The sequence below is a fragment of the Paenibacillus sp. PastF-3 genome, assembly GCF_029893135.1.
Lineage (GTDB): Bacteria > Bacillota > Bacilli > Paenibacillales > Paenibacillaceae > Paenibacillus_AQ > Paenibacillus_AQ nitricinens.
The window spans coordinates 1-40,565 of record NZ_JARXWM010000033.1 but is presented as its reverse complement, the minus strand read 5'-3'; the positions used below and the strand labels follow the sequence as shown (position 1 = coordinate 40,565).

The following is a 40,565-nucleotide window of genomic DNA, read 5'->3' as shown; positions in this document are numbered from 1 at the left end:
TAATGTCAAGCTCTTTTTTTAACTTCTTTTTCGAGCTCGGCATGTGTATTTCTTGGCCGGACTTAGAATATATCATGTATAGAGATTCATTGCAAGTGTTATTTGTAAAAAGTTATTGAAACACAAAGGGGTCTCAGCTGATATGCTGAGACCCCTTTGTTCAATACTTATTGAGCTTAAGTTCTTTTCACCCTGTTACTAGATTATTTCTGCCCTTTTTCTAATAATGCAAGGATTATGGTAACAGCCTCTGCTCTTGTTGCCTTCTGGTTAGGTGCAAATTTATTCTGCCCTATACCATTCACAAGGCCTGATTTCGCTGCTGCTGCAATATACGGTACAGCCCATGCAGGTACATCCTTAGCATCATTGAAGGTTAATGTCGCTTTCGGATCTACTGTAATACCAAGAGCACGAACAACCATAACTGCTAACTCTGTACGTGTTAGCTCCTGTGTAGGACGGAATGTCCCATCATCATAGCCACTGATAATTTGCAGAGATACAGCCTGTGCTACAAAAGACTTAGCCCATGCTGGAATCTTCGCAGCATCTTTAAAGCTTGATGTGTCACCACTGTCCGGCAATTGTAATGCACGTGCCAGCATTGTGATAAATTCAACCCGATTTACTTTCTGATTCGGACGGAAAGTATCATCCGGATACCCGCTAACGAAGCCGGCTGCTACTGCTTTCTCAATAACTGCTGCTGCCCAGTGATTGCTAGTATCCGTTAAAGTCGGCTTGTTAACTGGCGTTGCAGTTGGTGAAGGTGCCGTTGTCGGTGCTGGTGTAGCTGTTGGCGCTACTGTTGGTGTTGGTGTTGCTGTCGGTTTTGTTGTTGGTGTCGTTGTTGATGGCGCTGTTGTTGGTGCTGTTGTCGGCTCTGTTGTTGGTGCTGTTGTCGGCTCTGTTGTTGGCGTTGGTGTCGGTGTAACTCCACCATTCTCATCGCCCTTAACAATACCGAACTCTTCAAGAACATATGGTTTAGCCTCATTAACATTCTGATCAATCTCATAAGATACAGCTGTCAGCTTCCCTGCATCTACAGTGATACCCACAAAGGTCTGAACTTGACCGCGCATTGGACGCGTAGCATCACTTGGGTCCGCTCCGTATTTAGCAGCTGTATTCTCATTGGCTACTTCAAAGAGATTATAATACGCATCTCCCAACTCAGGTTTCATGTTCTTGTAGTAAACCTTTGCTCCTGCTGTAGCTGGAATCAGATAGATCGTTCCATCTGGGTTTACTGTGTACTCCACAGTTTGACCATTAAAGCTTTCCTTGATCTTTACTGTGTCTGCTGCAGTTCCGTCAGCCTTGATTGGCTTCGTCCGTGCATAAATATGGTCGTGGCCTTGAAGAACCAAGTCAATGCCCAGTTCAGCCATCATTGGAGCGACCTTCGCTCTTTCTCCATTAGCACCCATAATATCTTTGTCAGTAGCGTGGTTAGAGGTTGTGTATGGTCCTTTATGCATAGCGACGATAATCCACTTCGCCCCAGCAGCCTTCGCTGCTTTTACATCGGCCTTCATCCAATCCAACTGTGCTTTGCTGAAGTTAGCATATTCATCCGAATTCTCATTCGTGTTCAAGACTACAAAGTGCGCATTGCTGTAATCATAGGAATAGTATGCTCCTGTTTCTGTTGGAGAGCCTGCCGCTTCCTTAATATTATAGTGCTCATAGAAGGCATTCGCTTTATCCTCATGGTTTCCCGCAACTGGAACAATAGTCGTATTGAGCAAGGTTTCCTGTGAATGGCCAAGCAACCAATTCCATTGTGATTCATTGGTTCCAGTATCTACGATATCTCCGTTAATCGCCACAAACTCAGCATCCGGGAATGTCGTAAGTGCTTTTGCCATCGTTTCTCCAGAAAGAATAGCCTCATCTTCCGTCTTAGCTTGTGTGTCCGCCAGGTCGATAAAAGTAAATGCACCTGTCTTAGCAGCCGTTTCGAAAGTTCCCACTGCACTCCACAACCCTAGTGCTTTATCACCTACACGGAAGTAGTATTTCGTATCCGCCTTAAGGCCAGAAGCTTCAGCTTTATGAACTAATTCATCCTTTGAATTTCTGGAAACAGCTGAACGGCCTGTAAACTCAGCAGCTTTTGTAAAGTCTGGAGTAACGCCCGTATTCTCTTCAACCTGCAAGTCGCTTCCTGCAGATTTCAACGCTGTGTACCAAGTGAATCCTTTTGCACTTACTGGATCACCATGAAAGGTAACTGTAACTTTTTTGATCGAATCTGTAGAAACAATAGTAGCTTCAGAATTCGTTCTGTCACTTACAGCTTTGATAACAAATTGATAGGTTTGGTTCGGATTAGTATTTTCTACAGTGTAACTATAAGAAGTTTGACCTTCCGTATTAGGAACACTGACCGTCCAGTTTGCAGATACCAGATCATTTTGCTCATAAATGCGATATCCTGACACTGGTGCGCCAGATGCAGGCGCATCCCAAGTTAACGTGATTTTACCGCCATCTGCTACAGTAGCTTTTGCATTTTGCACAGGTTTAACAGCTACGTCAGATTTATGAATGCTGTATTTATCATACAAGTCGGTAGTTCCACCAGTTGTCGTGGTGTAGGCTTCGTATGAAAATTCATTATTCGTTACAGTCATTCCTGTGAACATTTCCTTACCAGGCTGCTCGTATTTAGCGGCAAAAGGAAACGGACCTGCGCCGACATTATATTTTTTATTGCCCGCTGCATTTGTAATCAGGTATAGCGTACCTTTAGGATCATTTACCACTCCGTTTGTATCCGGCTTAATATCCGTCAACGGCTGATTGTTGTACATTTGATAGCTTCTAGTATAGGTGTGGTCATGTCCTCCGATAACCATGTCAATACCAAGCTCATCAAATACCTTTGTCAAATTAGCTCTGTAATAGAGTACATCTGTATCATTTGTGTGACTGGCAACAGAATAAGGCGATTTATGCAAGAGCACAACTTTCCACTTCTGATCGCTTTTCGCAGCTTCACTGCGCAGCCACTCTACTTGTTTATTGTAAATTTCGTTATTCTCAAGATTCGAGCTAGCACCATAGTATTCTGTATTAATAACCATAAAGTGTGCTGAACCGTAGTCAAAAGAATATACAGAGCCGTCTGGTTTTGCCCCCGTATTCGAGACATTAGGTAAATTAAAATGAGTTGTGTAATTGCTATAACTCTTACTTTCATGATTACCTACCAGTGGAACCAATGGAATATTTGCTAGAATATCCTTTGGTTTATTGAAGAACCATCCCCATTGCTCCTCAATATCACCGTTGTCTACCAAATCACCGGAATTCAGAATGAATTCACTTGTCGGGAATTTAGCCAAGCCCTCTTGAAGGGTATGATTCCAAATATCAAAATCACCTTCAGTTGTTCCTTGAGAGTCCGTTGTATATAAGAACTTAAATGCCTGATTACTGGAGCTTTCTGTTGTAAACGTTCCGATGTCACTCCAATTGTCAGCTTGTCCATCCCCAGCACGGTAAGCATACTCCGTTCCCGGCTGCAAATGATCAGCAATGACCTTATGGCTAGTCAGTACAACTGGTTTTTTAGCTGACTTATCCGCTTTTGTCATATACACGCTTGTTGTAACCGATGTTCCTTCGTAAGCTTGAGCACCTACCGGGAACTGACCGTCCACTAATTTAGAAGCTTCTACTACTTCCAGTTTGGTACCCGTCACACTCTCAGGTGCATACCAGTTGAATCCCATACTAGTCTGAGGGTTTCCGTTAAAAGTCAGTGCGATGGACTCAGGCTTACCAACACCAGGTTCTACAGGTTCTACTACCGGATAAGCAATCAGGTTCATATCCCAATAGAGGTCAGAGCTACCATCACTCGACTGATGCACCTCAGCTGAAAGCTCATTACTTCCGTCCTTCAAGTTAGCCTTTACTACTTCGGTAAGGTCTACCTTAGTATATTCGTTTGGATCACTTAAGTTAGTTGAACTCTTTGTTTGAAAATTAATTTCGCCCGCTGGCATAGCCTCACGGTAGATTTCTTTACCGTTCAAATATAGTACTGCTCCGTCATCAAATGCGAAATTACCCAAGATTTTATCGGATTTCGCAATCTCTTCCTTATTCACCGTTACGTTTGTACGGAAGTAAGAAGTACGATATTTCAAACTCTTATTAGAACCGTAGCTTATATTTGTGTTCAGAGCACCAAATTGCTTGCTGCTGACTCCGGTTCCATTATCTTTATACCCAAGCGGTGCTTGGCCAGACGCCCATGTTGAATCGTCGTACACGGACCGCCATACCGTCCCTTGATCTGTTCCGTGATCTAGATACTTCCACGTAGAATTCCCTGCCAATAATGTAACAGGCTCTAACGATTGTAATTGCAGTAGTCCAGCATCCCCATTGCTGTCTTCAGCATAAGCTGGTATTCCTGTGAATGTAATTCCCAGTACCATAACGAAAGCTAAGGTCATGGATACAGCTTGTTTAAATAACCTGTTCATAATCAGTCTCCCTTACTGTTCTATGAAATGCTTGCATCCATTTATAGTAACTATTAAATATTTTCGCAATGTCTTTATAAACATAGAAGTTTGTAAAGTACATCGTGTATGTATTCCTGCAAAAGTGGTTACAGTAACGGCAAGGTTGCCATTCAAGGAGGATAAACATGGACGATACTCATGCTTTTGTAGAAAAAGTACATGACACCCAAAAGAAAGCTGAAAAGAATAAAGAAAACCATGGTAAAAGTACACCAAGTCAAAAGCTGCCAAATAAACAGCACAGTAAGTAAAAGCGTTTAAATCATTGACTCCCAAACACGACAAAAAAAGCAGCAAGCCACTCCAACTACGGGAGACTTGCTGCTTTACTTTTTAAGGCACAAAGATAGGTGCTAATGAGGGCTTATTTCGTCCATTTCACTACATTCACTGCTACTTTTTCTAATTGCGTCTTACTCAGTGTTTTATTCGGGGAACTAATCGTAACAAAACGATCATCCAGTTTATAGGTCAAGAACAACGAGTCACTGGAGGGGCTGTACCACTTGGCTTCTGTACCATTGGAAAGCTTTACGGTATCGCCTTTGTAATCATAGGAGTAGTCACGTGGAGAAACGTTCACCCTCATATGGTTGAACAATAAGTACACTCCATCTTCAGAGCTAGCTGCTTTTTGAAAAGCGTCACCACTCACCATTTGTGCTGGTGCATAAACCGTTTTAAACCCATCGAAATTTGCAAAAGCTTTAGAAATTTGTTCTTTTTGAGCGTTGCTGTACTGTACTGGTGTTAATGTATCTTTATCCGGCACCACAGTTCCAGTACCCAGAATAACCTGATTGTTCACCGCATCAAAGGTCACTGGCACCTTCATCACATCAGCAATCGCACGTACAGGAAGATAGGTTGTATTGTTATAAGTAATTGGCGCTAATGAGTTTCCTTTATTATCTACTGGTGTATAAGCTGTGCCATTCACCTTAAATCCAATGCTGTGATTGAGGTATGCCGTAATTTTCTGAAGTTTAGTGCCCGCGTACACACCAGCTGATCCTGTGACTGCCATCCCAAATACCATTGTTGCTATAAGTATTTTTTTATTTTTCATAAGTAAATCCTCCTTAGAAGTTCAATCTTTGTTCTTACTTTAGCTCAAACGAAATAAGATTATGTCTCTAAGTTGTTTCTAACTTGTACCCATTTTGTAAAGAAAAAAATCATGAAATCAATCATTTATATAAAATAAAAACAGCAACCCACTTATCCTAAAAAGGATCGTATGGATTGCTGTTAGAGATTAGCCTTGATACGGTGTTGTAACCTTATACACTTCTGTATATAAAATTTCTCGATAAAGATCGAATTCTTCCTCATCGACAGGGTTAGGGTAAGTCATGATTTGAAGCGGTAAGTCAGCATTTCCCTCACGCAGAGGGGGCTGCACATACGCATAAGGATTTAAGTGGAAGCCCAGTCGCTCATAAAAGCCAATTCTCCGTTGCTCCATTTCACCCAGTGGCGGTTCAACTTCAAGAAGCACAGGCTTGCCTGACTGACGGATATACTCCTCCATCAGCTTTTTACCAACGCCTCCACCTCTAATACTTGGGTCCACTGCGATATGTTCTACAAATCGAAATCCTGGAAACTCCCAGCAAGCTATAAAAGCAATGATTTTCCCCTCAGCATTCACTTCGGTAATCAATCGGTAATGTGGAACATCCAATAACTCCTGTTGTCCCTCATAGGTTCTGATCTCGGAGGTAGGAAAAGAGGCTTCCATAATAGCGAATATTTCATCAAAAGTTGTGTGATTCATAACATAGTTCTCACTTTCTGGATTTATATTTACACAAGTTATCTTAACCTTCTAAACCCTATGATATCAAATTTAAGCATCAAGGTACTAGTACCTGGTACTAGGATAACGTGCTATACTAAGCATAACCGTTATACACATCTTGTTTTATATAGGAGAGGTTCATATTGGATAATCAGCAGTGGATCGCACCTGAGTACTACAATCTCACTTCGGAAATGGAACGCCATACTCCGGAAAAGATTGCGCTTAAGTGGTTGAATGAACAAGGAGACTACGAGGAGATCACTTACGGAGATCTTCGCAAGCAAGCTAACCAACTTGCCGGAGGGCTCGCAGCACTCGGCCTTCAGCAAGGGGATCGTGTTCTCGTAATGGTTCCCCGTCGAATCATCGCTTATGTCATTTATTTAGCATGTCTGAAGCTAGGACTTGCCATTATCCCTTCATCAGAAATGCTTCGCGCCAAGGATTTATCTTATCGTCTACGGCATTCCGAAGCCAGAGCTGTTATTGCCTGGTCTGAGGTCACAGATGAAGTTAATAAAATCTCGGACGATCTGCCTGCTCTGGATTACCGTCTTTCCGTATCCGGCGACCCTGAAGAGCTCGGTCATGGATGGCTAGATCTGGAAGGCCTAATGATTGATCAGTCCGATAAATTCACAGCAGTCGAAAGCCACCGGGACGATATGGCGATCTTGGCCTATACCTCTGGCACAACTGGCAACCCTAAAGCAGTCGTTCACAGTCATGGCTGGGGTTATGCTCACCTACGAATCACATCGCCTCAATGGCTCGATATCAAAGAAACCGACACCGTTTGGGCGACAGCAGCACCAGGCTGGCAAAAGTGGATCTGGAGCCCCTTCCTAACCGTCCTTGGCAACGGGGCGACCGGTTTTGTATATAGCGGATCTTTTCATCCCAAAAAATATTTGCAGCTGCTACAAGATCATAACATCGAGGTATTATGCTGTACGCCAACCGAATATCGCTTGATGGCCAAATTAGAAAATCTCAATCAGTATGACTTGTCCCGCCTTCGCTGCGCGGTTTCCGCTGGAGAGCCTTTGAATCAAGAGGTCATCAACACCTTCCAGCGTGAATTCAATATCACGATTCGTGATGGTTACGGTCAAACAGAAAGTACGCTTATAATCGGCACTCTCAAAGATACTCCAATTCGAATAGGTTCTATGGGTAAATCTATTGCTCCGGGTCTAGTTGAAGTGGTAGATGAGGACGGCATTCCGTTACCTGCTGGAGTTGTTGGAGACATCGCAGTGCACTTAAGTATGCCAGCGTTATTCCATACCTATTACAAAGACCCCGGCAGAAAAGAAAGCTCTACTCACGGCGAGTTCTTCATAACTGGTGACCGGGCACGGAAAGATGAAGAGGGTTATTTCTGGTTCGAGGGCCGTGGAGATGACATTATCATTAGCTCGGGTTACACCATAGGTCCTTTCGAAGTAGAAGAAGCCCTTATGAAACATGCTTCGGTTAAGGAATGCGCGGTCGTTGCAAGTCCGGATGAAATCCGCGGACATATCGTTAAAGCTTTTATTGTACTAAAAGATGAGACCGCCGCTTCTCCAGAGCTTGTGAAGGAGCTGCAATCCCATGTTAAAGAGTGGACCGCACCTTATAAATATCCACGCAAAATCGAGTTCATTCCAGATCTTCCGAAGACGACCTCCGGAAAAATACGGAGAGTAGAGCTTCGTGAGCAGGAGAAACGTGCCGCGCAGGAGTAACATAACAGTAGATATTGAATAAACAAAGAGCAGCTGGTCCGTAATAGGACTGCTGCTCTTCTTTATAGGGTACCAGCTTGTTACTCAGACCAATATTTCGCATCGGGGTTTAGAGCCGCGCCTACTTCGCCCTCTTTTACTAAATCGCAATCGAGGTAACCCTCTTCATCCAGGAAATAAACCTCCTGCTTGTAGAACTCACATAAAGTCTCCAGGAACTTTTCAGGTGATTCATACATGACAATCAGATCCCCAAAATCATGCAGCAGGTCACATACGCGCTCCACACCATCTGCAGATTTATAGTAACAAATGAAGTCGCTGCCGTAGTTCGTTAAGATCGGCAAGATAACTCCATCCACTTGATGGCCTTTTTCCTCCAATATTCCAGCTAAAATCTTCATCTCTGCTTCATATTCATTAATATGAATTAGACGATACCCTGGAATAAATTCGATCAGACTTGGTTCTTCTTCCTCACTGCTTGTGCCTGAAACCGTGTTATAAATTGCCTTCAGCAGTGCAGGGGTTTCCGGGAAAACCGACGTAATCTTCGCTTCATTATCACCTTGGCCTAAGCTTGCAATATAGTCAGGACGTAATTCAGCGGAAAGCTTAAGGTATTCTTGAAATTGTTCAATTAATTTGTTAATTTGCATGTTGTCATCCTTTACTTGTTCGAGGAATTCCACATCTTCATCAGCCAAGCGTCAAAGTCAGCGCCCTTTTCGCCTTCGTAAATATCGTACACGTCGATTCTCATCTTCTTCAGCTTCTCTTTGAAATCTTCGTACGAATGATCTCTTGGCAAGCTCTTCTTGATTCTCAGGAGTATTTTGGATACGCCTTTTACTAGCTCCGGTTTATTCTTGGACGGTGCTTTAGCATCTTCGCCGAATGCCTTCAGTTTAAGGTAAGCTGCTTCTTGAACTGTATATACAGGATCGCTCTCCATTAAACGCGTCAGGATATCGATAATTTGTTTGTGGTTAGTCTGTCCCAGTTCTTCAACAGCTTCTAGACGGGCTCTCCAATCCGCAGAGCGGTTGGCAGCTTTCTTTAATTCCTCGTAATTCTCCGGTAGTCCATTATTGTTCAGTTCTTCGATCATTCCGTTCAATCCCCTTCTATTCAAAACTATCTATCTAACATTAACAGTATAACCAACCATTGCGCAAGCTAAGAGAGGAAGATCTTTGCATGACCTTTTTCTTCGAACATATTTCCACTAAATTGGGGTAAAGTATTCGAAAGATAGTGTCCCGCAACATTCTATAGGCTCTTTACGTTAGTTAACTAGAGAAATATAGATCAAACACACCAAGGAGAGTGACCTAATTGAAAAAACATACCTTCATTCTAGCGTTAACTATTGTATTAAGTGTAGTGCTTAGCGCCTGTTCCAGTGGTAACAATGAAGCCGTTGTCGAAACCAATCTGACGCCGAAAGAAATGATCGACGAGATGCTCGCAAAAGTGGAACAGCCTTCATTAATGGAAGTTGAAGAAGATATGGTGGCTCAGCTGTACCATCTAGCTCCATCATTACTTGAAGATTATAGCATTAGAATGCCAATGATGAATGTGAAAAGTAACGAAATTGCCATTTTAAAAGTTAAAGATGCAAAAGATATCTCTACTGTCGAAACCGCCGTCAAAGAGCGTGCGACTGATATTCAAAAGCAATTCGAACAATATCTTCCGGATCAGTATGAGAACGCCCAAAATTATAAGCTGGTCACAAAAGGAAATTACATCTTATTCGTGATTTCGGAGAGTGCTGATCAGCTGGTGACTGAATTTGATACCTTGTTTACTAAAAAATAACTAGCGATGGTATTCAGCAGCCTACTCTTTCTATTCCTGTTTCTGCCGGCTGTCCTTGCACTCTACTATGTTTCGCCTTGGCGAATCAAAAACCTCATATTGTTCTTAAGCAGTCTGGTGTTTTATGCTTGGGGCGAACCGGTCTACATTGTAATTATGTTGCTGTCCACCATTACCGATTACGGCTTTGGTCTACTTCTTAGTAGACCGAAGCTGACTACGGTACAGCGCAAGTGGATTGTGGTTAGCTCTATGGTTATTAACCTGGGCTTATTGTCGTATTTCAAATATGCAGATTTTCTCATCCAAAATGTAAACGAACTCCTCGGTACTCATCTCCCATTAACTGATTTACCACTACCTATTGGGATTTCGTTCTATACTTTTCAATCCATGTCCTACATCATTGACGTTTACAGAGGAACTGCTAAAGCACAGCGGAATTGGATTGATTTCGGTACGTTTGTAGCCTTGTTCCCACAATTAGTAGCTGGGCCTATCGTTCAATACAACACCATTGCAGAACAATTACGAGCGCGTTCGGTGGATATCTCCATGTTCGCAGCGGGTGTACGAAGATTCATTATCGGACTAGCCAAAAAAGTGCTGCTTGCCAATAACATCGGTTTGCTCTGGCACACCGTTTCCAGCTCCAATCTAGATTCCATGCCTGCTTTAACCGCTTGGATTGGCATTATTGCATTTGCTTTTCAGATCTATTTTGATTTCAGTGGATATTCGGATATGGCGATTGGCCTCGGACTTATGTTCGGCTTCCGCTTTAATGAGAACTTCAACAAACCTTATATTTCACAGAGCATTACCGACTTCTGGCGGAGATGGCATATTTCCCTTAGCAGTTGGTTTCGTGACTACGTATATATCCCGCTTGGAGGCAACCGCCGGGGTTTAGGCATTCAGGTGCGCAATATCCTCATTGTCTGGCTGTTGACGGGAATCTGGCACGGAGCAAGCTGGAATTTTCTACTCTGGGGATTATACTTTGGGATTATTCTTATCTTCGAAAAATGGTGGGGTTTAAAGCTACTGAGCCGCCTACCGCAATGGGTTAGGCATCTCTATGCTATTGTGCTTATTCTCATCGGATGGGTCTTGTTCGCCTTTGAAGAACTTCCATTGGTGCTTAGTTACTTGCAAGCGATGCTTGGCTTTAACGGTCAGCCATTGTGGAATACCACTACTTTATACTTTACATACACAAACGCGATTCTACTTGTGGTACTAACTTTAGCATCCGTTCCTTTGAAACTCTCCAAACGTATGGATGATAGATCGATTCCTTCTCTAGTTTGGTATGGCGTGCTGTTCTTCCTATCTGTCGCTTATTTAGTGGATGCTACCTTTAACCCATTCTTATATTTCCGATTCTAGGGGGTGATTGTATTGTTTATGAAGCAGAGGACGGATCGAATACTAGTGGCAGGATTCGTCGCGACGCTGTTTCTGGTGGGTATAACCTTTTTCTTATTGCCAGTTCAACGTTTCTCTGAGCTAGAAAACCGATATTTGCAAAGCGCTCCCCAACTGACATGGGACAATTTATTATCCCACACCTACGCGGAAGAGGCGGAAAGCTTCGTAACCGATCACTTCCCTTTTCGAGCCAAATGGGTATGGGTGAAATCGGCAGTGGAGCAAATGAGGTTGCAGCAAGAGAATAACGGAATTTATAAGGGGAAAGATGGCTACTTATTCGAAAAATTCGAGGCACCTGATCACAATAAGGTTCAGCAATATGCAGCGGCTGTGAGACGTTTTGCCGATAAAAATGCAGCAGCCAAAATGACCTTTCTGCTTGCGCCGACATCGGTAGGCTTGTACAACGAACGTCTGCCCTGGCTAGCACCCGTATATTCGCAAGCCGAGGTGAATCAAACGATTGCTAAGGATGTAGGGGATAGTTTAACTTTTATTAATGGATTTGATGTTCTTGCTCCACATGCCGCAGAGCCCATTTATTATCGGACCGATCATCACTGGACAACCTACGGTGCTTATTTGGCTTACGTAGCTTATGCTAAAAGTATGGGATGGCAACCTCTGTCCCAGAGCGAATTCGAGATTGAGACGGTAAGCGATTCGTTCCTTGGAAGCTACCATACGCGGAGTCAATTTAACGGAGTGGCGCCAGATTCCATTCAAATGTATAAGCCTGTTCATGATGTATCCACCAAGATGCACATTGTAGATACTAATGAGACTTTATCAAGTATGTACGATCCAAGCTATCTGGCGAAAAAAGATAAGTATTCTTATTTCCTTGGCGGCGTTCATGCTCTCATGAAAATCACAAGCCAGCTTGATCCTAAAGTGGTCAAACAGGAGAAGCTGCTTGTCATCAAAGACTCTTATGCACATAGTGTGATCCCTTTCCTGACTCAGCATGTACCGGAAATCCACGTGATCGACATTCGTTATTATAACGGAAGTATCAGTGAGTATATGGCTCAGAATGAGATCAAGGATGTATTGATGCTTTTTAATACAGCTACTTTTGTTGATAATGCTTCGATCTTGAAGCTGAATTGATGGTAGGGTGATGAATATGGTGATGGGGCGTAACTGCGGGAATGTTTGGACTTTCGGTCGCTGTTGTCTCCAGATGTTTTTGATTTTACCGCTATCAGCGGATAACATCCGGAGACAGCATATGCTTCCGATGCGTGCTTTCCTTCGGAAAGCTTTCAGGCGAACGCTCCGCTCCTACAGTTCCAAAATTCCCTCCGTTACTTTTCACCATATTTATTGGGGGAAGTCTAAAAACATTCACGATTATATGTAGAATCATGTCTCTGCCTAAGAACTGTAATTCAATTCCACTAGCGTTGCATTAAGCTTCACATCATACGAACAAAGGGAGGTTTTCCCTAATCTAATCATTTAATCGAGGTATATATTATGTTCATACGAAGATACCAAAGTACTCATCATTTTGTAATCTCAACATCAAACCAAACACTAAAACTAATATACGAGTCCTCTAATGTGGCTTCGTATTTCAGATCATTTTTAGCTAGAATCTCCGCGACGATAGACAGGCCAAGTCCAGTACCGGAGATTTCTTTATTCCGAGACTCCTCGATCACATAGAACGGGTCCCAGATATACGCTAGATGCTTCTCTTTTAGGCGCGTGGTTTTATTTGTAATGGTGAATTTCAGGGTATCGTGGCTATCATTCGCTAGCGATATTCCAAAAACATTCTCTTCCCCATATTTAATGGCATTACTAATTAAGTTGTTGAATATAATTTCTATTTGGCTGATATCCTCTTCAACGATGGATCGATTAACCGCATGGAAGTCGCTCTGTAAAATCAGATTTTTATTTTTGAGCGTAATATTATATTGTGAGATCACTTTGAGCAGAAGCTCTTTAAGATCGAATCTTTCTTTATGGACTTCGGTCTTTTGGATTTTGGACAGTTTAATTAAGTAATCCACCATATCCGACGTATATTTCACCTGCTCCAAAATGATATCCGTATACGTACCATCATCCAAATCGTCTTGAATGCCAATGGTATACGCTTGAATTAGGGATAACGGTGTCTTCACTTCATGTGAAATGCTTGAGATCAGTGTGTTTAAGCTTTGATTTTTCTGCTCCAGCTCTGCATGGGCACTTTTCAGGCGCTGGCTCATCTGGTTAATGCTTTTGGATAATTCTTCGATTTCATCCCCCGTTTTAATCGTCACCTGTTTAAATTCAAGATTGGAGATATCCTTCGCGACATCCTGTAGCTTCTCTAATGGGGTAATAATCTTTTTTGAAAAAAATGCCACTAACAGCAAGCTGATAATAATCCCCAAAAGAATGGAATAGAAGCTGAATTGATTTACGATATTTAAAGCATCGGTATTGTGCACAACCACAGTGCCGATGAGAATCAAACTGCCATCCTGCTCGTATATTTTCGTTAACAGGCTGGATTTCAATTTCCCCTGATTAAATAAAAGATTCACCGTATTTCCTTCGTTTACCTTTTGCAAAACTTTTTCTGTAATCCAAAACTTATTGAGTGCCACCTTATCTTTAAACAACGCAAATTGAATGTTCTCGTTAATTGCTGTCACGCTTCCTCTGTTCTCAACCCTCACAATCGTTACATTGTTATTGTTCTCGATCGCTGTTTCATTGTCCTTGAGCTGATCCAGACTGAGATCCTTTACTTCTTCATAAATAGCGTTAATCTTGGTTTTCATTTTATAAAGATAATAATCGGACGAGAAAAAATTGTGCAATAAATAAGATGTTCCAAACACAATCAGCAGAATGATACTTACCATAATCAATAACTTGGTGCTTATTTTATTGATTTTTATCATGGAAGCTGTACCCCATTCCCCTGTGTGTGATTACGTGGTCAGCCCCAATCTTATCGCGCAATCTCTTAATATGTGTATCCACGGTTCTTTCTTCGCCAAGGTAGTCCATCCCCCAAACGGAAGATATCAAAGCATCTCTAGACAAAATCCGGCCTTTATTCTCATAGAGGAAGGTTAGCAATTCAAATTCTTTTTTATAAAGGGACAGCTCCTCCCCCTGCTTGTACACTTTCTTCCGCTCAAAATCAATTTCTAAATCCCGTATAGCAGCCACTTTTTCGGTACCCAGCATTTTTTTGATTCTCAGCATTAAAATCCGTGGGTCGAATGGTTTTCTTATATATTCATCTGCACCGATATCTAAAGCGCTAAATTCATCGTCATGGGAAGATCGGGCGGTCAGCATCACCACTTTAGCTAAACTAACCTGCTTGATTTCATTACACACCTCAATCCCGCTTCGCTTCGGCATCATCCAATCCAATACCACAAGATCGATCTTATTCGAAAAAAAGAGCTCTAGCGCCTCCTCCCCATCTGCAGCTACCCAAACGTTATAGCCCTCTTTTTCAAAATAAGTCTTCAAGATATGGGTCATATGTTTCTCATCATCGGCAATTAGAATGTTCAATTAGCATCATTTACTCCTTTCCTTCAAGTCCTTTCTTCAATACTTCCCAAATCGGGTTATGATCTACTGCTGTTCGAGGGGGCTGTTCACCTTTCTCTATCGCTTGCCAATATTCCCAAGTTGGGGGCTGATTGCCCAGTTCATAATCCATTCCGTCCCATGTATCCTCTCGGAAGGCATAAAACGCCCAGTGCCAGCCAAAGTCATCAAAAATCGAGATTAAATCAGCCATGTATTGATCTGCACCTTTTACTAACCGATTCGTTCCAAACTCTTCGGCAACAATCCGATTTGCGGGAATATTATGTTCCTTTGCCCACTGCGCAACAGGTTCCAGAAATTCCTTTAAGGTCTCTTTATTAAATGCTTTTTCCGTTTTATTGTCTCCGACTTTTATCGTTCCAGGATATTCATAGGTTAACCCTTTTTTCTTATTCTGACTGGTTAGCTCGTAAGGCTCGTACATATGAAAAGCATACAACACATTTTCGTCTTCGATAGGTTTCAAATATTTAAAGGCCCACGGTGTAGCATACAGACCAGAATTGACGATAATAGGTGTCTTGGTATCCACAGTACGAATAGCGGTCACAATTGTCTCATATAAAAGATTTAAATCCGCAGGCGTATTCTCGACTGAGCTATACCATTCGTTGTAATCCTGAGTCCAGAAGTCATGAAATCCAGTCGCCGTCTCCGGATGTGGCTCATTTATCAGGTTATAACCGATTATCGCAGGATGATCTTTCAACCGGCTTACTAGATCTCTCCAAAACACTGCCGCTTGTTCATGATAACTGAAATCCTTCCATATCCGATCATCATTTTTGTAATTATTGAACTGCCTCCAGCGATCTCCGGGGAGACTGAGGACGGTCAGCACCACTTTGGAGCCCCGAGCCTCCGCTGCATCTAAGTCCGCTTTTAACTCGGCAAAATCCGCCTCAACCATCCCTTCATACTTATCTGCATTCCCTATTAGAAAATCTTTATCCGGGTTCGCATCCAGTTTGTCATTGAACAGGAAGTCCCTGCCTTTTGCCCATTTATCTGGTGCAAGTCGAATGAATTCAATGTTTTGCTCTTTGGCAGCATCATAGTTTTCCGGTAAAGATTTTGAATTCATGAAATTGGCTCCTTTTCTCTGGTCCTCCCAGAAGGCCATCTTCTCATTCCTTTCGGTCTTCTCTTCCTTCTTCTCTTCTATCTTCAGTTCTTGATTAGCTTGCGGTGTTACAGAACTACATCCTACAACCAACAATAAGATCAACACGATAAAACCTTTAGCTTTCTTCATTCTCTCACCTCATAACCTATCGTAGTCAATCTCTGTTACAAGAGTGTCACAAGGGGTGGAAATCGTTTAAAAGCAAAAGCTCAACCAATAGTACTGGCTGAGCTTCTGTTCATTCGCCAAACAATAAATCCAATATCCGCTCATCTGCCTTTCGGTTCTTCCCTTTATAAGGATAACAGTGAATATGAATTGCTGGATTGAAATTGATCTCAATAATGCTGTAATTGGTATCGGTCGCTTCTTCCTGCATATCATCGATCATCATATCCACTCCACAAATCGTAGCCCCCGCAGCTTTAGCTGATTCAATGGCTAGTTCTTTATAGCTGTGTGGAATCTCATCTGTAAAGTCTAGGCTATCTCCACCAGTACTAATATTCGAATTCTCCCGTAAAAAAATGGTCTCATTCAATGAAGGAACATCGCTCCAAGTCAGCGCGTGATTCTTCAAGAACATCGCCTCTGCTTCGCCGATCTGAATTTTCTCAAGCGGAGTTTTGTAGCCACGACCTCTTAGCGGATCCTTATTCTTTTCGTGGACCAGCTCTTCAATCGTATGTACATCATCACCGACCACATTCGCCGGAACCCGGTGCAATACTCCGACTACTTCATCACCCATGACTAGAAAACGATATTCTTTCCCCGTCATAAATTCCTCAAGCAGTACTGTCCGATCATGCTCGAAGGCGATAGTGAAGGCTTTTTGATAGTCTTCTTTGGAGAACTCATCTGTAAAAATAGTAATGCCGAGTCCAAAATTCGTTGATTTGGGTTTGATCACAATTGGCTTATTACGATAAGTGTCATAGGCATTCATTGCCGCTTTCAAATCTCCAAAAGCCTCACCTGAGGGAACACGAATGCCTTGTTGTTTGAGAACTTCCTTCGTAACAATTTTATTCTCCATAATTAGTACCGTGCTGTAAGAATCAAGGGATGTCTTCGTAGCCTGCTTAACGTATTCTTTATGATCGCCTTTCGTAAGTACAACGAAGTTCTCTTCCCGATCGAGCAATTGGAACTTAATCCCACGTTTAACCGCTGCCTTCAGCAGAAGCTGTGTAGATAGCTCCAAATCCTCATATCCTACAAATCGGTATCCATTCGCAAGACTTTCCTTAGCATATCGTTTGGCTTTATTCAGATGATATTTAATAAAAGAGGATTGTTGAACTTCCGACTTCACAATCCCTGCAAAGCTCTGATCTGGATTTAGAATCTTATCCTTAGCTCCGTTCAGAACGTTCGAGAGCTGTTTATCCTCTGGGTTCAATAGCTGAATCATATCCTGCATTTCTTGTATACAAATTAAAGCCTTCTGCTCCATTGCCTCGCAAGAATCTCCGTTATCATGCAAACAGCCTTGAATCCCCTCCATGATCAATTGATCATGATTAAGATTCGCCAGCTTCTGATCCTCTACGCCGAACGGTTCGTCCTCTTTCAGTAGCATATACACGATAAACAGATGTATAAAAATCATTGATTCTTTGCTAATTCCTATTTTATAGAGTGGATTGAGATCAATAAAACGAAGCTCCAAATAGGCTATCCCATCCTGCAGCAGCTCCTCTAACGGATGTTTACCTCTTGCCGTCTTCACTCTAACCGGGCTATAGAACTCTTTTACACTTAATAATTCTTCCGATTCAATCAACGCTTGTAAATCATGTACATATTCCGTAAGCGAGTCAAAAGACACATAGAGAGGCTTTTCATTCCGATACCCGCATTCGCTATTTCGCAGTGAATTCATATTCAGATAATAGAAGCTTTTGTCATCATCTGATTCACCACGTGCCACACATTGCTCCATATACGTCTTATCAAAAACAGGACTAGCACCTGTTAAATAAATTAGAAGCCAGCGGTATCGCAATAGGTTGCGGGCTATTTTTAAATAGGTAGCATCTTTGAAATCTTTAAAGCTCTCTTGTGGGTCTGCGATATCATGAAGCTTTTTTAGAAATTGTTCATCAAAAGAGAAATTATAATGGATCCCGCTCAGCAATTGTCTTTTGCGGCCATACTTATCGGCTAGCTGATGTCTATATTCGTCCTCTACCGGATTACCCATTTTGGCAATAGGAATGTCCTTATCATTCGGTAGCATGGGAGGATTACTACTTGGCCATAGATATTCTTCATTAAGCTCTATCGACACAATATCCTGCAGCGCCTCCAGAAAGTTATAAGTCTCTTCAATAGAATCAAAAGAGGGTGTCACCATTTCAACCTGACTCTCTGAGAAATCCGTTTGAATATAGGGGTTCTCCAGCTTGTTTCCAAAGGCTTTTGGATGTGGTGTCAGCGCAAGGTTTCCTTCTGGATCCACTCTGACGTTTTCTTTTTCTAGTCCAAATTCGCCATGAAAAATCTCCTTATTTAATTGGTTATCTCTTAGAAGCTGTATGAGTTTACGATTTAATAAAGCCATTTCACGCTCATCCTCTGCTTAGTAGTTTACCTGCTGTCTGTTCATTCTGAACAAAGATCTTCTAAACCAGAACACTAGAATAACTCCCTTGAAAACACTGCTTATCGCAATCGACATCCACACCCCATTCAAGCCAAAAGGTTCGGATAAGAGTAAGGCTAGTGGAATTCGGAGTGCAGTAAATGAAATACTAAAGATCGGTGGAATGTGGGTTTGACCCATGCCGTTAAAAGCACCTACTGTCATCAATTCCAGACACATGAATACCTGTGAGTAACCGATGATCCGCATATAATCTGCGCCCAATTCCAAACTTGTCTGGTCTGATAAAAACAATGAAAATAGCTGCTGCGGGAACGCAATAAATAGAAGCGACACGATCACGCCAAAAATGGAGGTTAAAATTAAGGCCTGACGATACCCCTGCCCCATACGATCGAAGCGACGTGCTCCATAATTTTGACCAAAAAAGGCAGCAATAGCTCCCTGTAGTCCGCCAATGGTCATATAGGAAATGGATTCAATTTGGATTCCTACTTTTTGAACCGCAATAGCATCCGCTCCAAATCGTACAATGATCTTGGCAATGATGATTGATATGATCGTAAAGGTGACCCGTTGGATCGTTATTGGTAGCCCCATGCGGATGACTTCTTTCATTTGACGACTGTCCCACGCGGATGTGCTTGAAATGAGTTCTGACTTTCTTGTCTTCATGATAAAAAGAGCCGTAACCAAAATGTTCGCCATTAATGTTGCAATAGCGGCCCCCGCTACTCCCCAGCCCTCAAAACTGCCCCAGCCAAAAATCAAAAATGGATCAAGGACAATATTAACCATAAGACCAATGGAGAAGATCTGAAACGGTTGTTTACTATTTCCCATAGCGTTTAGGAGAGTTGCGAATAACGTATTCACAATGGAAAATACCGATCCAAATATCGAAATCATTAGAAATTGTCTAGCCATCCGCTCTACTTCATCACTTCCAAGATCAAAAAAACCAATCAACTGATTCTTGGTTAATAGCACTAAACTCATATAGAGAAGTCCTAATAAAATAGACATCATAAATCCGTTCTTTATATAAGATTTAGCCTTCTCTAACTGACCAGATCCCATACAATGCGCCACCTTAATCCCTGTGCCGATCGTAACCATAGTCGATAAAGCAATCGCTAGATTAATAAAAAAACTCGCTGTACCAATCGCGGCAACCGGACCACTTCCTAACCTTCCAACCCAAATCATATCGACTAGACCATAAGTAGTAGAGATGAAATTCGTCGCAATAATCGGAAGCGTTAATTTCATTAAGGTAGGCATTATAGGACCCTGAGTCAAATCGTTTGTGTCCTTCAAGTCTAATTACACCTTCTTCATTTAAATATCAAATTCATTATATAACCGCACACTTATATAATCAATTGATTATATTTAAACATTATTTTGAGTTCGGATTTTTCGGTGAAATGGCTATTGAAAAGAACAAAGAGTTCGTTTACAATAAAACCAACAAGTAGTTCTATATTTATAGAACAATAAGGAAGTTCAGTATTTCACTGAAAGAATGGAGCAGCTCATGGATTATAAAGTAGAAGTTGATTTTGCACCCATGTATGAATGTGTTAGTAGTATGACTGCCTTTCTAAGCAAGCAGAACCATACTGCCATGGATTCCGGTAAGCTCTGGGTACGCGATGTTCAGGCAAGATTCGCACCCATGCTCCTTCGTAAAATGCAAGAGGTCGTTAAAAAACTTGATGATTTCAGTTTGGCCCCCTATATTTGGTCTTGTCCGGGCGAGCGTTCGGTAGAGGGATTTTTGGTCTGGTTCGATGCTTTAACATCTGGAGAGCTATATGAAATTTCCGGACGTTTCGGCCAATCAGTTCCCTCCAATCTTGCGGAGCTTAGGGATACTGCTTCTGATATCCTGCGCGAATGGAACGCGGGATACTTCAGTGGAATCGACCCTAATATCATCAAAGGGCTTGAGCAGGAAGCCGAATCAAGACGCGCGATGCTAAGCGGCAATAATAACATGGAAGTGTTTGAAGCAGCTACCGCTGGCATGCGCCTTTATCCAAACGAACATCTGAAGCAGGTCATTATCATCCCGCAATATCATGCGCGTCCACTGGTTACCACCTCTATGTATGATGAATTCGTGTTCACTAGCTACTCTTGTGATGTTCTCCCTCCGGAAGCCGGACGGCCTGCTCCTGCACTACTCCGCCTTACTCGAGCATTGTCGGATGAGACCCGGCTGTATATCCTTCGTTTACTCACAGGGAAACAGCTCAATTTCACAGAAATCGTACGTGAAGTAGGACTTTCCAAAAGCACAATCCACTACCATCTTATCGCGCTGCGCGCAGCTGGGCTGGTCATTGTCCATACCCATGCTAGAAGCGCTTCGTACAGCCTACGATTGGAAGCCTTAAATGGACTGCCCCAGCAGATTGGGACGTATCTGGAGAGTTAAAAAAGGAGCTACCAAGCTATGATAAAACGCAGCTATTATGGTCTTCTCTCGACCATTACTTTAAGCGCTTTTGGGGATGCCTTTGGCTTGCTGGCTATGGAATGGCTCGTCTATGAGCTAACCGGTTCTAAGCTAGCGATGGGAGCACTCGCGCTCAGCTCTGGCATACCTGAGCTACTGTTGCGCTTGCTCGGTTCACCGTTGTCTGATCGGCTGCACCGGGTCCGTTTTATGGCCTGCTTGGCAGCCATTCGCTTGCTGGCTATAGCCCTGCCACTTGGCATGGGTCTAGCGGGTCAGCTGCAGCTGTGGCATCTGTTTGTCGCTGCCGGACTAAGCGGTGCCTGCGCCGCACTGTTCATGCCAACAGCGATGGCTGTTATTCCCGGCGTTGCTGACAGCCGGAAGCTGGTGCGGGCTTTTGCTATCATTGATGGCAGTAAAAGCGCAGCAGTGTTACTGGGACCTGCCTTAGCTGGAGCGTTGACCGCTGCCAGTGGAGCGCTGCCAGCCCTTAGCATCAACATGTTATGTTACGTAGCCGCCATAACTACCCTGCTATGTTTACAAAAGCTACCAAAACCTTCTCCAGCCCCAGGTCGTTTCTCCATCACTATTTACGTTCGCGAGATAGCCGAGGGCTTTACCTTCTATAAACAATTTCCTGCAATGCTTACGATTATGATCATGGCCTCCATCAGTAATTTAAGCTCAATTGCCGTCTGGACGATGATGGTGCCTTTTGTACGCGAAGTGCTCCACCGCGATGCGGCAACGATGGGCACGCTAAGTACGGTTTTAGCGCTGGGAACCTTAGTCGGGCTAAGTGTGATTTCCATGATCGGGGAGATAAAAAAAAGGCGATTTGTCATGCTTGGCAGTCTGGGGACCATAGGTTTAGTGACTACCTTATGGGGGTTATTCCCTAATTTTTCTTTTGCTCTCGCCGCCGTATTTGCTACTGGAGCGTTAGCTCCCTTCTTCGGTTCCTTAAGCTCGTCACTCCATGGACGTCTAGTTCCGAGCAATCTGCAAGGAAGGGTCAATTCTATTCGCTTTCTGATCGGTGGCGGCTTGCAGCCTTTTGGTGCTTTTGCCGGTGGTGCGATTGCCGAGCATTATGGGGTACCTGTGCTTTTTATAATCGCCGGACTGCTTCCAATGCTCTGTGCTAGCGCAGCCTTGCTACTCCCCGGACTCAAAGCACTGGATGGGGACCTTTCCACCCTTGAGTCCACCCATAGGCGACCCGTTGTGGAAGTTCCGTCACAAGGAGTTGTAGCTGAACGATAAGTGAGGATATGTAGAAGAGTTCCCTGATTCTAATAGAAAACTACCGCTGTTTATTTTAATTTTTTCACAATAGACTACCCTCTGTCGTTAAAGGCGGCGGATGGCAGTCTGTTTTTTATAGTCTTGTTAACGTTCCATTCACACTACTCTGATAATCTCTATAAGCGTTAGGTGGATGATCATCCAAGCCCAATAATTGATGATGCGGAGGATAATAATGTTAACATCTATAAAAAAAAGACTGATCGCTGTTCTAACCCTATTGGCTGTGATTAGTGCCGGATTAGGAGCAAGTCTGGTGTTGCCCGGAAAACAGGCATCGGCCGAGACCAAGACGGATCAAACCGTGCTACCTATAGCTCAGACTGAAGCACCCGCCAATCTTGATGATACCGCTAGTCTGACTACCTTCGTTGATGGCATTATGGAAAAAGATATGAATCGGCTGCAAATTCCGGGAGCGGTCATCTCGATCGTAAAGGATAACAAAATTATTTTGGCCAAAGGTTATGGCAGTTCCAATCTGGAAGAAGCGGCACCGGTTGATCCGACAACCAGCATGTTTCGAATCGCTTCGACGACAAAGCTATTCACCTGGACAGCGGTAATGCAACTGGTCGAGCAAGGTAAAATTAATCTGGACACGGATATTAATACCTACCTGAAATCAGTAAAGATCCCTGCTACTTATCCTGAGCCGATTACTATGCGCCATTTGATGACACATACAGCAGGGTTCGAAGAAGGTGGAGTTGGTTATCAAATCACTACAGACCCTGCCAAATTGCCGGGGTCAATCTCGGAAACACTCAATAAGCATATGTTGTCACGAGTAAGACCACCCGGACAGATAAGTTCTTATTCGAACTACGGTGCTACACTCGCAGGTCTAATTGTAGAGGAAGTTAGCGGTGTTCCTTACAATGATTATATAAAGAAATATATTTTTGATCCGCTCGACATGAAATATTCGACTGTAGTAGAACCTTTGCCGGAGTCATTCATGCCCAACAAAGTTGTCGGGTACAACAGCGACAACGGTAGTTTTATTCCAGGCACACCTACCTTCGAGGGAGGGTTTCGTCCTGCCGGCTCGGGTACAGTATCAGCAGTAGATATGGCACATTTCATGATCGCCCATCTGCAGAACGGCAACTATGGTGACCAGCAGATTCTGAGACCCGAGACGGCAGAACTAATGCATTCAACGGCGTTTCAATTTGATAAACGTCTGCCGGGAGTGGATCTTGGGTTCGCAGAGAAACAAATCAATGGGCTCACGCTGATCACTCATGGTGGTTCTGACCCCATGTTTAATACGGGATTGTATCTTGTGCCTGCCAAGCATGTAGGCATCTTTGTATCCTACAGCGGCGGTGAGGGCGGTGATTCCGCATCAGACCTCATCCAAGCCTTTTTCAACCGCTACTACCCTGCTCCTGATGGGAGTCAGCCTGAATTCATCGCTTCTGATGAATCTATTCAGAAATTCGCAGGATCCTATCAATTTACCCGCAGAAACATCAGTGATATTGATAAGTTTTTCAATTTTTTCGCTCAGCTGAATGTCTCGGTTGAGGATAATAAGCTATCCTTGGGAAGTGGTAGTGAACAACAATTGTACAGAGAAGTCGGTCCGAATATGTTCCAACTCGAGGGAGGTGCCGAACAAATTGCCTTCCGCACGAATGAGTCCGGTAAGGTTACACATATGATCTTAGGGATGGTACCAGATATGCCGCTGGAGCGTACGCCTCTCTTGGATCAGAATAAATTTTGGCTTATCGTACTAGGGTTCTCTGGGTTTATTTTTATCACTGCATTGCTCGGACTAATCTTTTCCAGACGCAAGATCAAGGCAATGACGCCACCGGAAAAATGGGCCATCCGACTGTCTACGGGAACTGCTGGTTGGGCGCTGCTATCTTTCGTCACGATATTCATGGTGGTTATGTCCATGGACACGATGCAGAAGTACAGCGGTATCAGTCTTTCGCTTTCTCTCAGTTTAGTTATGCCAATCATTTTGGTGGGTCTGACTTTAGCTCTGTTAATCTCGGCTATACTGGTTTGGAAGAATAAGTACTGGACAGCTTTCAAGCGGGTGCATTATACGTTAGTGACGCTTTCTGCTGTGGCAATGACTCTGTTCTTCTACTATTGGAATCTGTTGGGTTGGCAGTTCGGATAACACCATTACTTGCTAAGAACAATTCAGATATAATGAAAGCTTAATAGAGGAGGAAAATCGTGGCTACTATACTTATCGCTGATGATGATGATAACATCCGAAAGCTAATATCTTTATTTTTGCGAAAAGAAGGTTTTGAACTCAAAGAAGCCAGGGATGGTACCAAAGCTCTGTCCATTATACAGAATTCGCGTGTCGATCTCGTCATTCTAGATATTATGATGCCAGGACTTAATGGTTGGGATCTGTGCAGAGAAATCAGGCGCTGGGATGCCAACATCCCCCTCCTCATGGTGACAGCTAAAGCGGAATCCGTCCACAAAGTGAAAGGTTTTCAGCTTGGTACGGATGACTATCTAACAAAACCATTTGATCCACTTGAACTGGTAATGCGAGTAAAAGCTTTGCTTAAACGCTCGCTGGTCGTTACTTCCCAGTCTGTGCAGTTGGGCAATGTGGTTCTCAACCGCCGAACTTTTCAGGTCACGCGTGGTGAAGAACCAGTCACAATTCCTTTGAAGGAATTTGAGCTGCTGTTTCTGCTGGCCAGCCATCCTGGGCAAATCTTCACAAGAGAACAGTTGATCCTTCAGGTCTGGGGATTAAATTATGAAGGAGACGGCCGGACTGTAGATGTGCACATAAGTCGGTTGAGGGAGAAATTCAGCGGCAAGGGCGAGCAATTTCAAATCGAAACGGCTCGCGGTCTGGGATACCGGCTGATCCTTACGCCATGATCAAGACGTTGTATGTACGAGTCATTCTCACGTTTCTAGGCATCATTATCTTTAGTCTAATCTGTTCCTTTTTCATTGGTTTGTATGTCTTTCAGAAACAAATAACTTATGAGGGACAGAATGAAATGATCGTAGTAGGAAAAGAGATCATTCACCGCTATAATGACGCCAAACCTAAAGATACGGACGAGTTCCTGAATAGTATGGTTAAGGTATCTGCATACCCTATCCACCTGTACAATCATGCCGGGGACCATACCTTTTATGGGCTCAAGGGTAGTCCAGCTGTCATGGTCCCCCCCGATGCTGTCAAACAAGTCCTACAAGGAAAGCTCTACCGATCCTCCGCGGACGATAAGGATATTTTTATCGGGATGCCCTTTATGTTGGACGGGGAGTGGCGTGCGATGTTCTTGCAGTATTCTGCTGAGAACGAAAATTTCGTCAATCGAATGATGCTATTTGTGCTTTTGCTCGTGCTTTTACTGGGTAGTGTATGTATTCTTATTGCCGCCAGATATTTGGTGGAGCCGATCAAAGCACTGACGAATGCGACCAAAAGGCTGGGCAAGGGTGATTTCGAGGTGGAGCTTAAAGTGAACCGAATAGATGAAATCGGGGAATTGACACAGAGCTATGTGGAGATGGCAAGGGAGCTGAAGCAGTTGGAACAGATGAGGCAGGATTTCGTATCCAACGTTTCTCATGAAATCCAGACACCGCTTACGTCCATTTCCGGCTTTGCCAAGGCGCTACTGAACCATGATTTAATCGTGGAGGAGGAACGCAGCGAGTATCTTGATATCATCATTGCGGAGAGTGAGCGCCTATCGAGGCTAAGTGATAATTTACTGAAGCTCGCTTCCCTGGATTCTGAACATCATCCCTTCAACGCAAGTCCCTTCAATCTTGACGAGCAGATTAGAACCATCGTTGTGACCTGTGAGCCCCAATGGTCAGCCAAAGGCATTGTTATCGACCTTGAACTGCCGGAAGCGATCAAAATCAAGGGTGATGAAGATCAACTGAAGCAAGTATGGATGAATTTGCTCAGCAACAGCATCAAATTCACACCGGAAGGCGGGAATATTCGCATCAGTATAGATAGTCGTGCAGCAGAAGTATCCGTCACCATCAGCGATAATGGAATCGGGATGTCCCCGGAAGAGTTCAAGGCTGTATTCCAAAGATTTTATAAAATAGACAAATCGCGGAACGGAAACAACAATGGCAATGGCCTCGGACTTGCGATCGTTAAAAAAATCGTCTCTCTGCATCAGGGAAGGATAGAGATAGATGGTGCGGTTGGAGAAGGAACGACGATTATCGTTAGTTTACCCGTCTCTCCGTCTGCTCCCAGCCGAAAGAGCCAAGAATAGCAACCCAAACGAGGCTCACTAAGCTAACATCTTTTAAATATCATAGAATCAAAAAACAGGCGATACCGGTAGACCGGTGCATCGCCTGTTTTTTTAAGGTTAGATCTAGGAGCATCGCTACTAGATCTGCAACTGATTGTAATATCTGTGGCCAAAGCTCCAGCCACTAGGTACTGCCGCCCCCCTTCGGCTAAAAACCGAAGGGGGGTTCTTTGAGCCTTCCTTCGGTTTTGGGTTTGTGTTTTGGGGTTCGCGCTGATGGCAGCGGAGAGAACGGACTGATTGTGGAAAAGCGGAGCGTCCGCCAGCGCAATGCGCAGCACTTAAAACGCCAAATGCCCAATTCCAAAACCTAAGGCTCAATCAACCCATACTTCGTTTTTATCCGATCCAACTTTTCAATCATAGGGTTAGCAATGAAAAAGAGGAACACCACCGTCGAGATGGCATGCACCATATCAAACCAAAAGGCGGAAATATAAGTTGTCATCAAAGCCGACCATGAGAACTCAGACGTGAACATCATCAGCGAGCCTATATTGATAATGCCGCCATATACCAAGAACGTCGCTAGCCCTCCGAATATACAGAGAGACAGTTTGGTCTTTTTAAGCAGACCTTTCTTGAAGAAAATGCCCGCCAGGAAGCCAATGATGCCAAAACAAAACATTTGCCAAGGCGTCCATGGTCCCTGCCCAAAAAAGAAATTGGAGACAAAGCCCGCAACAGCACCGACCAGAAATCCTGCCTCAGCTCCCAAACTCACCCCTGCGATGATGACAACGGCAACAACCGGCTTAAACTGCGGCAACATGAAAAAGGCTGCGCGACCAGCAACAGCAATGGCTGCTAACACCGCTATGACGATGAGTTCCCTTGCCTGAGGCTTCCGATTCTCGAACACTAGCGCAAACGGAATCATCGTATAGAGGACGATCAATAGGCTGATAAAGTAATATTTGCGATCGTCTAGGACAAAAATACCTAACAAAATTGTAGCTGGAATAACTATAAAGATTAGTAGTGCTGCTAATAAAGTTCGACGACTCAAACGACGACCCGTTACCTGCTTCGTTGACATAAATCAATCACACCCTCTATCGTAACTCCCTCGCTCCATACATGACGCGCCATCCGATTGGCGGCAGTCGTATAGAAGCTGTTTCCCGCAAAAAACTTCTGGGCTCCATTCGTAGTGATGATGCTTCCATCAAAAAACATCGCGCAGACCTCGGCGTACTTGGCACAAAATTCAACGTCATGCGAAACCATTACGATGGTAACACCTTCGGCATTAAGCTTCTGTAGAAATAAAGCTAATTTCTCTTTAAAAGGTCCATCCAGTCCCTTAGTCGGTTCATCCAGCAGCAGAATCTTCGGTTCTAACAAAAGCACTTTAGCCAGCGCCGCACGTTGCTGTTCTCCCCCGCTAAGATCATACGGATGCATCGAGAGAAGATGTTCCAGTTCTGCGAACTTAACCACGGTCTCAACTTTAGCCACCTTTTCTTCCTTCGTTAAAGGAAGCTGAGATAACATTTCGTATAAATCTAGTTCGACTGTTTTTTTCACAAATAACGTTTGCGGATTTTGCGGAAGGATGCCCAGATGGTTAGTAAACAATTCTTTGGCATTTATTTTCGCTGGGTTTTTCCCGCCGATTAGAACCTTCCCTCGATAGGGCTGAAGGATGCCGCTCATAAGTGACAGCGTCGATGTCTTCCCCGTTCCATTCCCACCAACAATGCAATAGAACTGCCCTTGCTTTACTTCAAACGACAAATCTTTGATGATATCCGGTCCATTTTTATCATATTTAAACCATACATCCTTGAACTTTATGACTACAGGGCCGTCCACTTTCGAGCTTGACTGAGCTACTACCATCGTTGCAGGTGTCTTATCCTCTAGAAAAGCATCCAGCCATTGTCGTCCTTCCTTCACTGTAACAGGCCATGCTAAGTCATTCTCTACGCCTGCGTAAATTTGCATGGGTGAGGGCATGGACAGAAACATTGGATGGTTCAGCTTGCTTAAAGCTTCGCCTACCTTTTGCGGGGTATCATCTGCAATCACAACGCCCTCATTCAGCACAATCAGCCGATCTGTGAGCGGAAGAACATCCTCTAGACGATGCTCGGTCATGATAACGGTGGTTCCAAGCTCGCGATTAATCTTTTTGACCGTCTCCAAAAAATCGGAAGCTGCGATAGGATCTAGCTGAGAGGTAGGCTCATCAAGGATTAGAACCGAAGGATGCATAGCCATAATCGCTGCTAAATTGAGTAGCTGCTTCTGGCCACCCGATAGCTCAGTCACACTTTTATGGAACCAGGTCTGAATTCCGAAAAAGCTCGCCATCTCAGCCACGCGCAAACGAATCGTAGAATTGTCATAACCTAAGCTTTCAAGACCAAAGGCCAACTCATGCCACACCTTGTCTGTCACAATTTGATTGTCCGGACTCTGGAGTACGTAACCGATTTCCGCTGCCTGTGTCCGTTGATCGATCTCCTCTACAGGTTGCCCCTTATAATAAATCACCCCTTGGCGTTTGCCATGTGGGGTTAGGATTGTTTTCAGTTGTCTTAGTAAGGTACTTTTGCCGCAGCCTGACTTTCCACAAACAGTAATAAAGTCTCCGCTTGCAATCGTAAGATTAACATTCGATAGAGCCATCTGCTCTTGTTCAGGAAAAGCAAAGCTTAGTTCTTCGATTCGATAGATTTCCATTTCATTGCCTCCACCATATTGATGAGCACAGGGATCATACATAGCGCAAAATAAGCGATATATACAAGGATACTAAAAGGTGTAATTGCGCTCGCTTTAATCGACGGATAATATCTCATCGTGTTCTCACCCATCGCTGCACCGACAGCTACTATCGCAATTAAGCCTGCCATGATCAAGAGGGCTACTTTGTCCCGGGCATCTAATCGGAAGATCGAAAAGCTTGTACGTCCCGGCAATCCATATCCTCTTGACTTCATAGAATCCGCCGTCTCAATCGCATTTTCCAGGGCCCAGGTAGTCATTATCGATAGGATCGTTATCCCATTTCGCGCTCGCGCGAGGAGATTTCCCTGGGTGACATCCCGGCCTATACATTTTTGAGCATTCGAAATCACCTTGATTTGCGCTAAATATCTAGGAACAAAACGAAGCACCATCGAAAAAATCAACGACAGTGCCGGCAGTATTTTTCCGAATATATAAATAAACTTATCCGAGGTCATCACGGCGTTATAACAGGAGAACCATATGATAACCGTCACAAACATGCACGCCGCTGCTACGCCATAAAGAATCGATTCCTTCGTAACGGGGTTTCCATTGTTTAAATAGAACAAGATCGTTACCCCTTGATGATTAAAAACAGGGTTCATAATCGCCATAAATAGTAGAAAAGGAACCATGTACAGCAGATTAAATCGAACGGCTTTTTTTCCTTTTAACATAAAGGAGTAAACCACTGCACTGATCAGGGCAATCACCTGAAATATGGGATGCATGAACACCATGCTAAATAACAACACAACTACAAAATAAAGAAAATTCACAAACGGATGAAAGGTAGAAAAGCTATCCTTCATTATTTCTGTGCTCCTCCTGTGGCTACATAACCACCTACATCTCGACCTAGATCACAAGTGTATACCCATTCAACGACATCGCCATCCTTAAGCACATAACGACTACTGCCGTAGTTAGGGAACCAGCCATTTACTTTGTACATCCATCCACTAAGCTCTCCAGCATCAAATTCATAAAGATTATTTATGCCTTCAATATAATTACTGTTATAGATCGGAGTCATACTGAATTCCATATGGATTTTATTCTTCTTCATCTCTCTTAGCAAAACATCAAACACAGACTCCCCTTCATAAAAGGTTACCTTCTGCGCTTTATAAATGATACCATCTGCCGGTAATACTTCAAGCTTATCCTCGTTGAAAATGTTCATATTATCTAAAATGGTAGCCGCCGAGACGGACAAGGTAGCCGTTAATTGCTTCTTCTTATCTACTGTTGCATTTTGCCATTCCACTGGCTTAGGTTTCCCGCTCGGTACTGGATCCGTAAGAAATTTATCCTTTTTCGGTTCCTGCTTGGCTTCTGTTGCCGCTACTTTTGAATCCGGTTTGGTTACTGGTTTTGCCGTCGCTTTCGGTGTTGCGGTCGGCTGTGCCTGTGTATCCGGTTTAGGTGTTGCGGTCGGCTTTTCAACCTCTGTACCCGCAGTTTCGGTTGGCGTTACCTCTTCAGTTGGCTTTACCGTTTCAATGGGCTTAGCTGTTTCACCTGGCGTAGCTGTAGGAGCTATCTCCGTTGTCTCGGCATCACTTGAGGCTGTAGGCTCTACTTCAACATTCTGATTGGAAGCCGTATTGGCTGATTCTACAACTTGAGACCCAACATTGTTACTCGCAACCTTGTTCGGGCTCTTCTGATAATTCCCGCCCCAAAAGAACGCAATCACCAACACACCAATAATTAGTATCGCTGTTAGCCATTTTTTCTTGTTCATTTCTTAAGTTCCCCACCTTAAATAATAAGCAAGGGTATACACGCTACCCTTGCTTATCTCTTTAAATAAAGTTCTATTTAACGTCTGTCATGTCATAAAGACTCGTCTGACCCTTAACGAACCGATCATAAGCAACCAGTGCATACATCGCTTGATCCGTAGCCATAAGATCTACTTCTCCTGGTTTCGCGCCTCCGTTGCCTACTCCACCCTGCTTCACGTGATAAAAACCACCTTCAGCAGCAACAAAGCCAAGCAACGCATCTACCGCTGAACGGCCATTTTTAATAAATCTGGAATCCTTATGCGGATCTATACCAAGTCCAGTTAAAGCTACAATAACCTGAGCAATGCTCTCGGAGTTCGTAGATTCCCAGCTTGCAAAGCCACCGTCTGCTGTTTGTGTTTTGGATAACCAAGCCAATCCACGATCTACAGCAGCCGTTACTTTGGCATTCGTTTTGTAATAAGGGGTTAAGCCTTGAATAACCATCCCAGTGATATCCGGATCGGCCGCAGTAGCATTACTGCCAAGTGCCCATCCCCCACCGTTGATCTCTCTGCCTAAAATATAATCAATAAGCTTCTCTCTAGTCGTCTGTGTCTTTACATCCTTAACCACTGGAATGTCGTAATGATTACTATCCAGTGCGATCAAGGCAAACACAGGTCCATTAATACCTTGCTTGATTACAGTATCAAAATCAGCGAGCGGCTCCAGTAGGTTATAACCCGCCACTTTATCAATATTTTTGCCGATTGAAGTTAATGCCAAAATAACTCTATCATATTCCGTATATTTTACGCTATGCAGCTTCCCAGCCTTTTCTTTAAGGGTTGCTTCTACATTCGCATAGTACTTAGCGTAATAACTATCTGGAACCTTCACACCAGAACGTGCCAGCCCGAACACTGTCCAATCGCCGCCAACCGAGGAGATGACAGGGTTTGTTACTGTTTTTTGCAAAAAGGCTGCTGTGTTCTGAATATATGGACTAACTGCTTTGTCGCCACTCTTATAATCATGGGTTCTAGTAGCTACAACAGCTGCCATTTCTCTAGTTACAAGCTCTTTAGGTTTAAATTGATTATCATCACCTAACATTAGTCCAGTGGCAACAATAGTTTCCACATCTGCTTTAGCCCACGCGGATGCAGTTTTGATGTCTTTAATCGCTGTTCCTGGCTTCGTAGCTGGGATTGATAATGCTCTGACAATGATTGCTGCCATCTGCTCGCGAGTAATCTTGTCATTTGGCTTAAATTCATTATTAAAGCCTGTAATTAATCCTGCTTTATGAGCAGCATTCACATATGGATAGAACCAATCTGCCAGAGCTACATCCTTATAGGTAATTCCCTTATCACTCTTAATATCAAGTTCCAATGCAGAAACTAGGATCTTAGTAAACTCTGCTTTTGTAATGTAATCCTTCGGATTCACCTGACCATTGTTACCTTGGATGTACCCTTTTACTGTAGCTGTTTCAATCGCTGAGAATGCCCAGGATGAGATCTTATCGGCGTCTTTATACACTTGCTTGATATCATTAGGAGCCGCTGTTGGAGATGGACTTGCTGTCGGATTACCGTTACCTTCCGGAATAGTTACATCACCCGGAGCAGGAGTACCGCTGGGTTTAGGCGTTGGTTTTGGAGTCGGACTCGCTGTTGGTATCGGTGCATTTAGATCGGCACCCAAATTCGTAGTATAACGCCACTGAATTCTATCCCCAGCACTTAGGTTATATGAAGATGCACCATAATTAGGATATTTTCCATTTACATTATACATCCATCCACTACCGCTACCATGGTCAAATTCTCCATCACCAGCTATGGATTCAACATACACACTTCCAAATGTACTGTTCCAAGAATAGCTATAGTCGATCCCGCGGCTATCTAGTACTCTTTCGAATATTGACCACACTGTGTCACCAGATTGTAGCTCTACCTGTACAGAAGGAACAACATATCCCTTCTTAATCGTAAGCTTATCCACGGATAGGGTTACATATGGCTTCGATGGAGTGGTTCCTCCACCACCAGTGCCACCGCCATTTCCTTCGCCGTTGCCACTACCACCGTCGCCACCAGGTGTCTGAACTACACTGGTTGTGTACGCAATGTAATCAGTGAAGTGATTGGTTTTTACGATTAAATCATTTCCATTATCGTAGGCATACTCTGAGTTGCCGCTTGCCAAACCTAAGGCGTCACTTGCAAATTTTTGAATCACATGAGGTGTACCATTTTGAATATAAGCTGCATCTTTTCCTTTAAGGTCCTTAAAGGTTAATGTTATAAATTGACTAAATTCTACTCTTGCACTGCCACCCATGGAAAAGGCTTGAATAATGCTCTCCAGCTTCTTATCCTGGGAAATAATCTGATTCAGACTATCTTTTAGTGCAGCTTCTGTGCCTGTAAAAGGTGACAAAAGTTCAATTGCTGAGGCATCTCCACGGGTAACTTTTGCACCCTTAGGAATGACTACGGATACGTCACCTTTGGTAGCTTCAATCTGAGGAAGATCGCTGTTATTTGGTAAACTAACACTAACCTTCGATTGTTGATTTTTAGGAATAACTACCGTTATTTCCTTGTTGCTATCTCCTGTTCTGATTGGAACGATATAATCTTGAGAGTCAATTGGGATATCAACTTTTGGGTGATCACCAGACGGTAACGGAAGTTCTTTTGGACCCTCTGGTTGCCCAGGTCCCGGTCCTTCTGGTTGTTCCAATTTCACATCATTCATATCAAAGAGACGGTTACTATGATTGATCAGACGATCATAGGACACAAGTGCATACGTGCCTTGGTCCGTAGCCATTCCATTTACTGATCCTGTTAAGGTGTGCTTAAATCCACCATCAGGTGCAGCAAAGACAAGTAATGCATCAATAAGAGACTTGCCATTCTTGATAAACCTAACATCATTGTCTGGGTTAACACCTACGCTAGTTAAAGCAACAATAACTTGCGAGATGCTTTCACTGCTTGTGCTTCCCCAGCTTGTATAACTACCATCATTATTTTGATTACTCGATAACCATGCAATGGCCCGATCTACGGCAGCTTTTACATTAGAATCCTTTGCGTAATAAGGTGCAAGTGCTTGTATTGCCATAGCCGTCATATCGACATCGGCTTTCGCCGTACCTAATGCCCAACCACCGGCTTCTACTGTACCTTTTTTAATCTCATTATCTAAAATATACTGAATCAGGTTTTCTCTTGTGGTTTGAACTTTACCTGCTGGCGCTACTGGAATATCATAGTTATGACTATCTAGCGCAATTAGAGCAAATATAGGACCATTATTTCCTTGCTTCTGAATGTATTGATAATCAGCAAGCGTTTTTCTCAGATCATACCCCGCGACATTCGTGATATCTTTTCCAATAGAGGTAAGTCCTAAAATCAATCTGGAATACTCTGTACTTGCCGTAGTATCGATTTTTCCATCCTTTATTAAGGCTGCTACTTTCGTAGCTATATTGTTGTAATAGAGATCATAATAATCATTAGGCACATCGTAGTTTGCACGTGCTAAAGAAAGAATGGACCACTCTCCGAAATAAGTCGGATTCGTTACGGTTTTAACAAGATAGGCAAGGCTCTTATCCAAATGCTGCTTGGCTACATCTGGAGTCGGTACTTCCGGCTGCTCTAATTGAACATCATTCATGTCATAGAGACGGTTGCTATTATTGATTAGACGATCATAGGATACGAGTGCATATGTGCCTTGATCCGTAGCCATAGCGTCTACTTTTCCGGTGAGAATATGCTTGAATCCACCATCCGGCCCAGAGAAGCTAAGTAAAGCATCTATAAGTGAATTTCCTTCTTTAATAAACTTAGGGTCACTGTGCGGATCTACGCCTACGCCAGTTAAGGCAACAACAATCTGTGCGATGCTCTCACTGCTTGTGCTTCCCCAGCTTGTAAATCCACCTTGAGCATTTTGTACACTCGATAACCATGCAATCGCCCGATCCACGGCAGCTTTTACATTAGGATTCGTTGCGTAATAAGGCGCAAGTGCTTGCATCGCCATCCCGGTCATATCGACGTCTGCTTTGGTTACACCTAAAGCCCAGCCCCCGGCATCTGCTGCACCTTTTTTAACTTCTCTATCTAAGATGTACTGAACCAGGTTTTCTCTTGTGCTTTGATATATAACTCCCTTCTCATCAGGATCAGGGAATAATACTGGAATTCCGTAGTCATGACTATCTAGTGCAATCAGAGCAAATATGGGACCATTAAGCCCTTGCTTCTGAATATATTGATAATCAGCGAGTGCATTTCTTAGATCATGACCTGCAACATTCGTGATATCTTTTCCGATAGAGGTCAGTCCTAGAATTGCTCTGGAATTCTCTGTGCTTTTATTGGCGTCGAGTTTTCCATCCTCTTTGATAATCGATGTTATTTTCGTAGCTACATTGTTGTAATAGAGATCATAATAACCACTTGGTACTTTATAGTTCGCACGTGCTAGAGAAAGAATCGACCATTCTCCGCTACCTGTTCCAAATGACGGATTCTTTACAGTGTTAACGATGTAAGCCAAGCTTTTATCTAACTGTTCTTTGGCAGTGATTTTATAAGTAACCTGATAGGTTACATTATCTGCTTTGTTCCCAGCGCCATCTACAGCCGTTACTGCGATTACGTTACTACCTGGGTTAAGAGAGGCTTTGTACTCACCATTAGTAGCTGACAGAACGACTTGGTTCAGCTTTACTACTGGGATAATGTCTTTATAGACATTGTCTGTAACCACTACTTTGAAGCTTAAATCTTTACTGGATACTTCTTGTTTATCTTGTATACCTTCTATTAATATCGTAGGCTTCTCTGTATCTGGCTCTTGTACTAACGCATTAATCTGCTCTACTAGAGCTTGATTAACCTCTGTTGTTACAACTGCACTATCGGCAATTGCTTCATTCGCATGAGCCGGGATTACGCTTGTAGAGAACGTCGTGATAAATACAGCTACAATGAGTAACCAAGCTAAAAACTTATTTTTCTTCATGTTTCCATAACCCTTCCCTTCTCTTCCTATGATAAAAAAACAGAATAAACTTTCCAAGCATAACGCCCTCGGCGTCCTTATAAGGACGTTATGCGTTTAGCGAGAAATATAAGACATAGAGTATAGGTGCTAAACTTATACTTTCTTATATTTTTAGCACTACAAAAAAACCACTCAACATAACGTCAAGAGGTTTAAGATAGTGAACCGCAATAATAGCAGGCATATACTATATCAAACACCCCTCTATCGCTCGTAGAGTTTAATGGTGTATCAGAAACAGGCAGATATTCTGGCTCAAGTATCATCACCCTTGCTACCTTCCCAGTTTCCCAGTGGTACCTTGCAAGGACTCCTCTTTCACAGCGGCGGGACCGCGCGGGACTCACACCCGCTTTCCATTTAACCAATCTATGATTGCATTTCCGAAACATTCATAATTGGCACCTATTGCTAATATTAATTTTTCATGCTCCATCATATCTAATATAGATGCTTTTGTCATGCAATATTTGTTTTTTGTATAACGAGTAGTTAGCGATAATCCTATTGAATATCAAATCATTTTAACCACAATATACTCTTTTTCTCTCAGCTCAAAGCCCTCCTCCAGTGACAAAGAGGCCAAATCAAAGATTCGATCATACTTTTTATTTCGTAGGAGCCCTTCTTCCTCAGCCCAACAAGTATAAAGCTCAAACTCGGCACCAGATACCCCATAATCTGTCATAAGCCTAAATAACTCCCGACAACACTTGAGTGAGGCATCATACGATCCTGGTAGCGTATCTTTTAGCTTAGGGGATACAGAGAAGCCGCCCCAATTCGGTGAAATCCGGTATACATATGGACTCCGAAAATGCTTGCGAATCTCATCGTTCCAATACCCAAGTTCCTCTATAAAAATACCCGCTGCATCTTCTTCCGAGTCGTATACAAGACAGTCCTCATCTCTTAAATGAGACAGATCTGCGATGTCATCTAAAGGAATTATGCCTTGCAGGCGTAAAGCCTCTCTTTGATTCTTATACTCTGGGGAATTTTTCACTTCATTATATGTCTTTGCTGACAGTACACTGCCTCTTTCTCCTAACGGAAGCTCTGTAGCCGAGCCTATGTAATGAAATCTGCTCACTGGATTGCCCTCCATAACTTTGGAATCACTGCAAATCACTAATTCATATATGAATTTACCACAAATTAGTAAGGTACTCGTTGAAATTATTCTATGTTAGGGTATTTGGTAATCGTTTACAACAAATTAATGGAGGTGTATATGATCATCTAAGCACCAAAGTAGTAATGAAGGTCCGGTTTAAGCATCCTCAAAAATGATCTTACAAAGGAGAATTCAATGACTACTCGAATCCAGAAACACTTCTTATCATTGACCCTTGTCACCGCTCTTCTGCTTTCTTTGTTCTCATCCATTGCCGCCGCTGCCACTAAGGACGAGCAACAAGCTAAGCCAGCACCAAAGAGTAAGATCCAATCCTATGTAGACGATATGCAGCCCGGATGGAACCTTGGCAATACGCTAGATGCTACAGGTGAGGATGAAACCTCCTGGGGCAATCCGCGTGTGACCCAAGAACTGATTAAGAAAATCGCCGCACAAGGCTACAAAAGTATCCGGATTCCCATCACTTGGGATTCACACATAGGTGAAGCACCGAACTATACCATTGATCAAGCTTACCTCAACCGTGTCGAAGAAGTTGTCGGCTGGGCGCTGGACGCCAAGCTTTATGTAATGATTAACGTCCATCACGACTCCTGGTTATGGGTAAGTCATATGGAAGAGAAGCATGATGAAACGCTCGCGCGTTATAACGCAGCATGGACTCAAATTGCGGACCGCTTCAAGGATAAATCCGATAAGCTGATGTTCGAAAGCATTAATGAACCTCGTTTCACGGATGGCGGAAGTACGGATGAAGTGAAGATGGAACAGATGCTTACAGAGCTCAACAATTCTTTCCATCAGATCGTTCGAAACTCAGGTGGAAAGAATGATGTCCGTCCGCTAGTGCTGCCTTCATTAGAGACTTCTCCTACCCAACCTAGAATGGATCAGCTTTACAAGACGATTACAGCTCTTAACGATCCGAACATAATCGCGACCGTTCACTACTACGGCTTCTGGCCGTTCAGTGTGAATATCGCTGGTTACACCACGTTTGAAAAAGATACAAAAAACGATATCATCCAAACTTTTGATAACGTTTACAACACATTCGTAGCCAAAGGAATCCCTGTTATCGTTGGTGAGTTTGGACTGCTAGGCTTCGATAAGGATACAGGTGTGATTGAACAAGGCGAGAAGCTGAAATTCTTCGAGTACCTTACCTATTATTTAAAAGAAAAGAAAATGACCTCCATGCTCTGGGATAATGGGCAACATTTCAACCGCAAAACGTATAAGTGGTCCGATTCCGAACTCCACAACGTATTAATGTCTGGTCTGAAAGAACGTTCCTCGAGCACCGAGAGCGATCTGGTCTATCTAAAAAAAGGTGCAACGATCAAAGACACCAAGGTGAAGCTGAACCTAAACGGCAATAAGCTAACCACGATTAGTGCAAATGGGAAGTATCTAATAAAGGGAAAAGATTACACCTTGAATGGCGAGGAACTCACACTCAAAGCCAGCCAACTCAAAAAACTCACAGCTTCCCAAAAATACGGTGAAAATGCCGTGTTAACGCTGAAATTCAACAAGGGTGTTGCGTGGAGACTAAAGATCATCGTGAATGACACTGCCAAATTAAGTGATGCCAAAGGTACGACTGAATCGTTTGCCATTCCAACTACCTTTAATGGCAACCAGCTTGCCACGATGGAAGCTGTCTATACCGCTGGTGGCAATGCAGGCCCGCAAGACTGGACTCCATTCAAGGAGTTCGGCAATACCTTCTCACCCTCTTATAACACGAAAGAAATCAAGCTGCTACCAGCCTTCTTTAAAGATGTTAAAGACGGAGAAGTTATCCTGAAATTCCACTTCTGGAATGGTGATATCCTTACGTACAAGATCACGAAGAGTGGAACAAACGTTGTAGGAAAGTCTTCTTAGCTTTCGCTGCATAACATAAATAGGAGTGTCCCTTCACGAGGACACTCCTATTTTTAATTAAATCATACATAAACTTCTTCATACGTCATCAACATTAAGCGATAGACCAGATACACTCCAAGATAAGCTCCCGTTATAAGGAACATTGGATTCAAAAAAATCGCATGGATCGAGGTCATGAATACCGTGTTATCTCTTAATATTTCATATATGGCTAGGGCAGAAATATTGCCTAAAATAAGCGTAGATAACACAGAAGCAACATTAAAAACAATACGCCACTTTATCCATTTATGTTGTATCATTAGCATCGCGATGGGGACCACTATACTGCCAAATACGATTAGAAATTTCATTTAGCCAGCCACCTCAGTATCTCTTTAATCCTCCAGTTCAACACTTTCAATTTGCCCCTCTGCATTCACTGTCCACTCGATATCAACACCTGGCATCAATCCAAGCTTGTCCTCATCTTCGATCACTACATGATCGGGGATGGCTAGGGTCTGCTCTCCCACCCCTTCTACTTTAACTGTAACCTGTCTACCATTAGACGTAGTAATCTTCCCTTCATATTCAATCTGCTGCAAAACAATCTTTTGGCTCGGATCCGTAATGGTAACCCGCTTGCCGCCGTCTGTCAGCAGCTCAATCTTTTTATGATAGCCATCCTTTAAAGTGACTTCCTTCATGACTCGCTGAACGCTAACATCCGCCGGAAGTCCCTCTGAATTTGTACCGGATGAGGCACTGGGTTGTTCTGTTGCATGGTTCGTAGGCGCAGGTGCAGTGGCATCTGTTGTAGGCGTTGGAGTTACTTGTGTGGTTTCATTGGCAGCATTAGAGCAGCCACTTAATAGGACAGTGCAGGCACAGATCAAACAAAGAATTGAAGTTCGAATCTGGCGTTGTGAATTTCCTTTATTCTGTGTCATCATTTACCTCCGCATTTAAATTTCTTCCAGTTCTATTTAGTGAACATAGTTTTACCTCTTCCCTTCCTTTTATACCCCAACTTCCCCATACAAGATCGATAGAATGGTAAAAATTCATGAACATATCAAAAAACCGCCCTGATTTGAACTGCACCCCAATTGTTAGACACATCTAACATTTGGAGGTGCAGTTTTTTTATGACCAGGTACAGTACAGATGAAAAAACTCAAGCCGTTAT

Annotated in this window: 29 protein-coding genes and 1 riboswitch; of the genes, 11 read left to right on the top strand and 18 right to left on the bottom strand. The window is 43.2% G+C overall.

What is annotated here, in order from left to right; translation table 11 throughout:
* Positions 1–203: 203 nt before the first annotated feature.
* Positions 204–4,511: an S-layer homology domain-containing protein gene (locus tag M2444_RS32955; RefSeq protein WP_280789077.1), complete on the bottom strand. Its 4,308-nt coding sequence runs from the start codon at positions 4,509–4,511 to the stop codon at positions 204–206.
* 167 nt (positions 4,512–4,678) lie between these two features.
* Here M2444_RS32955 and M2444_RS32950 point away from each other — a divergent pair, with 167 nt between their 5' ends.
* Complete coding sequence (locus M2444_RS32950; protein WP_052404154.1) at positions 4,679–4,804, top strand: DUF4023 domain-containing protein; 126 nt, start codon at positions 4,679–4,681, stop codon at positions 4,802–4,804.
* Between the two features lie 113 nt (positions 4,805–4,917).
* On the opposite strand, the gene M2444_RS32945 is transcribed toward M2444_RS32950, so the two are convergent.
* The gene (locus tag M2444_RS32945) at positions 4,918–5,622 is read right to left on the bottom strand and encodes a hypothetical protein (RefSeq protein WP_094878794.1); all 705 of its coding nucleotides are present in this window, start codon (positions 5,620–5,622) and stop codon (positions 4,918–4,920) included.
* Between the two features lie 189 nt (positions 5,623–5,811).
* Positions 5,812–6,333, bottom strand: a complete 522-nt coding sequence (locus M2444_RS32940; protein ID WP_094878793.1) for a GNAT family N-acetyltransferase — start codon at positions 6,331–6,333, stop codon at positions 5,812–5,814.
* A 164-nt stretch (positions 6,334–6,497) separates the two neighbouring features.
* On the opposite strand from M2444_RS32940, the gene mbcS reads away from it, so the two are divergent.
* On the top strand, positions 6,498–8,093 hold the full coding sequence (gene mbcS, locus M2444_RS32935) for an acyl-CoA synthetase MbcS (protein ID WP_094878792.1): 1,596 nt from the start codon (positions 6,498–6,500) through the stop codon (positions 8,091–8,093).
* Between the two features lie 80 nt (positions 8,094–8,173).
* Here the strand turns inward: mbcS and M2444_RS32930 are convergent, their stop codons facing one another.
* Together M2444_RS32930 and M2444_RS32925 are read right to left on the bottom strand one after the other, a co-directional pair.
* Entirely contained in the window at positions 8,174–8,752 is a 579-nt protein-coding gene (locus M2444_RS32930) for an SMI1/KNR4 family protein (RefSeq protein WP_094874620.1), read from the bottom strand.
* An 11-nt stretch (positions 8,753–8,763) separates the two neighbouring features.
* Positions 8,764–9,204 (bottom strand): HEAT repeat domain-containing protein, encoded by a 441-nt coding sequence (locus M2444_RS32925; protein ID WP_280789076.1) that lies wholly within the window; start codon positions 9,202–9,204, stop codon positions 8,764–8,766.
* A 227-nt stretch (positions 9,205–9,431) separates the two neighbouring features.
* Here M2444_RS32925 and M2444_RS32920 point away from each other — a divergent pair, with 227 nt between their 5' ends.
* The 3 genes from M2444_RS32920 to M2444_RS32910 are packed head-to-tail and all read left to right on the top strand — an operon-like array spanning position 9,432 to position 12,470.
* Entirely contained in the window at positions 9,432–9,920 is a 489-nt protein-coding gene (locus M2444_RS32920) for a DUF4358 domain-containing protein (RefSeq protein WP_094874621.1), read from the top strand.
* A 6-nt stretch (positions 9,921–9,926) separates the two neighbouring features.
* A complete protein-coding gene (locus tag M2444_RS32915; RefSeq protein ID WP_280789075.1) occupies positions 9,927–11,312 on the top strand; it encodes an MBOAT family O-acyltransferase in 1,386 nt (461 codons plus the stop codon).
* A gap of 18 nt (positions 11,313–11,330) precedes the next feature.
* Positions 11,331–12,470: a DHHW family protein gene (locus M2444_RS32910; RefSeq protein ID WP_280789074.1), complete on the top strand. Its 1,140-nt coding sequence runs from the start codon at positions 11,331–11,333 to the stop codon at positions 12,468–12,470.
* A 398-nt stretch (positions 12,471–12,868) separates the two neighbouring features.
* Here M2444_RS32910 and M2444_RS32905 read toward each other — a convergent pair whose 3' ends face one another.
* From M2444_RS32905 to M2444_RS32885, 5 genes are all read right to left on the bottom strand, one after another.
* Positions 12,869–14,269, bottom strand: coding sequence for an ATP-binding protein (locus tag M2444_RS32905; RefSeq protein ID WP_280789073.1), 1,401 nt, complete (start codon positions 14,267–14,269; stop codon positions 12,869–12,871).
* Positions 14,253–14,900 carry a response regulator transcription factor gene (locus M2444_RS32900; RefSeq protein ID WP_094870040.1) on the bottom strand — a complete coding sequence of 216 codons (648 nt, stop codon included), beginning with the start codon at positions 14,898–14,900 and terminating at the stop codon, positions 14,253–14,255. The genes M2444_RS32905 and M2444_RS32900 overlap by 17 nt, the downstream gene beginning before the upstream one ends.
* A gap of 10 nt (positions 14,901–14,910) precedes the next feature.
* Positions 14,911–16,197 carry a glycoside hydrolase family 5 protein gene (locus M2444_RS32895; protein ID WP_481857556.1) on the bottom strand — a complete coding sequence of 429 codons (1,287 nt, stop codon included), beginning with the start codon at positions 16,195–16,197 and terminating at the stop codon, positions 14,911–14,913.
* A 109-nt stretch (positions 16,198–16,306) separates the two neighbouring features.
* Entirely contained in the window at positions 16,307–18,637 is a 2,331-nt protein-coding gene (gshAB, locus tag M2444_RS32890; protein WP_280789072.1) for a bifunctional glutamate--cysteine ligase GshA/glutathione synthetase GshB, read from the bottom strand.
* 18 nt (positions 18,638–18,655) lie between these two features.
* A complete protein-coding gene (locus M2444_RS32885; RefSeq protein WP_094870037.1) occupies positions 18,656–19,999 on the bottom strand; it encodes an MATE family efflux transporter in 1,344 nt (447 codons plus the stop codon).
* Positions 20,000–20,219: 220 nt separating this feature from the next.
* Between M2444_RS32885 and M2444_RS32880 the strand changes: the two genes are divergently transcribed.
* The 5 genes from M2444_RS32880 (at position 20,220) to M2444_RS32860 (ending at position 26,725) form a co-directional block, all read left to right on the top strand.
* Positions 20,220–21,125 carry an ArsR/SmtB family transcription factor gene (locus M2444_RS32880; RefSeq protein ID WP_280789071.1) on the top strand — a complete coding sequence of 302 codons (906 nt, stop codon included), beginning with the start codon at positions 20,220–20,222 and terminating at the stop codon, positions 21,123–21,125.
* Positions 21,126–21,143: 18 nt separating this feature from the next.
* Positions 21,144–22,418 (top strand): MFS transporter, encoded by a 1,275-nt coding sequence (locus M2444_RS32875; RefSeq protein ID WP_280789070.1) that lies wholly within the window; start codon positions 21,144–21,146, stop codon positions 22,416–22,418.
* Positions 22,419–22,635: 217 nt separating this feature from the next.
* Positions 22,636–24,609, top strand: a complete 1,974-nt coding sequence (locus M2444_RS32870; RefSeq protein ID WP_280789069.1) for a serine hydrolase domain-containing protein — start codon at positions 22,636–22,638, stop codon at positions 24,607–24,609.
* Positions 24,610–24,668: 59 nt separating this feature from the next.
* Positions 24,669–25,346: a response regulator transcription factor gene (locus M2444_RS32865; RefSeq protein ID WP_280789068.1), complete on the top strand. Its 678-nt coding sequence runs from the start codon at positions 24,669–24,671 to the stop codon at positions 25,344–25,346.
* Positions 25,343–26,725 carry a HAMP domain-containing sensor histidine kinase gene (locus M2444_RS32860; RefSeq protein WP_280789067.1) on the top strand — a complete coding sequence of 461 codons (1,383 nt, stop codon included), beginning with the start codon at positions 25,343–25,345 and terminating at the stop codon, positions 26,723–26,725. Before M2444_RS32865 ends, M2444_RS32860 begins: the two co-directional genes overlap by 4 nt.
* A 352-nt stretch (positions 26,726–27,077) precedes the next feature.
* Here M2444_RS32860 and M2444_RS32855 read toward each other — a convergent pair whose 3' ends face one another.
* From M2444_RS32855 to M2444_RS32830, 6 genes are all read right to left on the bottom strand, one after another.
* On the bottom strand, positions 27,078–27,776 hold the full coding sequence (locus M2444_RS32855; RefSeq protein ID WP_280789066.1) for an ECF transporter S component: 699 nt from the start codon (positions 27,774–27,776) through the stop codon (positions 27,078–27,080).
* 11 nt (positions 27,777–27,787) lie between these two features.
* Complete coding sequence (locus M2444_RS32850) at positions 27,788–29,458, bottom strand: ABC transporter ATP-binding protein (protein WP_280789065.1); 1,671 nt, start codon at positions 29,456–29,458, stop codon at positions 27,788–27,790.
* Positions 29,431–30,321, bottom strand: coding sequence for an energy-coupling factor transporter transmembrane component T (locus M2444_RS32845; RefSeq protein WP_280789064.1), 891 nt, complete (start codon positions 30,319–30,321; stop codon positions 29,431–29,433). The genes M2444_RS32850 and M2444_RS32845 overlap by 28 nt, the downstream gene beginning before the upstream one ends.
* Positions 30,321–31,259 carry a DUF4430 domain-containing protein gene (locus M2444_RS32840; RefSeq protein WP_280789063.1) on the bottom strand — a complete coding sequence of 313 codons (939 nt, stop codon included), beginning with the start codon at positions 31,257–31,259 and terminating at the stop codon, positions 30,321–30,323. Before M2444_RS32840 ends, M2444_RS32845 begins: the two co-directional genes overlap by 1 nt.
* Before the next feature lie 73 nt (positions 31,260–31,332).
* Positions 31,333–36,315, bottom strand: coding sequence for an S-layer homology domain-containing protein (locus tag M2444_RS32835; protein WP_280789062.1), 4,983 nt, complete (start codon positions 36,313–36,315; stop codon positions 31,333–31,335).
* 265 nt (positions 36,316–36,580) lie between these two features.
* Positions 36,581–36,781: riboswitch (cobalamin riboswitch) on the bottom strand.
* Between the two features lie 90 nt (positions 36,782–36,871).
* Positions 36,872–37,450, bottom strand: coding sequence for a hypothetical protein (locus M2444_RS32830; RefSeq protein ID WP_094876823.1), 579 nt, complete (start codon positions 37,448–37,450; stop codon positions 36,872–36,874).
* Between the two features lie 219 nt (positions 37,451–37,669).
* Here M2444_RS32830 and M2444_RS32825 point away from each other — a divergent pair, with 219 nt between their 5' ends.
* Positions 37,670–39,391 carry a cellulase family glycosylhydrolase gene (locus M2444_RS32825; RefSeq protein ID WP_094876822.1) on the top strand — a complete coding sequence of 574 codons (1,722 nt, stop codon included), beginning with the start codon at positions 37,670–37,672 and terminating at the stop codon, positions 39,389–39,391.
* Between the two features lie 62 nt (positions 39,392–39,453).
* On the opposite strand, the gene M2444_RS32820 is transcribed toward M2444_RS32825, so the two are convergent.
* The gene (locus M2444_RS32820) at positions 39,454–39,747 is read right to left on the bottom strand and encodes a transposase (protein ID WP_280789061.1); all 294 of its coding nucleotides are present in this window, start codon (positions 39,745–39,747) and stop codon (positions 39,454–39,456) included.
* A 24-nt stretch (positions 39,748–39,771) separates the two neighbouring features.
* Entirely contained in the window at positions 39,772–40,329 is a 558-nt protein-coding gene (locus M2444_RS32815; protein ID WP_280789060.1) for a hypothetical protein, read from the bottom strand.
* Positions 40,330–40,565: the final 236 nt, after the last annotated feature.

Excerpts from the sequence above, each read along its gene's own strand:
- M2444_RS32955 (WP_280789077.1), bottom strand. The coding sequence starts at position 4,511 with ATGAACAGGTTATTTAAACAAGCTGTATCCATGACCTTAGCTTTCGTT.
- M2444_RS32950 (WP_052404154.1), top strand. The coding sequence starts at position 4,679 with ATGGACGATACTCATGCTTTTGTAGAAAAAGTACATGACACCCAAAAG.
- M2444_RS32945 (WP_094878794.1), bottom strand. The coding sequence starts at position 5,622 with ATGAAAAATAAAAAAATACTTATAGCAACAATGGTATTTGGGATGGCA.
- M2444_RS32940 (WP_094878793.1), bottom strand. The coding sequence starts at position 6,333 with ATGAATCACACAACTTTTGATGAAATATTCGCTATTATGGAAGCCTCT.
- M2444_RS32930 (WP_094874620.1), bottom strand. The coding sequence starts at position 8,752 with ATGCAAATTAACAAATTAATTGAACAATTTCAAGAATACCTTAAGCTT.
- M2444_RS32925 (WP_280789076.1), bottom strand. The coding sequence starts at position 9,204 with ATGATCGAAGAACTGAACAATAATGGACTACCGGAGAATTACGAGGAA.
- M2444_RS32915 (WP_280789075.1), top strand. The coding sequence starts at position 9,927 with ATGGTATTCAGCAGCCTACTCTTTCTATTCCTGTTTCTGCCGGCTGTC.
- M2444_RS32910 (WP_280789074.1), top strand. The coding sequence starts at position 11,331 with ATGAAGCAGAGGACGGATCGAATACTAGTGGCAGGATTCGTCGCGACG.
- M2444_RS32905 (WP_280789073.1), bottom strand. The coding sequence starts at position 14,269 with ATGATAAAAATCAATAAAATAAGCACCAAGTTATTGATTATGGTAAGT.
- M2444_RS32895 (WP_481857556.1), bottom strand. The coding sequence starts at position 16,197 with ATGAAGAAAGCTAAAGGTTTTATCGTGTTGATCTTATTGTTGGTTGTA.
- gshAB (WP_280789072.1), bottom strand. The coding sequence starts at position 18,637 with ATGGCTTTATTAAATCGTAAACTCATACAGCTTCTAAGAGATAACCAA.
- M2444_RS32880 (WP_280789071.1), top strand. The coding sequence starts at position 20,220 with ATGGATTATAAAGTAGAAGTTGATTTTGCACCCATGTATGAATGTGTT.
- M2444_RS32875 (WP_280789070.1), top strand. The coding sequence starts at position 21,144 with ATGATAAAACGCAGCTATTATGGTCTTCTCTCGACCATTACTTTAAGC.
- M2444_RS32870 (WP_280789069.1), top strand. The coding sequence starts at position 22,636 with ATGTTAACATCTATAAAAAAAAGACTGATCGCTGTTCTAACCCTATTG.
- M2444_RS32860 (WP_280789067.1), top strand. The coding sequence starts at position 25,343 with ATGATCAAGACGTTGTATGTACGAGTCATTCTCACGTTTCTAGGCATC.
- M2444_RS32850 (WP_280789065.1), bottom strand. The coding sequence starts at position 29,458 with ATGGAAATCTATCGAATCGAAGAACTAAGCTTTGCTTTTCCTGAACAA.
- M2444_RS32845 (WP_280789064.1), bottom strand. The coding sequence starts at position 30,321 with ATGAAGGATAGCTTTTCTACCTTTCATCCGTTTGTGAATTTTCTTTAT.
- M2444_RS32840 (WP_280789063.1), bottom strand. The coding sequence starts at position 31,259 with ATGAACAAGAAAAAATGGCTAACAGCGATACTAATTATTGGTGTGTTG.
- M2444_RS32835 (WP_280789062.1), bottom strand. The coding sequence starts at position 36,315 with ATGAAGAAAAATAAGTTTTTAGCTTGGTTACTCATTGTAGCTGTATTT.
- M2444_RS32825 (WP_094876822.1), top strand. The coding sequence starts at position 37,670 with ATGACTACTCGAATCCAGAAACACTTCTTATCATTGACCCTTGTCACC.
- M2444_RS32820 (WP_280789061.1), bottom strand. The coding sequence starts at position 39,747 with ATGAAATTTCTAATCGTATTTGGCAGTATAGTGGTCCCCATCGCGATG.
- M2444_RS32815 (WP_280789060.1), bottom strand. The coding sequence starts at position 40,329 with ATGATGACACAGAATAAAGGAAATTCACAACGCCAGATTCGAACTTCA.